Origin of the sequence: Alicyclobacillus herbarius DSM 13609, from assembly GCF_000430585.1 — a bacterium.
Classification (GTDB): domain Bacteria; phylum Bacillota; class Bacilli; order Alicyclobacillales; family Alicyclobacillaceae; genus Alicyclobacillus_G; species Alicyclobacillus_G herbarius.
Map to the genome: position 1 here is coordinate 1 of NZ_AUMH01000018.1, position 57671 is coordinate 57671.

A 57671-nucleotide genomic window follows, 5' to 3' on the forward strand; every position below is an offset into this window, starting at 1 on the left:
GCCCTGTTGGTTCCATACCGACCATGACATCGCCTTTGGCAAGAGAATGTTTGAGTGCCGCTAGCCACTGCTCTAGACCTTCGAATCCAGAGATGGTATTCTCGAAGGCGAGGGGCTTGCCCAGTTCGATGCCTCGCCAATCCACGCAACGTGCGACGTGCGTGTGTTTGGCGATATCGATACCGACGATGAGAGTCCCCTCCGTGATGCGCTGAATCTTGGCGTTCACATTCTTAGCCATTGTTGCTTCACCCTCCTGGTCGATGGTTGGTTTGGGCAACTACCACGATACCAGGAGGTTTTTTCATGCCGCAAACCTCAAATTACTTCGTTACAGGACTGCTCATGGTGAAGAGGAAGAGAACGAGCAAGGGCAGTGAAGCGATGGTGTAGCCCGCGAACATCGGGCCGTACAAGGTCTGGGAGACGAACTGGCTCTGAAACTGAATCAGTCCCACGGTGATAGGGAACTTACTCGGGCTGCTCAACACGACGAGCGGCAGCATGTAGTCGTTCCAAATGGAGAGCAGGTTCCAAATCGCCATCGTTCCTAGAATCGCCTTGGAAAGTGGCAGCGCAATCTGCCAAAACGCCCGCAGCTCCGAGCAGCCATCAATGCGCGCCGCTTCGAACAACTCCTCTTCCAATGATGCGAAGGTCTGCCGGAACACGAACACGGTGAACGCCTGCGCCCCGGCTGCGTAAGCCAAAATCAACCCCCAGTACGAATTGAGCAACCCGAACCGTTTGATCTCGAGAAACAATGGGATTAAGGTCAACAGTCCCGGGACCATCAGCAGCGCCAGCACGGACATGTACAGAAACCCTTTGAAGCGAAAGCGCAGGCGAGCAAACGAATAGCCCGCCAGCGTGCTGGTAATGGTGATGATGACGACGCTGATCACGGAGATATACACGGAGTTCAAGATATTCTTGCTGATGGCGCCCCAGGCTGCGGCGTAATTCTCAAAGTGCAAAGGGAACGAGATCCCGAACAAGTTGCTGTAAAACTGCCCATTGGTCTTGAACGACGTGAGCACCATGTAAATAAACGGATAGAGGGACAAGAAGACCAGCACAATCAAAATCAGGTGACTGATCCACTCCCTACGCAGCGTCCTCAGCATCCAGTCCGCTCTCCCTCCCTACGCCTCGTACTCCGTACTCGGACGAATGTACTTGATTTGGACCCACGTCAGCGCCAGCACAATCACGAAGATAATCGTGGCCACAGCCATGCCGAGACCGAACTGACCGTTCTGGAAAGCCTGGAAGTACATGTACAAACCAGGAACGTATGTGGAGTAGCCGGGGCCGCCGTTGGTCATGATGAGCGGCATCATCACATTCTGCAGAAGCTGAATGATGGTCAGAATCATCAACAGCTTCAACTGACCGAGCACGAGCGGAACTTCCAGTTGCACAAACCGCCGCAACCTGCCGACGCCGTCCAGCCTCGCCGCTTCAAACACACTCTCCGGGATGTTCTGCAGACCCGCGAAGTAAATCAGCAGATTGAACGGCACAACGAATGGAAATCCGACAAAAATCAGCGAGTACAGCGCGATGTGCGGGTTGCCCAGCCAGTTTTGGATCCAGCTCTGCAGACCGAGCGATTTCAACAGCGCGTTGATGACGCCGACCGTCGGATCGTACATGAAGCTCCACACCATCAGCCCTACAACCCCGGGAACAACCATCGGTATCACGAACAGCACGCGATAGATGTACTGGGCCCGCTTGCTCTTCAGGTGAAAAATCAGGACCGCGACGATGAGCGGCACCAGGAGCGTGATAATGGTGGATAGCACAGTCCAGATGCCGAGGTGTTCCATCGAGATCCAGAACACCTTGTCGCCGAGCACCTGGATGTAGTTTTGCAGGCCCGTAAACTGGGGAGGGTTGAACCCGTCCCAGTTGCTGAACGAAAAGACAAGCGCCACCACGGCTGGGTAGTACATGAACAACAACAGCAGTGCAAACGATGGAATGAGCATTCCATAGCCAGACTTCCAGTTGTAACGCAGCTTGCTGCGCTGCTTGGACGGCACCTCCACACTGGTTGGCAGGACTTCCACCTTATCCACGGAGTCACCCCCTTGTCTCGAGAACCACTTAGGGTACACCGGCCAGGTCTGGCAAGCCCCGAAAGGATGCATCAATGAACGGACTACTTGAGGTACTTTGACAAATCCCAGTTGTTCCTGGAAATCAGGTCATTTGCGGCCTTGTCCATCTGCTGTCCAGCAACCTGGGCGAAGTCGGCGAGTGACGTCTGCCCCAGGATGTAGCTCTGGTACGCCCGGAAGATGGCATTCTGCTCGTCCGCGGTGAGGTTGATGCCACCGAATACGCTTTCAAGCGGCTGATTCACCAAGTCGGCCAGATTTTTGAGCGAAGCGACTGGTTTGGTCCCGACGACGGTTGGTATAAACTCGCCGAGCTGGTTGACAATCGCTTGATCGTGTTGCGGCGTGGTGATGTACTCCAACCAGTCGACACAGGCCTTCTCCTTCGCCGGCGTCATCGTGTTGTCCGCCTTGGGTGATGCAATGCCATACTGGAATGCGGAACTAGGTCCGCCGACCGCCGGCGACGAGTTAAAGTTGGTGGCGTACGGACTCGTCGCCTTGTCCGGGTACGGATCTGGGAATGTCCCCCAGCGGAACTTCGACTTCGCGCTGTCGATCTGCCGTGCGGCCCAAGAGCCGTCGAAGTACATTCCAACCTTGCCAGTCAGAAACGCCAGCATGGGGCCGTTGCCGTTTGAGTCTCCACCCGTGAAGTCAGGTTTCCAGTATTTTGAGAATTCCTTGATTAGTGGCCACATCGCCATCCACTTCTTGCTCTTGGGACCAATCACGCCTTTTTTAATGGCAATCACCTGGTCCTCGTCGGTGATGGCCGCGTTGCCCGTGTAGCGCAGCTCATCCCACTGATTCGCATAAAAATTCGTGTAGAACAAACGCGAAAGCCAAGTCAGGCGGTCAATGCCAGTGGGTGTAGACGCAGAATCCCAAGCAAACGGAATGTATCCAGCCGCCTTAAGTTTCTTGCAATCCTCGATGAATTCCGACCACCGCGTTGGTAGCTTCGTGATACCGGCTTTCGCAAAGGCGTCTTTGTTGTAGTACACACCTTGCCCGACGTAGTCGCCGTTGATGATGTACGTCCCACCGTCCGGAGACTTTGTCTCCGACATGATCTGTTTGTTGAGGACGTCGCCCCAGTTCTTTCCGGTGACGTACGGATCGGGCTTGTTCAGATAGCTGCTCAAGTCCAGCAGCGTCCCTTTGGGAAGCGCGGTGTTGGCGTAGTACCACTGTTCCCAGATGATGTCCGGAAGTTGGCCACCGGCTGCTTTGGTGCGCACCCAGGTATCATAGTCCTGCCCGGCCGGCAGTGCGTGAATGAAGTTGATTTTGATGCCCGGATGGCTCTTCTCGTACTCCGCTGCGAGCTTTTTCAGCTCGGTAGCCGGAATGAGACTCACACCCTTCACTTGGTTCTGCGTGTCTGGAGGGCCATAGGTACCTGCATACATAGTGATGGTGCCCTGGAATTTACCACCTTTCGTAGTGCTGGCTGATGTGTTGCTTGAGCCGCACCCAGCCACGGCCATGCCAGTCGCGGCAATGGTGGCGACCACCGCTAAGCCCTTCGTCCAATCCTTCTTGCAATTCTTCATCGCACGAACCCCCTTCGGCTTCCGACTCGGTACAGCCGTCCACACATGTGCATTCTCCTCTCTCACTTCCTGAACAAAGAAACAAAGACGCGAAAACCCACTTGAAAGCCAAAACCCTCTCCGTGTGACGCCCGAGGTCCTTCGTCTGTTTATTTGCCCTTATCACATTTTTTATTGTGATTGAGGACGAATGATTACTCGGTTTTTTCATATTCTCGTTTCAGGGGGTGGGAGAGTTGGAGGAGTTGCTGACGCAGGAACACGTCGACTTCTACCAAGCCAATGGCTTTGTTCAGGTGAACGGCGTTCTATCGTCGGATGAGTTAGAGGAATTGCGTGGATACTTGGATGAGGTCATGCAGGATGCGAGCAGCAAATCGGTCCAAACGGACGTCGCCGGCGGACTGTACTACCGTGTCCTCAATCAAAGGGTGAACACCTGGCGCGACCATGGGGGTATGGCCAAATACTCATTCCACCCGCGCTTCGCGACGATGGCGCGTCGTTTGGCCGGTGTGGACGGCATCCGCTTTTTCCACGACCGGTACTTGAATCTCACACCTGTGCAGGATCCGCAAGGAAACCCCGGTTACGGAGCCAAGCCTCACAGAGTGAACGCCAAACGCGAACCTCGGGATGATTTTCTGCCAGTCCAAGTCCATGTGCACCGTGTTCGAAGAGATGTAACTCGAACGGGATGCCGTTTCTTCGCAGAGCCATTGCCAATGCTAGACTGTTCTCCACAGGAACACCTGGGTCATCCACCGTATGCCATATAAACGCAGGTGGAGTGTCTTTGTTCACCTGTCTTTCAATGGACAGCTCCATTTGCAACTGCGAGTCATCACATCGAGTCCCGAGGAGCGCCAGGCGGCTTCCTGTGTGCGTGAAATCGCCCATCGTGATGACGGGGTAGCATAAAATCATCAGGTTCGGTCTGCACGACTCACGCTCTACGGCATCCGCCGAAGTCGAATCCCCATCATCGGCGTACGCAGCCAAGGTGGCCGCAAGATGTCCTCCCGCCGAAAAACCAAGCACTCCCACGCGATTGACGTCAACGTTCCAGTCGCGAGCGTAAGCCCTTACCATTCGCGCCGAACGCTTCGCATCCAAGAGGGAAGTCGGGTGAGAGTATGGACTCACTCGATAATTCAACAAGAAAGCGGCAATCCCGATGCTGTTCAACCACCGACACACCGGATCCCCCTCATGCGACGCTCGGTGCCGGTATCCCCCACCAGGCAGCACAATGATTGCCGGAAAGGGGCCTGAACGATCCGGTAAGTACGGCGCCATCGTCGGGCATCCCGAATTGTTTTCGTCCTGTGCCAAAGGTTCATTGTCCCAAAGTTTCATGAACATCCTTTATCCTCGCTGTTCGGGAAATGGAAGGACTTCCGGCAGGAGTTCCATCGTCTTGCCATCCGCATCGGCAATCAGAATATCGGCCATATACTTTTGCCAGCGAATGTTGGCCGGGTCTTCATCAAGGGCTTTCATGACGGCATCGAAGTCCGCAACCTCCATGTACGCGTACAGCGTGTGGCCGTCCATAAAGATGCTGTACGTCTTGATTCCAAGGTCTTGAAACGTTTGCAGCAAATCTTCATAAACGGCCTTATGACGACGAACGTATTCGTCTTGCGTTCCCTCTCGAATCCGCAGCTTAAAGGCTCTACGTTCTATCAATCTTCTCCCCTCCTTACATATACCGGAGTCTCGGTGATGCTTTCCACGTAGACTCGCTTCCCCGTCCGCGCAGACTCGTAGATGGCCAGTATGACTTTTAAGACATGGAGAGACTCCTCGCCGTTGACGAGCGGCTCTCTGTCCTCCCGAATCGCGTTAATCATGTCGAGGAACTGGCGGCGATGGGCGTTGCCCTCGTTCTCGGTCCACTCGGGTGCCTGGTTGTCGGCTGGACTGCCGAACATGCCCTCGGCGGCTCCGGGCTCGCGGTAATAAAGGCGCGTCAGGATATGGTTTCGAATCACCGCGCTTCCTTGTTCACCAATAACCTCGAGTCTCGTATCAAGGCCCGGATACGCGCTGGTTGTGGCACTGATGGTCCCCAGCGCCCCATTTTTGAACGTGAGGATAGCAACCGCCGTGTCTTCGACTTCAATCCCGTCGTGCGTGAAGGTTCCGGTATGGCCCATCACGCTCTCAACCGGCCCCATGATGTGCTGCATGATGTCGATGGTATGGAGTGCCTGAATCATCAGGACCCCGCCACCGTCCATGGCCCAGGTGCCTGCGCCAGGACTGCGGGTGTAGTAGGATTGTCCGCGAAACCAATGAACCGTCGCTTGCGCCAATACGGGAGCCCCCAACTTACCGGTCGCCATATCCTCCTTCACGCGCATCGTCGATTGATCGAACCGGTGCTGGGAAATGACCGCGAGTTTTACCCCCGCGCCGCGGCAGGCAGCGATGGCACGCTCGGCGGGCGCCAAGTGCACGTCCAGCGGCTTTTCGACAATCACGTGTTTCCCATGCCGAGCTGCCAGTTCCACTAGCTCAGCGTGTGTCCCGCTTGGCGTCAGGATGTTGACCACGTCAATGTCATCGCGCGCGAGCAGGTCCCGATGATCGCTGTACCAATCCACGTTTAGAGACTCACCCAACTGCTGCGCAGAGGCAGGGGATTTATCCGCGACCGCGACGAGCTCCGCCTCATCCAGGTTCAATAATTCACGCGAATGAATTCTACTTATCCCACCGCAACCGATTAGCCCGAAGCGCAGTTTATCCATGTCACTCTTCCTTTTGATAAAGTTGGATGACTCACGTACCTGTTCGGACAACCTCTAAAACTGAACCAAGTCCTTCACCTTGACCGGCTGCCCCGTACGCATCGAGATGTTCCCCGCGATACCCGTTAAAATGGACATAGCCCCATCGACGTGGGAAGCCGCTCGATGGTACGGATCGAACTCTTTTTCAGGGGCAAACAGGTCGGCGAGGAGTCGAGCGTCACCACCACCGTGTCCGCCCTGTCCCATTTCCACCGGCACCTTGTACGCCGGCTGAAAGTGTGGATAGACCCAGATGTGGATGCCCTTGACCGCGCCTTCAGCCGCTTTCTCCCCACCGGAATTCACGTACGACTGCTCCACAATCTTGGCCTCGAGACGCCCCTTGGACCCGTTGAAAGCGATGTTAAACCCTTCCCAAGGCAGGTAGGCGTTCAAGGAATACGTCAGAATCGCCTGGTTCTCGTAGCGAACCATCACCCCCATGGTGTCCTCAATGCTGATGCCATCTCCGAATACACTTTGGTCTCTCTGGTATCCATCCTCATGTTCCGCATCCAGATACATCCGTTTCAAGTGTTCATTGTCTTCCAGGTGGAGCGCGAACGGATCGTTCTTGGCAACCTGACTTCCATACGCCCGTTGATAAAATTGAGTCACACCGCGTTCTTCTGCATTCTCCCGTCCGTAAAACATCAGGTCCCCCATCGCGAACACAGTCTTCGGCCGGGAGGCGAGCCAAAAGTTCACCAGGTCAAAGTGGTGAGTCGCCTTGTGCACGAGCAGTCCGCCGCTGTTGCGCTTATCCCTGTGCCAGCGACGGAAATAGTCTGCTCCGTGCTGCGTATTGAGCAACCACTCGAAGTGCACGGAGTACACATCCCCGATGACCCCATTCATCAGCAGCTCTTTGATCTTTGTGTTGTGCGGGGCGTACCGGTAGTTGAAAGTCACGCGCAGGTTCTTGCCAGTTCGCTTCACGGCATCGAGAATCTGCTGACACTTGACCTCATCGACGGTCATCGGCTTTTCCGTGATGACGTCACATCCGCATTCCATGGCCCGGATGATGTACCGGTGGTGTGTGCGGTCGATACTCGTCACGATCACGACGTCTGGGCGCTCCTGCCTCACCATCTCGTCGAATTGGTCCGGTTTGTACGTGTTCACAGGTTTATAGTTATATTTGGTTTGCAACAACTCATTGGCGTAGTCCATTCTGGTCTGATTGAGGTCACAGAACGCGACCAGTTCCGCGTAATCCGAATATGTCGTGGACAAGGCGCTGTAATACAATTCCGAGCGTCCACCTGTACCGACGATGGCGTATCGTGTTTTCTCCCGCATTGTACAAGCCTCCCGGTGGTCCAAAGTTTCGTTTTTGTTGTATTATATCACTATTTTAGGTTTGTTTATTTGCTTTTCATCCTATTTTCCCTTTACTACTCTGCCAATTCCATCTTTGCCCCCTACGGAGCAAATGGCATGAGTCGCAAAATCAAAGTACGATCCGTCTAAAACCCCGCTCAAGGTGTTGGAAACCCTGAGTTCAATCTCATTCCTTTCATTCGGCCTGACCCATTCAGCGGGTACCTTCCATCGATACGGAGGCCAAGCCTTTACACCCAAGGACTTACCGTTCACCAACACCTCAAGGCAATCCGCAAATCCCGTTCCCAAATTTGACAGCTCGAGGTCAAACCACTTGCCGTTCGGGATCCTCGGTACATCCACATCACGACGAAATCTCAGCGTGCCTGCGTAGAACGGGAATCCTGACCATGGGCCCTGGGACCACGGCAGCTGACGCAGAAGTTCATCCAGGATGATGCCCTCGTTGTCCAAATAGACCCCAAAGTCCCCCACCAAATACAGTGCATCGCGCAATCCGTCTCCGTCATTGGTTAGGTCGACTTGGATACACAGTGTGTTCCGACCAACGAAGAGGTGTTCCGTGATGTCGCACCCTATGTTGGCGTGGTCATAGACAAAGTAGGGAGTAAACCCGGCGCGGTCGAGCGCTTGCCCATTGACTGTGATGACCGCGTGCCCAGAAATCGCATCCTGGTCCATAACCAACCGACACACGGCCGGAACCTTCCGCACGTCAAAATTCACGGTATATCTGCAGCTTACCGGGTAGGCGATGCCTATTTTCGCCGGAACGCCAAACTCCCCTGTGAAGCGAATTCCTTTCTCGGAGAGGATCTCTTTCATCTGTTCGATGAACGTCTTGACGTTCACCTGCCTCGGAATCCGCGCGTTCTCGCAGTCTGAGGGAGCTAACAGCTCGAATACAAATTGATCGAATCGTGCTACATTCAGGTTCTCAGGTTGCACCGTCCAGTCTCCGCTCAAATCCACCGTAACTACGTGACCGGCTGTTTGCGTGAACTGGCCGTCAACTAAGCTGCCTGGGTCTGCCAGGGAAACCTCAATGAGCGCGGATTCAAACGAACCGAGTGTGAGGTCAAGTCCCCATTTGCCGTTCTCGCGTCGTTGTCCATCCAAGCGCGTGGTTGTTGCGTTCTCTACATGAATACGGGTAAATCCACATTCGCAAGCCTCACCATCGTCAAGTAGACCGCTGCTCACAAATAACGTTCCGCACACAGGGTGCTGTTCTTGATTGGTGAGAAAGACAAGGTACGATTTCTTTGTTTCAAGGTACCGAACATTCATCAGACACGTACGCCCCGCGGAGGCAGGGACAAAATGGATGGCCGGGGGAAGCAGCGCGTTGAGCAGGTCGACTACCGCAGTTCCGGAATCCACCTCGTTCGAATTCCCATCGCTTGCACGTTGCACCGGTACAAAGTACGCTTGTTTGTTCCCTTTAAAATACCGTTCCTGCTCGTGTCCCGGGGCCACGTCTGTACCATCGAGATACGCAGGTAGGGTAGACGCCTTTACCCCGAATGTCTCTAAAATCTCAGTCTCCGTCGGGCTGTCCTCTTCAATGGCTTCAAACGGAAGCAAGCCAACACTCAGGACGATGCCACCCTTGTCGAGGAACTGCTTTAGGACACTCCAGGCGCTGGACTCGATATTCGTCATTGGCGGCAGGATTAAGGCTCGATACATGGCAGACCCGATGCGAAGACAACCGTCTTCAACGGTGGCTGTGGTCAGGAACTCCGGATCGAGGTGATCGAACGGCCGATGGCTCAACAATAACTCCTCGCCGATGTTCAACCAATCCGATTTTAAGCGTTCCAGAAACCGTTGTTCGTCGTCGTCCTTTCCCATGTATCGAAAGCCATGTAGCGGGTTTCCCATATGCGTCCATAAACTCGTGGTCGGGTCAAGCAACGCGATATCGGCAGTACTCTCCCCCATCGACATCAGATAGGCGAGACGACCCACATAATCCCCGAGATGACGAAAGTGCTTCCAGTAGGGGGCTTGATAAAACTGTGAAGGCGGGGCATCGTGCTTTCGTAATCCGTCCAAGGTATAAAAAAACGCGTGGAAGTTAAAGAAGTTGATACCCATTGCGACAAGTCGATCGATCATCCACTTCGCATCGAACATGGTCATCGACCAGCCAACGCTGTGAAAACACTCGACCAGTGCCCTGGGCCGGTCAAGCTGCCTCGCTAAAGAACTTGCCATCTTTGGATTCGAACGCAGATTTGCGTAGTAGTGTTTAATAATCCAGTCCAGTGAACGTCCAACTTTCTCATGCGCGCTATCACACCCTACGATATGACTGTATCGTTGCGTCGTCATCCGCAGCGAAGGTACCTCAGCCACATATTGCAGCCCATTCCGATCACACCACTCTCTCACTTTTCGATGATATGTCTCGCGAATCACATGGTCTAAACCGGAAAAATAGCGATAACGAATCTTAGCCGCGTCTTTGTAATCCGAATGCGTGAGGGCAACTAAATGATTATGTACCGGAATATCGTCGAACCTCCACGTTGAAAGCTGACGTGACCAAGGGAAATGGCCGAGAAACCCGATTTCGTCCGTAAATACCCCCTTCACAACGTTACCAAAGTACTCTCCAATTTCCTGTCGATAACGTTCGTGGGTTAAGCGAAGAAAGGTTTCCACTGCCTCATCGTTACCGGGATCGACGAAGGTTCCGTAGTACTTAAAATCCTTAATTTCAACTTCAATAAAGGCGTTAATTTCCCACCTGCCTTCAGGTGCTGACCATTCGAGTCTCTTAATTGGGTTATACGTAAAAAAACGCTTATGATTATAGGAAGTTAAACCTGTTTCCTGGTAAATGGATTCGATTTGGATGTTCCCGATAAAGGGATTGAGGTCTATCGACATTTCCCACAATCGCCGGCCCCCAACGATAGGCGTTGCTTGCGCAAACAAAACGCGTCCCCACGGCAGATCCATCGTGACCTCTTGTGATGACTCTATCAACGCACTTTTGTGTTCCAGGTAGCAGTGTTTGGCCTCGGGGTGCTCTAAGAGCACCTCTCCGCCCGCCACGCCACTCGGGTATGGGTACTCGTCATACAACCAAACGTGCAAGTCGTACCGGGCCGCGACTTCAATCGCATGCCGAACCCTTTCAAACCAGGTGTTTGAAAGGTATGGAATCGATAAGCCCTGCCGAGGACAGATAAAAAATCCGCCAATGCCCTTGTCGTACATTTCCTGGATTTGACGCTCGATCTCGTCGGGATCCATGACCCCATTCCAAAACCAAAAGGGGTGAATTCGGTACTCCATCGGCGGGTCCTTAATTAGCTTCTCATCCACACCAGTCACTTCCTTTGCGAACGCACCCAAATGGTACCTCTGCTTCCATGCCGAGCGGCGGTCTTGGCAGCCGGGATCCCAAACCCCATGACGATGACCAGGCGTAATGTGCCAGTTCGTAAGGGTGCCCGTGGTTCGCGAGCACCCCATCTCATAACTCCGTTAATCACTTATTGTGGGCCTTTATTGTGGTCTTTCGCGTACGCTGCATTGATCTCTTTGACAACTTGGTCTCCTCCACTCTTTTTCCAGAGGGCCAATGCAGCCTTGAGCCCTGCCTCATTCGTTTGCCCGACGATGTACTTCGTCATGGCGTCACTCAAGATGTTGTCCAACTGGGTTCCTTGCTGCGCGTATGTCGGAGAAAAGTACCCAGCCGCCGGATTCGCTACGAGATATTTCAAATTCGATTTCTCGGTTGCAAGCACCATCTTCTTCGTATCATCGATAGGCGGAGTGAGCGCATCATCCTCTGGGATATACACACCGAGTTGATTGAGGTCATTGAGCATCGCAGCATACTTCGGATCGTTCGGGTGCAGAGGCACGGCGTAGCCGTTGACGACTTTGTAATTCACGCCTTCCACGCCATCATCGAGAAGGGTTTGTCCCTCTTTCGAATCGAGTTTATCCAGGAAGGAGAGAACCTTTTTCAGCTCCGCGACCGTCTTGACACTGGTCTTCGGGATGACATACATACCCGCAAACCCAGATGTCGATAGCGTCTTCGGTTTCCCGTCCGGCCCCTCGATGGCACCTATCTCGCCGATCTTTCCTTTTAAACTGGGGTCTTCTTTCACGATCTGATCTGCGCGATCCGCCACGTCCACGATCACGCCCGCCTTACCCTGCTCAAAGGGTTTATTCCAGTCGTCCGGCGGCATCACGGCGAAATCGGAATTCACCAATTTTTCTTTATATATCTTGCGGAAAAAGTTTAACGCGTTCAGATACTCCGGGGTCTCTGCAGCTGGAATCAGTTTTCCGTTTTTCAATCCCCACTGATTCGGCACTCCGAACCACGGCTCCATAGCCTGCCATGGCCCCGGGTATTGCGTCACAACCATACCGTAGGTGTCGTTTTTCCCATCTTTATCAGGGTCTTTATATGTGAACGCATACAGCATATTGTAGAAATCTTGCACCGTTTTCGGTGTCGGAAGGCCAACATTCTTGAGCCAGTCCTTACGGTAAATGATAGCCATTCTTCCTAATGGTCGGGACCGATAGATGCCATAGGTCTTTCCGTTAATCGAGCTGCTTTGGAGTGCAATCGGATTCGCCTTGCTCAGGTTTGGATAATCCTTGAGGTAGGGTCCGAGATCCCAGAATTCGCCCGCATTCGCGGCCTTGACAATGCTCGATGTTATCGAGTCCACCAAGACTAGATCGGGTAGATTCCCAGACGCTAAGGCAATGTTCAGTTTATCATCGTAGTTGGTATTTGGAACCCAATTAATCGTCATTTTTGTGTTGGTGAGTTTCTCGATAGCTTTCCACACCGGGCTACTCGGTGTCGGCTCTGTGGTCTGGAATCCATCCGTCATGATGGTGATGTGAAAGGGACCTTTGCTGGATGTGTCTGTCGAACTCGTAGATGAGGCATTATTATTACCCGTGTTACTCGCGCCCCCACACCCTGCAAGCACCCACAGTGGAGCCGAACACGCCGCCAGTAACGAAACCTTTGTTACCCACGACTTTCTTTTCACGTTATTCCCCCCTGGATTCATAGACATAACCAATTGCATCTATCGCGACGAAACCCACAGAGTGCTTTCGCCTCTAGGTTTCGCAGCAATCATTCCTTAATGGCGCCAATCAAAACCCCTTTGACAAAATACTTTTGCAACCACGGATACACCAAGACGACAGGCAGCATGCTGATAACAATGACGGCCATCTTGATAGTTTGACTCGGTGGCTGAACGAATGTCGTACCCACCAAATTCGGGTTGGCCAAACTCTGTTCTTGGGACTGCATGACAATTTGCTGAAGCAATAACTGCAACGGCCATTTGGTGGAATCATTCAGATAGAGCAAGGCATTCATGAAATCATCCCAGTGGCCGACCGCATAGAACAACGCAAACGTAGCCAACATGGGCTTCGATAACGGGAGCGCAATCCGCCAGAAAACACCAATATCTGAACACCCGTCGATACTGGCCGCCTCTACCAGACCCGGAGGCAACTCCTCAAAGAACTTTTTTACAATAATCAAGTTGAAGGCCGAAATCGCGACCGGAAGGATCATGGACCATAACGAATTGAGCAAGCCGAGGTTCTTGACGACGAGGTACGTCGGAATCATGCCTCCACTAAACACCATTGAAAAGATCACCAAATTCAAGATGATGTTTCGCCCTGCTAACTGCCTTCGTGATAACGCGTACGCCATTGTGGTGGTGCAAAAGAGGTTAACGAGTGTACCCACCACTGTGATGTAGACCGAGATCCAGATGGAATGGAGTAATGTGGGCGTCGAAAAGATAAATTGATATGCAGAAAAAGTAATGTGTTTCGGTATGAAGACCAGGTATTGCTGACTCAGTTCTTCGTTACTTGCAAAGGAACCAGCCAAGACATAAATGAAGGGAATGAGTGTGATGGCTGATACGAACCCTAGAAACACATAGTTGAACACATCAAAGATCCGACCGGCGGTCGAGTTGTATAACTTCATCTGTCGCACCTCAGTCCTTTCCCCTAGAATATCCCGCCTTGTCCAGATTTCTTGGCGATCCAGTTGCTGGCGAATATTAACACAGCGCCCACGACCGACTTAAAGAGACCGACAGCCGTGCTGTAGCTGAAGGAGCCTTGCGTGATTCCGACAAAGTAGACATAGGTGTCATAGACATCGGCGACACTTCGGTTCAAGGAATTCGTCATCAGATAAATCTGCTCAAACCCATTATCCAGGACTGAGCCCATCCGCAAGATCAGTAAGACGATGATCACCGGTCGGATGGCCGGCAGAGTTACGTGCCACATTTGCCTCCACCTGCCCGCACCGTCAATGACAGCGGCTTCATAGAGCTGAGTATCGACCCCAGCTAAGGCCGCAAGGAACAAGATTGTGCCCCATCCGGTTTCCTTCCAAATGGTCTGGAGCGTAATCATCGGACGAAACCAAGCTTCACTCGTCAGAAAGGGGATTTGATGCCCGGTTGTTTGCTGTAACAACTGGTTTACGAGTCCACCATCTGTAGTCAGAAAGACATAGGTAATACTCGCGATGATCACCATAGACATAAAATGGGGTAAGTAGACAATCGTCTGTATGGTCCTTTTGTAAAAGGACTTTCTGATTTCGTTTAACATGAGCGCAAGAACAATCGGGGCCGGAAAGAAAAACACGATATTGAGCAACGAGAGTATGAGCGTATTTCGCATCAATCGTAAGAAGTCTGGGTTTTCGAAGAATACCTGGAAGTTTTGCAATCCTACCCACGGGCTGCGGAAAAACCCGAGAAACGGTTGATAATCCTTAAACGCCAGGAGCACGCCCCACATAGGTACATATTTAAACACAAGAAAATAGACCAAACCCGGCAACAATAAAACATACAAATACCTATCTCGCCACAGTTTCGATAAAATGGACTTTCTTTTTGGGATTACAATGTCCGAAGACAGTGTACCCCTTTGTACTTCCGTGGACATTTTTGAACCACCCGCCTTACGTCCTATCCACCCAGAACAAGACCATTTTTACCGCACTGGCTTGGATAAATTCGTACTAAACGAAGGGAACCGCGTGGATAACGAATTGGTCGAACACCTAATTCGATAAGGAGTAAATATTTTATCACTTCGAAGTTGACTCTATTATAGTCGAACTAGGGATGCGTTTTCAATCCCGTTTACGTGTTTTTGTTTGTTTATTTTTTTGTTCTTGTACGTCTTAGGCACACGGTTTTATTCGTTACGGTCTTTGGTAATCTGTTCTAGGGAGCCGCCATACTCTCCGCCCGGATAGAGAGTCGAACTATACAACCTCTTACTTTGTGGAATACTCGCTCTATGATCCGGTTTGGTTAGATCGATCGGCCTGCTGGCAAAGATATAAGCTTCGCTATCGGTATAGATAATCACGCTTTCTCTGCCAGTGTTCATGAGGTCCGCGTGTACAACGTATCCATCCACAGGAAATGTCACGACGGGCCGAAGGTACCCATCATATATGGTGGGCATAATTCCTCCACCACGACGATAGGCCAGAATGTAATCGCATTCACTATCATCCCATCCTTGTATGGTTTCGATGATCGTAAGCCACCCGTTTGTCGTCCGTTGTTCTTTCCACACTTCCTGACCCTTCGCGTCGAGTAAGAATATCGCGTCAAGTCCGTCGACCGGATGCCGTCGAATTCGGTCGACACCCGCAATTTGTAACCCGGGGATATCGGTTCGGAACTTTCCGATGGCTACGTGCTGCGATTCGATGGACCCCTCATATCGCCACAGCTCCTCGCCGTTCTGGTTGTACATGACGGTAACACTTCCGCCGATGACTATCTCCATATCATCGTTCCCATCAACGTCACCCACCCAGATACAATCGGCATGTTCGCGTAGATTTTTACTCGACCACAAGGTCTTGCCGTCTGCGTTGAGGAAATCATATCCAGCTATAATCTCGTCTCGCCCATCGCCATCGAAGTCGTAGACCCAAGGAAAGTGGCCGACGTTCCCCTCATGCTTCCATAAGACACGAAACTCGTTGTCCAAGGCCCACATGGTGGTATAACGATTCTTCACAAGAATTTCTTTGGCGGCATCATTGCCCGTCAGATTGGCGATGATGATACAGTCATGAGCCTCCGGTTCTGGAAGAGGATAAGTTGCTTTGATCGCCCCATTCGGCCCATCGATAATATGGAACTGGTCGTTCATCACACAAATTACTTCGTTGAATCCATCGCCGTCGATATCATAAATCTGTGCCGGGTAGTCGGAGCCGGGTCCGCCACAATGTTCATCCGGTTCGCCGACCTGCCACAGCATCTGGCCATCTAAATCAAACGCCGTGAGACATTGCACTTGATGCGGTACAAACCGATCATCAATCCCTCCATTCGGTTGAACCATCAATAACTCCATACGTCCGTCCGCGTCTAAATCGCCGACAAGCATCTTGTTTCGAAGCCCAGCTCGACTGATGTCGATGACTTTGAGCAGCCGAGCAGTCTGGACATCCTTTTCCTGTGACATTCTCCGATTCCTCCTCAAGTTGAGGTTTTGTCCTATTCCGTCCCAACTAGGGTGACGACGTGTGACGAAAGGTCAATATTCAGGTCCTGGACTCCCTGCGCAACTAACCTCGCAACCTGATACGCGCCTTTTTCCGTGAAGTGGGTAAAGTCCGAACCCGTTATAGAGGCCATGAACCATGTGTGAGCCTCGTCGTAACCGAGTTCCGCAAAGCACACGAGACTTTTCGTCATTAAATCAATGAGGGGCACATTTTCGTCCCTTGCGAGTTGTTTCATCGCCTCGCAATAATCCGGAAAATCGTTGATATAGCAACCGGAATCGTAGTGCAGTCGCCCGACGGGGGTAATCAGTATCGGATAGGCATGTTTCCGTCGAGCCCCATCGACATACATCTTCAGGTACCGTTTATAGGTTGTGAACGGTTCGGTATAGCGTTCTGGTTTACTAACGGTCGAATCGTTGTGGCCCATCTGGATAAAGAGATAATCTCCGGCAGCCAATTGACGCAGAATATCGTCCAGCCGACCCTCCTCGACAAAGGTTTTCGAGCTCCTCCCACCAATGGCATGATTGAAAAACACAACCTTTTCATCGAAGTACCTGTCGATAAATTGTCCCCAGCCGGCCTGTGGGGCGAAATCTTTCTCGTAGGTCTGAACCGTAGAATCGCCCGCCAAAAATACCCGAATTCTGTCCGTGCTCGTTTTCGACATAGGAACACATCCTCAGATAGAGTCTGCATGACAAAATGGTGCCACCCCTGGGGTGACACCCAGTTTGTCGTCAGCGAAATGAATAGAGAGTCATTTCCTCGCGTCCGGGACCAATTCCATTTTCAAGGCGTCGTACATGATCGACGAATAGTAGTCGGTGATTCTCTGCCCTTGTTGATTCAACAACGACTGGGCCGGAACAAGCGACAACACATTGTCTGAGTCACTCTTCAGGAGCGACGTATCAAACGGAATTTGCAAGACCGTGTAGTTATTTCCGGAAATACCCAGGCGCGGCATCGCCGAGTCGGAAGCGCTGGTCTTGTACTCATAGAGCTTCGTTCCATTTAGGACAATGTCAACATCCGGCGCCCGTTCCGCCGCGATGGCAATCGTCAACGAGCCGTGCGTATCCTTGGGGATACGAGGTGTATTGAAATGAATCGTCCACACAGCCGGATCGTTGCTGAAGGGAGCCAATAGATTGAAGGGTGCTCCCGGAGTCTTGTTCAGCGGCTGAACATAATTCCAATCAGTAGCTGGATTGCTCTTTCCTACATAATAATTCACGCCATTTGGAAACTCGAACGGGTAGCGCAGCCACAAACCCCATTTGCGATACTCATTACCATGCAAGAACTCGTCCGCGGAGCGGTCCGGGGTGCCAATCTGCCATAATAGTTTCCCTTCCGATTTTTGCTTCCAGACAATGTTTCCTACGTCCGTAGCCTTATTCGAACTTACCTGGATGCCATCCTGCTGGTACTCTTGATAGATTCCTTTTTGATAGGCATACAGCGTATACATGCCTGGGCGTACGTGTGGGATAGAGAAATTCCCCGACGCGTCCGTCTTGGCGTAGTAGACGTACCCTAAACTTTGATGCTGCCAATCTCCACCTGGTGCGGCCAAGATAACTGTCGCTCCGCCTTGCGGAACCTTTCCGGTGATGGTCAGCTTTCCGGATACAGTGCCCCTGCTGTTGGCCTCGTAAATCGGATCGGCCAACCATTTATAAGGCCATGCTTGTTCATCTAAATGGGCTCGCTGAAGCGCATCCTGGTAGATGTCACTCATGTTATCCCCATGGTTCAGATACACGAAGATAGGTCCCCAAATGTGCGACCAGCCTGGGGAAGGTTGTGCTGTGTCTCGTCCGTAGTGCGCAGCTTCCGGCGCCCAGTTGACAATGGGGGTCGTGTCGGTTTGGTGGGCCCCGATTTCCCTTGCGGTAGGAAGTCCGTTCGTATAATCGTTCCCACCCTTGATAAACCAGAGCCCGTATTCCGAACCAACCAACCCGAACACGTGCGTATTCGCTTCACTAATCGCATCTTGGTATTTCGTATACGCACTTCCGTCCGGCTGTCGATACGTAGCATCCATCACTTGATAGCGTGCGGTGACCTGATCCGGACGTGGCAGTTTGTCCGGCGCTTCCCCTTCGTTTTGAACATATGTGAACAATGAGGGATCGCTACGAATTGACCACCGAACCTGCCCGACACTCCAGTCGGTTTGACCAGGGGTCAATTCATTGGCGTTTTGCGGCATTCGCGCGATAATGTACGGATAGAATCCGGCTTCTCCCTTTCGAAAAACAAAGTGAAGCTCATATTCGAACGGCCCCCATCTTTGAAGGTTGGTCATTCGCGCTTCCCGTATCAAACGTGAAGTAAATGTCCGTCATGTCAGCGCTTTGTTTTGCGATATGGAAGTTTGCATCACCCCGCCCGGGGCTCCAACTGAGCGTGTGAGACTTACCTTGGTCATCTACATAAGAGGGATTTAAGAAAAAGTATCCATATCCTGAACCAAGTACGTCGCGTTGCCCGGGAATATGCAGCTCTGTCAAGACGGAAGAAGTCTTATCAAAGGTCGCACTGATTTTCCCATTTCGAATGGTCACCGTGTTCTCGTTATCAATCAGATGGACATTCCCATCCCCAGGATCACGATAGACAAGCACGCTGTAATCGGTCTTCCCGTTCACGTTGACATGAAACGTGTTCATGCCGGGTTTGAGAGATAAGGGTTGCGAGGCTTGGCCACTTGCAATCAGCTGTCCATCGACGGTAATCGATGCCTCATTCGGTGTAAATGCGGTCGGTGTGAGTTGAATCTGTGTGGTGTCTTTGGACACGTCGACCTCGTAGGTGGACTCCATTGGTGAAAAGGGGCGAACGGGTACCCCACTATTCGTGGTTAAATTTTGTAATTGATCATGGGTAGCACGATAAACGGATAGCTGATAAGTCGTACTGTCCTGCCCCGGGCCACCCGAAGACACTTTGATGGGAATTGTATTCTGGCCTTCCTGTAACGGAACCTTGACCATACCACTGCCGTCGACTTGCTGACCGTTGATGGTGACCACGTCGGAAGCTGACACAGGGCTGGCTGTCAGCTGAATGCTGGTCTGGTTGTAATCGACACTGGTTGAATAAGACAGTGTTCTCGGTGAAAAATCAGTGCCCAGGGTTGCTCCTTGGATACTCAGGCTGTGTAACAGGTGATCCGTTGACTTCTCACGATACACGGTGAAAACATAGGAATGACTGGCAAACGGCTTTTTCGAAACGACGGAAATCCCGAACGTGTTGGTCCCCCCTGAGGCCACTGAGACGGGAGCCGACGGCTGACCATTTGCCACGGTGGCGCCGTTAACCACAATCGACACTTGGTTGGGATCCGAAACGGTTGGCTTTGCGACAACCGACTGGACATCACTCGGAACGGTCACGGTATACCCTACATCATCGGAACGAAAGGGTTGATCCGTCAACACCTTGACCCCTCCAGAAGACGTGATGCCTTCCAGCGTCAGTCCAGATAAGTGGGTATCCGGAGCTTGCGCGTTGGCCTTCGCAAGCGCAAGCCCGTTCGTTCCAGGAATCAGGGCCAGCGCCGTGGTCAAACACACCGCCCCAGACAGTCCCGCCGCCCTTAGGCGTCCATTCCCCTTTTTCATCGAACGATCATCCATCCTATTAACAGCACCTCCACGCGCATGGTGAGTTTCACCTTTCCCCTAGGAGGTATTACCCTATGTCTGGAATGTGTTCTCCGATAAGCTCGAGGCATTCGATGACGCTCAGCGACCACTGGGAGATGGAATTCGTAGACAGCCAGGAGATTTCTTCTATTGGACGGATCCAGTCCCGCTCAGGAATCGGCGCGGCTGAAAGCGGCAACCGAACACCGCGTCCCCGTTGTTGCAGAATAAGCTCCCATGCTTTCTTGGCCAGGGCCTCACCTCCTTTTCGCGACGCAGCCAATGCCACCAAGCGCGCATAGAACATGGGGAGATTCCACCGATGGTTCGTGATTTTCCCATGACTGCGTTCCCGCTTCCCTGCCTCATCCAAGATCGAAAACTCGGCAAACTCAACTAACATGTCGACCCAATCCGGGTCATCGATTAGATCCATCAGTTCCATCCATGTTTCGGTAGCCCCAAAGGCGACCACCATGTGGTAGTCATAGTTGTCGTCTCCCAGGTGGTATAAGTCTCCGGTCTCAGGATTATAGCCAAACGTCGGCCCGGAACAGAGACGAAACGGCATCTGCTTGAGACACTGTATTCCACGCAGGATTTTGTCTCGGTACGTGGTGTCCTGGTAACGTTCCCAGCGGGTCAACCAATTCGAGCAAAACGCGGCCCAGTCGGGCCCACTCCGTGTATGGGTCGGGAACTCGGGTGCGGGTGGAAAGTATTCTCGCATCGGATCAAGACGTGCCGTAGCGTAGTCCGCGTCTTTCACTTCATCCAAAATGTCGCCGATCCGCTCGTCCGAAGTGAGATAATAGTAAAATCGATGTAGGCCAGCCATACTGATGCGAGCCTCTTTACAGCCACATCCCCAGTGGACAACGTTGTGCCGAGAACCCAGGCCCGCGTAGGGACCGATATGGTATACGTCGACTTCACTGGTATGGCGAGTCATCGCCTCCGCGAAACGAAACACATCTGCCCGACCGGATCGCAAAAACATGTACCAAAGCCACAGATTCGGGACCAACTCTGTGTTTTGCCAGGCAAACCCGCCCATATCGTACCGCCACGTGTGGCGAACAGGGTCGTACGTGTGCATCACGTCCCCGTAGTCCCAAAAGCCATACCACCGACGCTGTTCGACCTCGTGGTGATAAAACGCAAAGGCCTTGTCGAGTTGAGCTTCGAGCCAGGCGCGTGCCTTGGTGGTTTCGTCGCGCAAGCTCCATACACCAAATACCTTGGTGGCATGGTAGTAATCTGGGCTACACACCAGCAGGGACGGCGTTTCCGTTTCTCGAGCTACCGTGAGCAATGTATCCTTGGGAGGAGTCGACTCGAACAACCACAGATTGATCTCGCCCGTATTCGCAATCCCAAAAGGAGTTGACCGTAACTCGTTGAAGCCTTCGTAAGCAGAGACCATGTGCGTGGTTGTGTCGTAATGCCGGAGATCCATGGCGGGCGCATCGGGAGCCCACAGCCACGCGGTCATCCGCACCGAATCGGTCGATAGTCCGTGCACCTCGATGGATTTTGGATACTTTCGCCAGAAGTGGCGTATCCCGAGCGCAAGTCCCCCTGTTTCCCCTCCCGCATAAACCACCCCCTGAGAGCGCCCCCCGTGTGCGGCATGAATCCAAGCACATGCGTCCGAGGTTCTTTTTTGAATGAGGTAATGGTCTGGCGAGTCCTGAAACATTTTAAAGTCGTTCCAGATAGCCGCATCGTCGACAGCCCGCAGAAAATCCGCGTCGGCTATGCCATCCTTCCCGTCGAGCACGAGTGGAACCCCTTGAATTTGCTTCTCGTAAAGGCCGTCATAGTTCGCAAACTGCCTTGTCGTCAAAAGGCGTGACGCCTCCGAAAAGACTCCATCGTCGCCGACAAACCGAATGTGACGGTTGTACGGTTTTCCTTTCAGGGACAAAGAAAGGACCATACCGATTCCCTTGATAAAGTCGCGATCCGCCTCACCGTCATATAGGAAGGTATGAATCACCCGTACACTCGGGATGTCCTGGTAAACGTAAAATCGCACACAAAACGGCAACCACTCCTGACCCGTTGCTCTCGATGTGTGCACCCCATCGACCCGGACGACGGCACGAATCGGTCCAGCTTGTTCGACCGTGACCTGCTTAATCGTGCCGATGTACGGCTCTTCCCGGCGAACCTGTAGAACCGAATCACACTCGCGTGTTTCACGGATACAGACGAGTTGTCCTCCCGTACAGACGAGTTCGCCGCTCCGTTCAATGCTGCGTACGACCTCGGTTCCGCGCCGGTTGAGGTACAGGCGTGTTCGACCTGCGTCCACCAGAACATATTCGTCGGTTTGCGTCACGCGCAGGCGCGACTCCCCCTGTTCGATCCGGTCCACAGACTCCATCCGGTCCGCAGGCAACGCAGCCGCCGATAATCGATATGTAACCGATGCATCCGGTTGAATAACCGCCGCGTGCCCCGTCCACTTGATACTCCCATCCGGCCAAAACGCGGTTGGCCAACTCTGGACCATCAGGTGTTGGCCGGATTCGGTCCGCAATGCGACCCGGTCGACACTTTGCAATGAACCCCGTGGCCAGGGCACCCCCCAAGTCACGCCTACAGGAATGTCTGGTTTATGTTCCAACCAACGCAGCGAAACCACTTGACTCACCAATTCGTCACCCCCAGTCTTTAAATGCGTGTCCGGAAAGGGGTCAGGTAAGACCCGAGCAGTGCAAGGAAGCCAGCCCAAAATGCGCACTGGGCCTGGTCGCCGGTGGCGACCGTTTAGGCCGGGCGATAGCCCAGGGATTCTGACCCCTTTCCGGACAACCTCTTTAAACCAAGGTCGCAAAGCGTTGTTTCATGACCTCCAACACCTCGTCTCCCGGCGTGTCCCAGATGACTTGGTTGAAGATTTCGACCTCCACCGGCCCCTGATATTCCGCGGCCTCCACGGCTTGTCGTATTCGAGAAATCTCAATACACCCGTCGCCCATCATCCCGCGGGACATGAGCGCGTCCTTCACCGGTGCGAGCCAGTCGTTGACGTGAAAGCCGACGATGTGGCCCGCGGCCCGGCGAATTTCTTCATATAAGCGGGGGTCCCACCAGACGTGGTAGACGTCGATGACCACGCCGACTTGGTCGGATTGCAGCCTGTCGACGATGTCATTCGCCTGCCCCAGCGTGGAAATCACGGACCTGTCGGCAGCAAACATCGGGTGCAGGGGTTCAATCCCGAGTTTGACACTGTGATCGCGGGCGTACGGAATCAATTCGGCGATGCCCTCTTCGACCATTTTCCGGGCGTCATCTAAGGTACAGTCCTCCGGCGGGCCACAGACCAAAACCAAGACATCCGTTCCCAGTTCTGCGGCGTCCGCAATCGCGCGGCGGTTGTCCTCGATGCGCCGGGCCCGTTCGGACGGACTACCGGCAGGCAACATCCCGCCGCGGCAGAGCCCGGACACACAGAGCCCAGCGTCCCTGACCACCTTCGCGGCGGCCGACACGCCCATGTCCTCGACTTTGTGCCGCCACAGACCAATCCAGCCGATGCCCGCTCGCGCACAACCATCGACCGCTTCGCGGACGGTCCACCGTTCCGTCGTCATCTGATTCAGGCTCAAATACTTACAGTCCACGATTCCACCCCTGCCACGGCGAGAACCTGCTGCATCCGATGGACAGCCAGTTCCGGATCGCGAAGTAGCCCGGCGACATCAGCAAGCCGGAACAGTTCTGCCAGGTGAGGGACGGATCGCATACTCTCCATGCCCCCAACCATCCGAAAGTGCGACTGATATCCGTTCAGGTAGGAGAGAAAGACCACGCCCGTCTTGTAAAAGCGAGTTGGCGCCCGGAAGATGTGACGGCTCAAAGGGACGGTCGGGGCCAGGATTCGTTGGTAACCCTCGACGTCTCCCGCATCAAGCGCATATAAAGCGGCCGACGCCGCCGGCGCGATGGCGTCGAAGATGCCGAGCAGGGCATGGCTGTAACTCCCTCCCTGGCCCAAAATCAGCTCGGGGTAATGAAAGTCGTCTCCGGTGTACATGCGGACATTTTCCGGAAGCTGGCGACGCATCTGGATTTCCAGATTGGCATTCAAGAGCGAGATTTTGATCCCGTCGATTTTGTCGGCGTGGCGGTGGATGACGTCTAAACAGACATCCATGGCACGCAACGGGTCCTTATGGCCCCAGTAATTCTCCAGCGCCGGGTCAAACATATCCCCGAGCCAGTGGACAATGACCGGTTGCGACACCTCGTCCAAAACCCGTCCGTACACCCGGACGTAATCTTCAGGCCCCTGGGCGACCTTCGCCAAAGCGCGACTGGCCATGAGGATGACGCGTCCCCCCAAACCTTCGATAAACCCGCACTGCTCCAGGTACGCTCGCTCGATGTCGGCCAGAGTCACACCCGGGCCCGCAGAGATGTGGTCGGTTCCCGCGCCACACGCGACTTGACCGCCGCATGCCTTGGCCTCTGCGATGGATAGGCGGATTAGTTCCTGGCAAGCCTCCCAATTGAGCCCCATCCCGCGTTGCGCGGTATCCATCGCCTCCGCTACGGCGAGCCCCAGCGACCACAGGTGGCGCCGGTAGGCGATGGTCGCCTCCCAATCCACCGCGCAGGCTGAGGACGGATCGACATCTTGCCAGGGATCCGCCACCACGTGGGCGGCGGCGTACGCCACGCGAGACCGCGCGGGGGGTCTCTTCTCGATGTGCAAAGGCTGTCCTTGCAACCGGTAGGTTTCCAAGCCGCCATCCCTTGTAGGCAAGCGCAGCTCCAACATAGACTCCCCTCCTTTATTGTGCGTGCCGGACAACCTCTTACCGTTCCGCGATCAGGGCACGGACTTCCGCTAGTGCCGGCACGTCCACCCAACGCCGTTCCTGCCAGGACTGCAGAGCCAACTCCGCAAGTTGGACACCCTTGGCACCCTCGAACAGATTGAACCGGAAGGGCGTGCCAATGGCCACGTGCTTGAGGAACATGTCCCACTGCACCTTGAAGGCGTTGTCCGGTTCCTCACGCTGGGGAACCGGCACCCACTGCGCTTGGTAATCGTTCTTATCTGGCAAATCCGGGTTCCAAATCGCCTTGGGAGTGAATGACCGATGCTGCACCTTACACTCGCGTAGCCCAGCCACCGCGCTGCCCTCAGTCCCGTCCACCTGCAGTTCGAACAGTTCCTTGCGATTGACACGGACGCACCAAGACGAGTTGATGTGTACGATAATCCCGTTCTTGAGCTCGAAGGTCGTGTAGGCAGCATCGTCCGCGGTCACATCGTACGGCTCTCCCTGTTCATCCCAGCGCTTCGGGATGTGGGTAGCACCGAGGCAGGACACCGCTTTCACGTCACCAAACAGGTTGTCCAGCACATACCGCCAGTGGCAGAGCATGTCGACGATAATGCCGCCTCCATCCTCTTTGCGGTAGTTCCAAGACGGGCGTTGCCCTTCCTGCCAGTCCCCTTCAAAGACCCAGTACCCAAACTCGCCGCGCACGGACAGGATGCGGCCAAAGAAACCGGTGTCGATCAACGCCTTGAGCTTTAATAGCCCAGGGAGGAACAGCTTATCCTGGACCACCCCGTGTTTCACCCCGGCCCTCTCGGCAAGCTCCGCGAGTTCCAAAGCCTCCCGCAGGTTCACCCCGGTCGGCTTCTCGCAGTAAATGTGTTTCCCCGCCGCTATCGCGGCACGCACTCCCTGGGCGCGCAACTGCGTGGTCTGGGCGTCAAAGTAAATCTCGTTATACGGGTCTCGCAAACAACTCTCCAGGTCCGTAGTCCACCGCTCGATCCCGTACCGTTCTGCGAGCGCGCGGAGCTTGTGCTCGTTTCTTCCAACCAAAATCGGGTCTGGCATCAAGGTCTCTCCGCCAGGAAGGGGGATTCCCCCCTGGGCTCGAATCGCCACGATGGACCTCTCCAAGTGCTGACGGGTTCCCATACGTCCCGTGACCCCGTTCATCACAATGCCGATCTTTTTCATGAAGCTCGCCTCCTATCCGGACCATCCTTGCACGTGTACGCATTCACCGTACCACGGTTGACCCAGTCCGTCTTATGAATGAAAGAACGATTTTGCAAAAACGGAAGCAAAACAAAGAGAAACACGAGGAATCAAACAGAGGTCCCAATGAACGAATGTCATACCTTGCCGTGCATCTTCCGGAACTGTTGCGGCGACATGCCCACCTTAGACTTAAAGGCACGGTAGAACGTGGATAAGGTTTCGAACCCCACCTCAAAACAGATGGAGACGACCTCTTTTTCTGTCTCCATGAGCAGCTCCTTCGCTCGACGTATCCGGACTTCGGTCAGGTATTGCATCGGGGTACAGTGAAACTTTTGCTTGAAGACCTCATTCATGTGGCGCGGGGTCAGCTTGAGTATCCCTGCCAAGTCTGCGGGGGAGATCCCCTCAAAATAGTGAGATTCCATATAGTCGCGCAAGACATGGGCGCGGTGCGTGTTGAGGTCGGGCGGACCCTCCATCGTCCGACCGCGCGCCACCGTGACCAACACATTCAACAGGTACCCGCATACCGCCAGGTCGGAGTAAGGCCCTGGGTTCGTCTGCTCGTAGAGGATTTTCCGGAACAGGTCGCGCACTTCGCTGACCGCCAGCGGATCGACAATTTGGTAGGTGGGGCGCGTCAATGTGTGGGCCATCAACTCCCGACCGGCTGGCCAGGTTTCCAACACATCTCCAAACGCGAGTACGAGTACTGTCATGCGGGAGTAGGCGTGCACGGAGTGTTCCGCGTTCGGACAAATGTAGACCATCTGATCCCGCGATACCTCATACGTCCGACCCTGCAAAGAGATCGCGCCGTGCCCGCCCAAGACGTATAAGATTTGCGGTATCTCGTGATAGTGGCTAGGCACACGGTCTCCCGGATGGTGTGTACTTTCATAGATCAAAACGCGGTTCGGCGGTAACTCAATCTCCTGGAATGACAACCTCTATCCCTCGCGCACCAGATTTCCGAGCGTGTCCTAGACAAAGGAAACACCCTCTTAGGACAAGCTGGTGCTAACCGATTCTCCACGTTGTTTGAGTACACCTGCTGCCTGCAGGCGACCGGTGAACAACAGGGCGATACAGCTGACCAGCTGCACCAATGCGGCCAACATCCAGACGTGGGTCATCGCCATGTGCTCTTGAAGGAAGCCCGCCAAGGCCGGCGTGATTGCGCCCGCCAACATTCCGACATTCATGACCAGGCCTATCGCGGAGCCAGCCACCCGATTCGGAACAACCTGCGACGTCAGCGTGAGAATCACCGGGGTGATAGGGTAGCCGAAAAAACCAAGCAGCAAGACCACGATAACCAGCAGCCAAACCGGCAACGCCGCTACCATGAGGGCCATCAGAACACCGGTGGCGAGTGTGATGAAGACCAGTACCTGTTTCCGGCGAACAATCGTGCCGCGGTCGCAGAAACGGCCAATCAAGACGCCCCCGAGTGCCCCGGAGAGGCCCATCAGACTGGCGATGACGCCGCCCTCGGAGAGGGACATATGCTTGACCGTCATCAAGAACGTGGGGGCCCACAACAGCACAATCCACCAACCGGACATCAGTAACAGATAAAAGATTCCGAACACGACCACGGCCGGTCGACGAAACATCGCACGGAGCGGGACTTGCTCCGTCAGATTCAACTTGGCACGGTCCCCACGCGGATACCGGACAAGCACAGCATAGAGCAACGACACCACAAGCCCGAGCAGCATCGCCACAAGAAAGACCGGGCGCCAACCGTACCGGGACCCTACGACGGCCCCCAGCCATGTTCCAAAGAAGCCGCCAATCGGGTAGCCAGCCCAATAGATGGACATGACGGTTGTGCGCTCTTGCGGGGTCGTGACCAGCGCGATTTCCTGGGACGCGGCAGGCCAGAACAGCCCTTCGCCAAGGCCGGTCACGATACGGTAGATCAGCATGGTGGTCAAACCTGTGGCCAGTCCGGTAGCCCCGGTCGCCAACGAGAACAGCGTCAAGCCGCAGACAAGGACGAGCTTACCGGTGAATTTATCGGACAGGACTCCACCAACAAACAGCAGGACCACGAAACCATAAAAGAAGGAACTTAACAAAAGCCCAGATGTACCTTTGGAGAGGTCAAACTGTTTCGCGATGAGCCCGACGGAAGAAGACATGACCATCCGGTCAACCGAATACATCATGTACCCTAGACCACAGAGCAGAGTGATTAACACCAGTCCCCCACGGCTTCTCATGAACGCTCCTCCCCGCAAACAGGTTTTACCGGCCGTCTCTTCTTCATATCTATGGCGTTACTCACTGTGGAAGGACACCCCTCCGGCGTCCGCCGCAACCAATCCACCGGAACGCTCCCGTTCAATCTCCTCCAGCGTCTTCCCGCGCGTCTGCGGAGTCCAGATGATGCCAATCAGCGCGCTGGCGGCGAGGAAGGACGTGAGAATCCAAGCCAGTGACCGAAATCCGGTAGCCGTCAGAATCGGGACGAAGAAACTCCAGAAACCTAAACCAATGCGAATGACGGCGAATGCGACACCCTGAGCCGTGCTCCGAATCATCGTGGGGAAAAGTTCCGAGGACCATAGTTGAAAGAACGCCTGCTGACCAAACCCACCCGCCAGGCTGCCGAGGACCACATTGCACAAGACCACGAAGATCGTCAGGGGAAACATTCCGAACAATGCCATGCCACACACCTGAAGGAGGGCACTGACGCCGAAGAACACCCTGTGGTTAACGCGGTCGATGAACGGCATGAAGATGAACAGGTTGCCCAAGACGCCTAGGGCAAAACCGAGACACCCCATGATCAGGCTCATCGCATGGCTCTCGCCCCCTACCGTCTGCAAGATGTAGGGAGAGAAGAAACCTTGCGTTCCTGCGTTAAGATTCCACAACCCATACATGCTGATCAAAAAGACCAGGGCTCCGATGTGCCGTTCCGTAAATAGAGCCCTGTAACCATCCCTGCTCAGACCCCCGTAGTCAGACGTCTTTCTCTCGGCTGCAGACCGCGTCCCACTGGCTTGCTGCCAACGAATGGATTCGGCCATGCCGCGCCGCATCATCCAAGTGACAAGCGCGATGATGAACAGGTGGACAAACACGAGCCGAGTGCCCAACACCCCGAGCGGGGACAAGGCAGCGGCTAACAGCAGACACACCATCGGCCCGGTATTCCACAACGCCTGCGCCAGCCCACTCAGCTTGCCCCTGGACTTGGTCGGCGCCAGCTCCGCGATCACCGTCCAGGAGGCGGGCACGTCGGCGCCGACCGCCAAGCCGACAATGATGTACCCGACCACAATCATCCATGCCTTGATGGCGAAAATAATCCACAACAAGCCAAACGCGTACACTAAGAGGTCCCATGAATAGATCTTCTTGCGCCCAAACTTGTCGCATATGCGGCCGCCGATAAGCGCCCCAACACCGGCCGAGATGGCGTTGGAACTGATTGCGCCCAATAGGCCAACCAGGGAGTTCGACATGTGAAAATACGTCTGCCACAGGCCCAAACCGGATGCACCGGCGACGATTGACCCGGCGTCAATATAGTTGGCCATCGCGGCCAGAGCCGTCCACTTCCACTGCCGCCGGGTCGGTTTATCCCCTTCCAACGCCGCTACACTCGTGGCTTTTCCCATCCATGAACCCTCCCTTGGTGGTTTGTTGCTGTGGATGTTCAGCACGGATAGGTAAACACATAGCTGCCGGAACCCACTTCAACCTGAACCCCATTCGGGGTCTGTACCGTACGCAAGATTCCGTCTTGATCGGCGAGCGGGTGCTCACCTTCCAATACCGCTTCTGCCTTGGCGAAAGGTAGGACCACAGTCGCCGTGGTGTTGGCCGGTATCGACACGTTGACTTCCAAGCCCTCAGTCGTCCGTCGCCACGCCGACACGACCTCGCCGTACATGGTCTCGAGTGAGCCCTTGGCATACTCGAGATACCTTTCCGGCCGCGGACGAATGTGGATGTGTTTGTACCCTGGCGCGTCGATGTCCGTGTTAATCCCCGCGATGACCCGATACATCCAGTCTCCAATCGCCCCGTACGCGTAGTGATTGAAGGAATTCATGTCGTCACTCCAGAACGATCCATCCGGTTTGATGCTGTCCCAGTGCTCCCAGATGGTAGTCGCCCCGTGTTCCACCTCGTACAACCATGACGGAAAATCGGTCTGTAATAGCAGGCGGTACGCCAAATCGTTGTATCCGCTTTCGGTTAGGGCGTGACACAGATACGGAGTGCCGACGAACCCGGTGGTTAAGTGGTTGTTGTTTTCCTGAATCAGAGCGGCCAGGGTCTCGGCACAGCGCTGGCGCTGTCCAGGTTCTAGAAGTCCAAACCAGAGCGCCAACACGTGCGCCGTTTGCGTGGGGACCGCCAGCCTGCCACTTGGTGTGACGTACTCGCGACGGAAAGCTTCCGCGATGTTCTGAAACAACTTCTCGTACCGCTTCGCCTCATGCTCCTTGCCAAGGACGCGCGCGGTCTTCGCCAAGATGCTTGTCGAGTACGCGTAGAAGCAAGTCGCAACATAGTCGTCTGGGGTGGCTCCCTTGTAACTCCCCTCCTTGGCGTCCAACCCGAGCCAGTCGCCAAAATGAAATCCGGTGTTGAACAGGTATTCGTTCTCCCCCTGGCGGCGCATGTATTCGACCAACGCTTTCATACTCTCGTATTGCTCTTCCAGAACCTTTTTGTCCCCGTAGCATTCATACAGAACCCATGGACAAATCACAGCAGCGTCCGCCCATGCGGCCGAGGAACGAGCCCCTTCATCTTCTAACACGTTCGGAATCACGGGCGGCACGCCGCCGTTTCGGTATTGGTCGGTCTTCAAATCGCGCAGCCATTTTGTGAAAAAGGGTGCCACGTTCATGTTGAACGCGGCCGTCCGGATGAATACCTGCGCATCTCCGGTCCAACCCAGACGTTCGTCGCGCTGGGGACAGTCCGTCGGAACGTCGACAAAATTGCCCTTTTGGCCCCAGAGAATGTTGTGTTGCAGCTGATTCACGAGGGGATTTGAGCACTCGAACGTCCCGGTCCGCTCGAGATCCGTATGAATCACGCACCCGACAAAGTCTTTCGGGTCGACTTCTCCCGGCCAACCGGAGATGCGAACATAGCGAAAACCCTGGAAGGTAAAGTGGGGTTCAAACGATTCCGCTGCACCTCCACGGCAAATGTAGCGAATCGTCTGCTTGGCAGTTCTGAGGTTTCCCGTGTAGAAGTTGCCTTCCTTGTCGAGGACCTCCGCATGTTCCAGGACGATCTCCGTTCCGCGCGGCGCGGTAACGGTAAAGCGCACCCACCCGACCATGTTTTGCCCCATGTCCAGCACCGTCTCCCCGCGCGGGGTCTTTAGGACACGAGAGGGTTGAATGGTTTCCACGATGCGTGTCGGGAGGTTCTCCTGGGCAATCAACATCGATTTATCAAGGGGCAAGCAGCGAACGGACGACCAAGCTGTGTCATCGTATTCGGGATGGGCCCAACTCGTGTCGTCTAAACGCGCATCAAACACTTCTCCGTCATAAATCTCCGAGATGAGAATCGGGCTTTGCCGGGCTTTCCAGGTCTCGTCCGAGCATACCCACTCGACTCGACCGTCCGCATAACAAACCCGCAACTGCACTAGGAGGGCTCGCTGTTCGCCGTAGATATTTCGTTTCCCCTTCCACCCCAATCGGCCCCTGTACCAACCATTCCCAAGGTACGCCCCCAACACATTCGTTCCACCCGCCAGAAGATGAGTCACGTCATAGGTCTGATACTGAATCCGCTTGTGATAACTGGTCCATCCCGGCGTGAAGCGAAGGTCCCCTACCCGCTGCCCATTTACGTAGAGTTCATATAGACCCAAGCTCGTTGCATAAATGGTTGCCTTAACGACCTCTCCGTGAACGGCGAACGCTTTCCGCAACAACGGACAAACGTCCACGTCAGCCGTCTCAAATTCGGGGGTAATCCAATCAGCTCTCCACTCATCGCTGTTGAGCAGACCCGTTTCAAAAAAGGCGGTGTCACTCCAGTTCGACCGATTACCTTCGTTGTCCCATACCCGGACGCGTACAAAGTATCTGGTTGAAGATGCGAGAGGCTCCCCCGCATACGGAACGTGAAGCGACTGGTCCGAAACCACCCGTCCCGAGTCCCAGACTAAATGTTCGAACAATGGATCGTTTAAAGAAACCTGAATCTGATAGGCGTCCTGTAGCGTATGACGTCGCTCAGACCGCGATTTCCAACTAAACCTGGGACAATGGGAGTCGATGCCAATGGGACTTGTTTTGTAGTCCGTACGAATCGCGTAGACTTCCAACCCTGACAATATAAATCCCTCCCCAAAAGATACACGCACAAAATACAACAAAATCAAAACTTATTCAAACCAAACACATCGATAGATACCGCTTACATGGTATGATTATAAATGCTTTATTGATTTTAGTCTACCTTGTTATTTGTTTTGTTCGTTTTTAATGTTTGTTTGTGTGTCTGAGACTCTTATGCCTTGTGCCGTCAGACAACATGCACGAGAAGATTTGATCCCCTCCCCGACTTACCATAAGATAGTGTGTGTTGACAGATAGCGTCTGCGCCGTGTGCAAGAGCTTGAATGACGACCGGGCTGAATGGGAACGTTGTTTAAGTCTAGGTATGGCCGTACGGCGCTGAGGGAGGAATCCATATGGCACAGCTGTTTACTCCGTTTTCCTATAAGGGTCTTGAACTCAAAAACCGCATCGTCATGGCGCCGATGTGTCAATACTCGGTCACGGCGAAGGATGGAAAGCCCAACGACTGGCACTTTGTCCACTACACCAGCCGTGCGGTGGGTGGTGCAGCGCTCATCATTATCGAGATGACCGATGTTGAACCGGATGGGCGGATCACCGATTACGATTTGGGTCTCTGGTCGGATGACCATATCCCTGCGTTCAAGCGCATCATTGATGCCTGCCATGCTCACGGGGCGAAGGTAGGAATTCAGATTGCGCACGCTGGGCGCAAGGCGGAAGATGCAGCGGTTCCGGTGGCACCATCGCCCATCCGGTTTGAGGGGACGCGCTATAAGACCCCGCGTGAGTTGACGACAGATGAAGTGAAACAGATGGTGGAAAAGTTCCGCCAAGCGGCACGACGGGCGGTAGCGGCCGGCGTGGACACGATTGAACTGCACGGAGCGCACGGCTACCTGATTCACCAGTTCCACTCTCCGTACACGAATCACCGCAAGGATGAGTACGGTCAAGACCTCGCCCGCTTTGGCGTGGAAGTGATTCAGGCGGTCAAAAGCGAAATGCCCTCCTCGATGCCGCTGCTGATGCGCGTGTCTGCGGTGGAGTATGTGGATGGCGGATACGATATTGACCATATCATTGAAATTGGGAAACACTACAAAGAAGCGGGCGTCGACATCTTCCACATCAGCTCCGGCGGGGAAGGACCGGCCGGTCAGCGCAAGCCGGGCAACTACCCAGGCTATCAGGTTCCGTTTGCCCGCGCGGTGAAAGCCGCGCTAGAGACGCCCGTCATCGCGGTCGGAATCCTCGAAGACCCGTCTTTGGCTGAATCGGTGGTGGCCAACGGGGATGCCGATTTGGTCGCCATTGCCCGCGGTTTCCTGCGCGATCCGTACTGGCCCATACACGCGGCGCTCGCCCTGAAACAGGAACCGCAGGTGCCGAAGCAGTACGCACGCGCCTTCTAATCCGGGAATTCGTATACGAGCAACCCGCGGCCTAGGCAACAGGTTATGCCGCGGGCCTGACGATTGCGTTGCGCTAGGATTGCGAGGCGTGAGTGCGCGTCCGCATTGACCACGTCAAAAAGGCTGTCCCGTTTGCAACAGCATTCACTTGGGACAGCCCGTCTTTTATCCGGGACGCGTCGTATCGACTTGGCGGCGATCCGACACCCTGTCCTATGATTTACGCGCCCGTTTCCTGAGCTTGGGACGATCCGGAGCCCCCTAACCGCCCTTCCTGATACCACTGGCGAAGGGTCTTTTTCGAAAACTTGCCCACGCTTGTCTTGGGAATCTCGTCGACAAACACTACTTCGTCAGGCAGCCACCACTTAGCGACTTTCCCCTGCAAGAACGCAAGAATGTCGTGTTTGCTGAGCTTGCCCTCGGCACCTTTGTGCACCACGACACAAGCCAAGGGGCGTTCTTGCCACTTCTCGTCGGGGATGCCAATAACCGCCGCCTCGTCGACCTGCGGATGAGCCATGATAGCGTTTTCTAAATCTACCGAGGAAATCCATTCGCCCCCGCTCTTGATGAGGTCTTTCGTGCGGTCGACCACCTGCAGATAACCATGTTCATCGAGGGTGGCAATGTCTCCGGTCCGAAACCACCCGTCCACGAACGCGTTTCGTGTCTGCTCGGGGTCTTTGTAATACTCGGCCAACACCCACGGACCACGCAGCCACAATTCACCCATCTGTTTTCCGTCATGGGCGACTTCGCGTCCATCCTCGCCGACGATGCGCATCTCCAGTCCCGGTACAATCAGTCCAGTCTTCGTCCGCAGCTTCAGCTTTTCCTCTTCAGAAAGATGGGAAAGCGAGGTTTTCGGTTCGTTGACGAACGTCACCGGCGTGGTCTCCGTCTGTCCGTAGCCCTGCCAGAGACGCACACCGAGTTCCTTTTCGAACGCTTGCGTGAGCGAAGCCGGCAAGGCGGCCCCGCCGGACATGAGGAAACGAATGCTGCTGAAGTCGTACTTGCCGGGATTCGCACGGATTTGCTGCAGCACGCCCATCCAGATGGTCGGAACCCCCACCGCAAAGGTGACGCGCTCGCGATGAATCAGTTCGCACAGATCGGCGGCGGTGGGCCGACTGCCCGGATACACCTGCTTAGCGCCAATCCACGTATCCGTATAGGGTCGTCCCCACGCGTTGACATGGAACATCGGGACGATGGGCATCGTGACGTCGTATTCCCGCGTCCCTAGTTCGCCTACCAAGTTGGTCAAGCAGTGTAGATAGAGTCCGCGGTGACTGTAGACGACTCCTTTCGGGTTCCCCGTGGTGGCCGAGGTATAGCCCAGGATGGCCGGGGTCCATTCATCGAACTCCGGGAATTCATAGCTGTCCGGCTGACCCGCGATGAGGTCTTCGTAAAAGACGGCACCAGGAAGCTGGGTCTTTGGGGTGCCGCGTTTATCGCTCATCACGACGTAGTGTTGAACAGTGTTCAGCTGTGGGGCGATGGATTCAATGAGAGGAACAAGGTCTTCGTCGACAAACAGCACTTTGTCTTCCGCGTGGTTGATGGTATACAAAATCTGATCCCGAAACAGCCGGATGTTGACGGTGTGCAATACGCGTTTCGAACACGGAACGGCAAAGTAGAGTTCGAGATGGCGGTGGTGGTTCCAGGCAAACGACGCCACATGTTCTCCAGGTTGCACGCCCAAATCTTCCAGAGCGTGTGCCAGCTGGCACACCCGCCGGTGCATGTCCGCGTAGGTGTAGCGCATCACCTGCGAGTAATCCCGGGAGACAACCTCCTTCTCTGGAAAGACAGTGACCGCACGGTACAACACAGAGCGGAGTAGGAGCGGATAGTTCATCATCGCGAACTGGCTTCCCCCTTTAACTGAACCACGTTCATCCCGACTCAGTGCTCACTGGCAACAACGTGCCACGGTGAACGTGGTTGAATTCCCGTACGCCAAAACCTATCCAACTGAATGGGCGAAAAGACCCAAAACCCGGCCCTTTCGGAGCTGCGCGGTACGCAGGCAGGATTCTCGGATCGCCTACGGCTGTCCTTCTACCAAACGGTCGGTTCGGACAGGGTAGTCCTTCACCTTGCGATCCGCTCGTCCCTCACCGGCCTGTCTCCAGGGGCACAACGCACCTCAAAGCGATAACGCTTTCATCCGTTGTTCAAATACTCAACACCTACCGATGTTCCTATCATACACCTTGCTCCGCAGCAATGAAAGCACTTCCAATCGGTTTGCGGAGAACATCTACTTTTCAATCGATTTATTTACATGGTAAGATATAGACGTACGGTGATCGAATGACTTGGTGATTTTATGAGCAGAGGAGGTAAGCGCTTGCCATCCCTGGAGCCGATTCGTACGACTACAACCACGGAAGCGGTGACGCAGCGACTAAAAGAGGCCATCCTGCAAGGCGTCTTTCCCCCTGGCAGCCGACTCCCCTCGGTGCGCGACCTGAGCCAGCAGTTTTCGGTGGGCCAGGCGGCAATCCGGGAGGCCCTCGCCGCCCTGAGAGCCATGCACCTGGTCAGTATCCGTCAGGGCGAAGGAACCTTTGTAACCCGCTTTGACGCCGACGCCCTGGCCCGACAAGCGACGGCGATTGGGGTGCTGACGGGACAGGAAATGCAGCACCTGTTAGAACTGCGGCGAGTGATCGAAGGGGGAGCTGCCCACTTGGCGGCCCTGCGACGGCGTGAAACCGATCTGGAGGCTTTGCGCTCCGCGCTGACTCAAATGGAAGCAGACATCGCCAACGAATCGCTAGGGGAGACGGCGGATTGGGCGTTCCATCGGGCTGTTGCGGCCGCATCAGGAAACCCTCTGTTTCCCGCACTGCTTGACACCATCGCCGAAAAGGTACAGGCGCAGCTGTATCAGAGCCGAAAGCGCTTGTTCGAACGCGCAGGAGAGGCGCAGACCCTGCTCCAGCAACACCGGTCCATCGCGGCCGCCATCGCAAGCGCCGACGGGGAGCGGGCCGAGCGCGCGATGCAGGAACACCTGTTGTATGTGGAGCACCAACTGCGTCTGGACCGTCTCGAATCGAAGGAGGGATCGCCATGAAGGTCGCCTTGTTTGTCACGTGTTTGGCCGATAGCCTGTACCCGCAGGTCGCCGAAGCCATGGTCCGAGTTCTGCACCACTTGGGCGTCCAGGTGGAGTTCCCAGAAGCGCAGACCTGCTGCGGTCAGCCCGCGTTCAACAGCGGCTACGCGGAGGAAGCCCGCGTCGTCGCCCGGACCCTGCTCGACGCGTTTCGCTCTTACGAGTATGTCGTGTCGCCGTCCGGATCGTGCTGTGGAATGATTCACCACTACTATCCCGATTTGTTTGCGGACGATGCGGGGCGCCGTGCGGAGGCCGAGGCCCTGGCCGAAAAAACGTATGAATTCTCGCAGTTTGTCGTTCGCGTCCTGGGTGTCACAGACCTCGGCGCCAAGTTTTCAGCCCGAGCGACCTACCACCCGTCTTGCCACGCCTCGCGCCTACTCGGAGTGCGCGAGGAGCCGCTTCAACTGCTCGCACACGTGCACGGTCTGGAACTGGTCCCCCTTCCCTACGCGTCCGACTGCTGTGGATTCGGCGGTACCTTTGCCGTCAAGATGGGGGCATTGTCGGCAGCTATGGTGCGCGACAAAGTGAAGAACATAACGGCGACGGAGGCCGAGGTGCTGGTGGGGACGGACATGGGCTGCCTGATGAACATCGGCGGTCGGCTGGCTCGCGAGGGTCAGCGTGTGCGCGTGATGCACCTCGCGGAAGTGTTGTATGAAGGGCTACGAAACGCAAGGAGGGAAAGCGTCGGATGAGCCAAACCGGGATTCAAGCACGGGCCAACACCGCCCTGCACAATCCGTTGCTGCAAAAGGCGGTGCAGTTTACGACGGATAGGCTGCGCACCCGCAAAGCGAATGTGACAGAGGCGTTCGGCCACTGGCAGGAATGGCGGGACAGGGGCCGCGACATCCGCGCCCACACCATCGCCCATCTGGACTATTATCTGAAACAGTTTGCCGACAATGTCCGCAAAGCCGGGGGCCACGTTCACTTCGCGGCCGACGCCACGGAGGCAGCCCAGGCCATCGTGAGCATCGCCGAGGCGAAACAGGCCAAGCTGGTTGTTAAGTCGAAATCGATGGTGTCGGAAGAAATCCACCTCAACCGGCACCTGGAGGAAGCCGGGGTGCGCGTGGTGGAAACGGACCTGGGTGAGTACATCATCCAGCTATCTGGAGAGACCCCGTCGCACATCATCATTCCCTCGATTCACAAGACGCGGGAACAAATCCGCGACCTGTTTACCGAAGCCGGCGGAAAAAACCTGACCACCGACACGAAAGCGCTGACCGGATTTGCCCGTCAGACCTTACGGAAAATGTTTCAAACGGCCGACATCGGCATCACTGGCTGCAACTTCGGGATTGCCGAATCGGGCACCGTGGTGCTGTTTACCAACGAGGGCAACGCGGACATGGTGGCCAATCTGCCGCGCACGCACGTGGTCATCATGGGCATGGAACGGATTCTCCCGACCTTTGCCGATCTGGAAGTTTTCTCCCATTTGCTGCCAAAGAGCGCGACCGGCCAAAACGTGATTACCTACATGTCCTGTTTTACCGGTCCCGCACGCGCCGATGAGCAGGACGGAGCCCGCGATCTGCACGTGGTCATTCTCGACAACGGGCGATCCCGCCAATTGGGCGATCCCGATTTCCAACCGATTCTTCACTGCATCCGCTGCGGCGCCTGCTTAAACGTGTGCCCCGTCTACCGGCAAATCGGTGGCCATGCGTACGGATCGGTCTATCCAGGCCCGGTCGGGGCGGTGCTCACCCCCCTGCTCAATCCCGGCCCGGAATACGCCGACCTTCCGTACGCGTCAAGTCTCTGCGGCGCCTGCTATGAGGCCTGTCCGGTGCAAATTCCGCTGCACGACATGCTGGTCAAACTGCGACAGCGAAACGTGCGTGAGGGGTACAACAAGGCCGGCGAACGCGGGGCGTTTCGCGCGTTCCGTTTTGTGTTCGCCAACTCGCGTCGTTACCGCGCGGTGATTCGTGGCGGCCGCTTGGGACAGGTGCTGCTGGCGCGTGGCGGCGGCATCGACGCCCGCATTGGACCGCTGCGCGGCTGGACAGAGGCACGCCGCGCCCCCGCATTGGCCAAACGGTCGTTTCGTGAACACTGGCCAAAACTACAACAAGAACTGGCTCAGGGCCGACTCGCAGACACACCGACTACGGGGACCCCAGACGCTCGCGAGACGGCCGCCAGTAAGGAGGGCCAACCCTAAGATGGAAGAGCAAGCGTTTCTGAACCGCATCCGAGAGCGACTGGGCCGCGCGCACGATGCACCGGTAGCGCCGTATACTCCCGGGTCGCCCGACTTTTGGCAAGCGCAGGAGCTGCCGTTGGACCAACGGGTTGCCCGCTTTGTCGAGCAATTCGCCCAGCAAGCCGGGCAGGCGATGGTCTGTGAGACTTTGGCGGACCTGCACGAGACGTTGGCCGGGTTGCTGGCCGAATTGGCGCCCCGGCAAATCGGCGCCTGGGGCGGGGACACGTTGCAGCAGTTTCAGCTGGAGGAGGTCCTGTCCTCCTACCCGGTCGTTCGCTGGGGAGAGGCGCCGGCTGAGGCATTCGCCGACACAGAGGTGGGCATCACCGGCTGTGCAGCGGCCATCGCCGATACCGGTACCCTGGTAATGGCGGCCGACCCATGGCGCGGTCGATCCGTCCACCTCATGCCCACGGTGCACATTGCGTTGGTTCACGCGAACCAGGTAGTCACTCGGCTCGGCGAGGCCTTGCCGAAGTCTGGAGACAGGGTACCTTCGGCGCTGCACTTTGTCAGTGGACCGAGCCGCTCTTCGGACATCGAAAACGACCTGAGCATCGGGGTGCACGGTCCGGCGGCCGTCTACGCCCTGATTCTTAAAGCACCTCAATCTCCGCGTAGCGGACATCCGGCAGCGAGATGACTTTTCGGTAGGCCGCGGGGATCTCGTCGTAACCGAGAGCGGCCGCGCAGGTGAGAAACACCTCGTGGCCGTTCTCTAGTCCCCGGACACGCAGGTTTTCGACGTGCATGCCTAAATCCTCAATCGCCCGCACCACCGGCTCAATCTCTGCTTCCTGCCCGACCACCACCGTGACGTGCACCTCGTCCTCACGCAGGGCTCGCGGCCCCACCCGCTTCACGATGATCGGAATCACCTCGACGCTGATGATGATGAGCGCGAGGCCAATCAGCGACTCTGTGTAGTAACCGGCTCCGATGGCGATGCCGAGCCCTGAGGCGGCCCAGACGATGGCGGCGGTGGTCAACCCGGAGATGACTTCATTGCTGCGGCGGAGGATGACCCCAGCGCCGAGGAAACCGATGCCACTGACAATCTGTGCCGCCAGGCGCATCGGATCCGCACGAACCAATTGAGAGCCTCCCCAGTCATTCAGGGCCGACTCGATGGAGACGATGGTCAGAAGACAACTGGCGACGGAAATGACGAGGCAAGTTTTCAGGCCCAATGGCTTGTGCTTGATTTCCCGCTCCAGCCCAAGGACGATGCCGCACAGGGCGGATAAGCCTAGCTTGATGAGGATGACGCCCACGGGTCGCCCCCCTTTTGCCACTGTCTGCGCACCCGTTCGGCCACATCCGGGTGGTTGGAAATCAGTACGTCGACGCCGGCGCGAAACAGTTCCGCGATGCGGGCGGGATCGTCCACCGTCCAGGCCGCCACCTGGACACCCTCCGCATGGCAAGCCTGAATCAAATCCGCCGTAATCCAGCGGTGGCGCAGATTGATCGACTCAGCCGCAAGTTCCAGGGCCTCGCGCCAGGGCTCGGTCACCCGTCGGTCGTACAGAAGCCCGATGCGCGCATCGGGAAACACGCGTTTGAGATGGGCCAAGCAGCCGTGGCGGAACGAGGAAAAATGGACCTGTCTGCGCGACACGCCGCATTGGTCCACCAGCGCCCAGACCTGGGGCACGACGGTCCCCACGAGGTGGTGGCCATCTCCGGTGTAGACCTTCAATTCGATGTTGACCACAGCATCTGGACGCGCCGTCCAGATGGTTTGCAAAGCCTGTTCCAGAGTAGGTATGGGCTGAAACGCCAGGCCGTACTCCTCGGCCTGGCGGGTATCGTCCGATTCGATTTCTCGTGCGGATGGACGAGCGGATGAAAACCGAATCGCTGCGTTGCAGCGCGCCAACGCTTCAGCGGTCAGTTGAGACACGCGGCCGCGGGCATCCGTGGTGCGATCGACTGTGGCATCGTGAATCACCACCGGCACCCCATCTGCCGACAACTGGACGTCTAACTCGATGCCCTCGATGGGCAGATCCAGTGCCCGCTGGTACGCTAGGCACGTGTTCTCTGGGTAGCGCCCGCTCCATCCGCGGTGCGCCTGGATCTGCGGCTGTGTCATGAACAAGTTGTCACTCCCGTTACAGTTTGCTGGCGGGTCCCGGTCACTTCGCGACAGCGGAAGATACGCCGCGAAGCTGACCGCAGATCCCGCCTCTTCATGGTTGTCTGGAATTCTCGTGGTGTTCTAAGCCCACCAAACCTTGTCTAGGCGCTCCCGAATGAGCTGCTGCTGCAGGAATGAGACGGCCTTCTGAAAACCTTCTTCAATCGACATCAGGCTGTCCTCGTGCTCAATGCTCACCGCGCCGTCGTAGCCGACCAACTGCAAGGCACTGAGGATGCGCCGCCAGGTTTCCTCCCCATGGCCATAGCCGACCGTGCGGAAAATCCAGGAGCGGTGCAGCTCGTCTGTGTACGGTTTCGTGTCAAGCACTCCGTTGGTCGCCGTGTTTTCCCGGTCAAACGCCGTGTCTTTCGCATGCACGTGGAAAAGTGCCCCCGCGGCACCCAATTCCTTGATGCACAGAACCGGATCCATCCCTTGCCAGAACAAGTGGCTGGGGTCGAAGTTGACGCCAATGGATTCCCCGCACGCCTCGCGCAGCCGTAACAAGGTTTCCGAATTGTAGACAACAAAGCTGGGGTGGGGCTCAATGGCCACCCGTACACCGTGCTCCGTGACAAACTTGGCCTGCTCACGCCAGTACGGAATCACCTTCTCCTGCCACTGCCAGTTAAGGACGGTGAGGTTATCGGTCGGCCACGGGCAGGTCACCCAGACCGGATACTTGGAGTTCTCCGATTCACCGGGGCAGCCGGAGAACGTAACGACGTTTTTCACCCCAAGCCGCTCGGCCAACAAGACCGTGTTGACAAAATCCTCGTGCGCCTGGCGGGCGACCTCAGCCGTCGGGTGAAGTGGGTTCCCGTGGCAGCTGAGGGCACTGATCTCGAGGCCGCGCCGCTCAATCGCCTCCTGAAACGCCCGCAGCTTCATTTCGTCGGCAAGAAGTTCGGCCGGATTGCAATGGGCGTTGCCCGGAAACCCGCCGGTGCCGATTTCCACGGTCTGCAAACCGGCGTCCGCGATGATGTCAAGCGCTTCCTCAAGCGGTTTCTGGCCAAATAGAACTGCAAATACTCCGAGTTTCATCGCAACCTCTCCTCAGAATCCAAGATGGCGTGAGCAAATACGTACTTCTCCGTTCAATTTTAAAAGAATCCGGCGTGTCGGGACAAGGGAAACGATAGAAATGACTCCAGGTGAACCCCGGCCCCCCGTTCTAGACACCCGGTAACCGTGCGTCATTCGCGCAGGCGCACCGGGCGGCCTGTTTGCGCCGACTCATACGCGGCCAGGGCCACCTCGAGCGCTCGCAGACCGTCCTCGCCGGAAATCGAGGGCGCACATCCATTGGCGACGCAGTCCACGAAGTCGGCGATAAGCGCCGCGTCCATGGAGTCCCCGAAGAAGGCGTGCTGGTAGCCTCCGTGTCCATTGCGATAGACTTGCAGGTGCTGCGCAAACGCGTCGACCGTGGTGACGCCCCGCGTCCCGATGACCTCAAGCGTCACGTCGCCCCAGGTCGGGTACGTTTTCGGGCGTGACCAACTGGGATCGTGCGAGGCGATGACCCCATTGTCAAACTCCAAGAGCAGGATGCCACAGTCGTCGGTGGCCAAATCGGAAAAACGAGTGCCGACCTCGGCGTATACTTCACGCACTTCACTCTGCAGCAGCCATCGCATGATGTCGATGACGTGCACGGTGTGGTCCATCACCGCGCCACCCCCGGACAGCTCCGGATTGACAAACCAGCCACCCGGATTCTGCCCGTGGTTCGTACCGCGGATGGCCACAATGCGACCCAGACGACCGGCATCGACCGTATCCTTGAGTTGACGTATGGGCGTATTGAAACGAACGGGGAACGCGATTTGCAGCGTGACCTCATGCCGCCGGCAGGCGTCAATCATTCGATGGGCGTCTTCCAGCGTGATGGCAATCGGCTTCTCGCAGAGCACATGCTTCCCGGCCTCAGCTGCCGCCACGACCATCTCAGCGTGCAAGGCGTTTTCCGAACAGACGACGACCGCATCGATGTCTTCCCGCTGCAACAGTTTCTGATAGTCGGTGTAGAGTTCCCCGCCGTACCGGGCCTGCGCCTCACGGCCCCGCTCGTGATTCGCATCCGCCAAAGCCTGGATGGAAACGTTCGGCATGCGCTTGAGGACATCGGCATAGGTGTAGGCATGCATATGGGCAAAACTGAGCATCCCGATGCGAATCGGACGTTGAGTCATGACAGCCCCTCCTTATAATTGATCCGTTCCGAAAGCGTCGGCAGGGTGCAACACCACCGGTTCTCCGGTCTCCACACTGGTCAACGCGGCAAGACTGATTTCCAGCGCCTTCAATCCGTCCTCGGCGGTCACCAGCGGCTGCTCTCCATCGCGAATGCAAGCGAGAAAGTGCTCCAGTTCCAACTGATACGGATTTTTCACCAGCGGGCTTGCTGGCACTTCGACACCCGCGCGTACAAAGTCAGATTCCTGGAACTGGCTGTGCAGGGCGGCCGCCTGGTCACTACGAAAATCAATCATGCCTTCCGAACCGGCAATCTCTAACTCGGTCCGAAACCCGTTTGGGTACGCCCAGGTTCCCTCTACGTGCGCAATCACCCCGTTTTGAAAGCGCAGGCTGACAAACGCATGATCCAACTGCAGCAAATCCCGGCCCAGCAGACTCTTGGCATACACACGCTCGACTTCACCAAAACACCAGCGAAGAAAATCAAAATCGTGAATCATAGAATCTACGATGACCGTCCCACAGCGAGCCACATTCGCGTACCAGTCCTGCCAAGCCTTGGGGAAGGCGCCGCCGCGCATCGCCCGGACAGTGCCGACGCGACCGATGGCACCGCTCTGAAGCAGTTCATAAGCCCGCCGATACTCGGGAAAAAACCGCACCACATGCGCAATATACAACTGCACGCCAGCCGCCCGACAGGTCTCAATCATCGCCCTCGCATCGGCCAGGGTGCGGGCAATCGGCTTTTCGCAGATGACGTGACACCCCGCCCGCGCCGCAGTCTCCACCACCTGCCGGTGCAGGTACGTCGGTACACAGACGTCCACCACGTCGGGCCGTTTCTCCCGTATCAACGCGTCGAGGCTCGTGTAATGGACCGTACGTTTCCTGAACGCCAAAGACTGTGCCGCATCCTGATGGATGTCGACAATCCCCACCAGCTGGACATCCGGCATGTTCTTGTACACTTCGGCGTGCACCGAACCCATGGTACCGGCGCCAACCACTGCGACTTTGATTGGGTTCATCGTGTAATCCTCCTTATCCATGCTCCCCAGCGGCAAGGCGTAAATCGTGCACCCGCTCGGCATGATGACACGCCACTTGCCGGTCCCCAATTAGACGGAGGGACGGCCGCTCTTGTCGACACAGTTCCGATGCGAACGGACAGCGCGGATGATAAAGACACCCGCTCACGGTCAAACGGCCACTTTCCACGCCTCGTTTCCCACCGACGCGCAGTGGTGTCACCCCCTCTTTCGTAAAGGCCGGGATGGCATCCAGCAACGCCTGCGTATACGGGTGCAACGGTCGGGCGAAGAGCGCCTCCGATTCGCCGTATTCAATGATTTTGCCTTTGTACATGACGGCCGTCCGCTCACACATCAAACGAATCACCGCTAAGTTGTGCGAAATGAACACGTAGGTGAGCTGCATGCTCTCCTTCAAGGCCTGTAACAAGTTCAGGATTTGTGCCTGAATGGAGACATCGAGGCTCGAGACCGCCTCGTCAAGAACAATCAGCTCCGGCATCAACGCCAATGCCCTGGCGATGGCCACACGCTGCTGCTGGCCCCCGCTCAGTTCACTTGGCAACGAGTTACATAGCGCGTGCGGCAAACCCACTTTTTCCATCAACGCAAGGGTCGTCTCTCGGCGTGACACCTTGTCTCCGACGCCATGAATCGCCAAGGGCTCGGCAATGTTCTCGGCCACCGTGAGGTTGGGCATCAACGCAGCCAACGGGTCCTGGGCGACAAATTGGACGTGCCGTCGATACGGCTTCAATCGACGCTCCGATAGGTTCGTCACGTCCACCCCGTTCAGCCACACCCTCCCCGAGGTCGGTGGGAGCAGCATCAGCAGAATGCGGACCAAGGTCGACTTTCCACTTCCACTCTCGCCCACAACCCCTAGACTTCGTCCTTTGTCCACCGTGAGCGAAACATCGTCACACGCTGTCACAGTGCCACGGTGCGTAGCAAACGTCTTACTCACGTGTTCCAAGCGCACCAACGGATGGGGTGCCGTACTGGCCATCCGCATCACCTCCCATCCCTGTCTGGGGGAACCAACACAACACCTCGTGCCTGTCGGCCAGTTTGACCAGCGGCGGACGATCCGCACACTTCGGGCGGCACTGGGAACAGCGGCTGGCAAACAGACACCCGACCGGCAAGGCCCCCACGGTATTCACCGGATTCCCTGCAATATACGGCAGACGTTCTCGCGGCCCGTCGATGCGCGGAATCGACCGCAAGAGACCGTGCAAATACGGATGAGCGCAGGCAGAAATCAACTGCCAAGACGGCAGGTGTTCAACCATCATCCCCCCGTACATCACGTACACTTCATCCGCCATTTGCGCTGCTACCGCAAGGTCGTGCGTGACAAGAATCAGCGCCATGCCCTGCTCCGCCTGCAGTTCCTTCAACAACATCAAGATCTCTGCCTGCACGGTCACATCAAGGGCTGTGGTCGGCTCATCCGCAATCAGTAATTTCGGACCGGCAATCAGTGCCATGGCAATCATCACCCGCTGTAGCATGCCGCCGCTAAACTCAAACGGGTAGCTTGTGAAGCGCGCTTGTGCATCCGCGATACCCACTCGCTCCAGGAGTTCCAGAGCCCGCTGCCTGGCTTGTCTCGGGGTTGCCAAGTGATGGTAGAGAAGCGGTTCCATAACTTGCTGGCCAATGGTTTTCGTTGGGTTCAGGTAGGACATCGGGTTCTGAAACACCATCGACACCTGATGCCCACGCAGACGCCGAACCTGCCGCGGCGGCAAGGAGAGCAGGTCCGCACCGTCAAACCAAATCCGGCCGGATACGTGGGCAGTGCGTGGCAAAAGCCGCATTAGGGCCGTCATGGCCGTGCTCTTTCCGCTTCCACTCTCCCCTACAATCGCGATAGCCTTGCCGGGGGACACCTCTAGGTTGAGGCCGTTGACCGCATGCACTACCCCTTGGTCGGAGCCAAACCGCACATGCAAGTCCTGTATCTGAAGTAATGGAGACACACCGAATGTGGACACACCCGCCTCTCCTTTCGATACCGTTGCTGCTCGCCTTTCGACCACCGCCGTTCCTCTGTTTCCAACTACCGCCGCTGCTTGGTGTCAAACGCATCACGCAGTCCATCCCCGACAAACGTAAACGCAAGCAAAGCCACCGCAAACACCAAGGCCGGCGCCAACAGTAAATACGGGTACGAGAACAGTGACGACTGCCCCTCAATGATCATTTGGCCCAGGTCTGGCGTGGGTGGCTCGATGCCGAGTCCGACCACAGACAGTCCGGCCTCGGTCATCATGTTGGCCGGAATTCCAAACGTGACAGCCACTAGAATGGGGCCAAGCGCGTTTGGAATGACATAGCGGCGGATTGCCCTCCACCAACCCGCGCCAAGACTGCGCGCACTCTCGATGTATCCGGACTGTCGAATGGCCAATACCTGACTTCGCACCACACGTGCCATGCCAACCCAACTGGTGGCCGATACTGCAATCAGCACAGCCCAGATGTTGTGCCCGAGCAAGACGACGAGAATGATACTGAACAAGAAACTTGGAAACGCGTAAACGATGTCAACCACGCGCATGAGCACGTTGTCCACTGTGCCACCAAGGTATCCGGCCGCTGCCCCCAATAACAGCCCCAGCGTCAACTCGACAACCTCCGCGCCAAAGCCAACAATACAGGCGCTGCGCAGCCCCCACAGCACGCGGCTTAAAACATCCCTGCCCAACGAGTCGGTGCCCAGCCAATGTCGGACACTAGGCGATTGATACGTAGCCGCAAAATCCGATTTGAAATACGTGTACGGAGAAATGAAAGGCGCCAGAACCGCCAGCAGCACCAGCAGCACGACCACCACCAAGCCGACCAACGCCAATTTGTTGCGACAAAAACGGTGCCAGCGCATGTGCAGGACGGATCTCCGGCGGATGGCGTACGGCCAGCCGTCCGACCGTTCCATCTCTAAGGCCATACGGTCCTCACCTCCTGAGAAACGCATTCACGAAGAAGGTTGGAACCCGCTCCGTCATTGGGCATAGCCCGAGCGACGTATACGTGGGTCCAGAACCCCATAGACCAAATCCACAATTAGGTTCATGACCATAATGACCAGCGAGTACAACAAAGTGGAATCCATAATGAGCGGATAGTCTCGTGTCGAAGCCGCATCCGTAAAGATATGAGCGAGCCCTGGCAAACCGAACAGCTGCTCGATGAAGACGGTGCCCATCATCAACGCGGCCAGGTGCGGTCCGACCACGGTGACAAACGGCAGCAACGAATTTCGCATGGCATGTCCGAAGGCGGCTTGCCAGAGGCCGCCCCCTTTGGCAAACACAGTGACGATGTATTCGGAATGAAGGCTCTCAATCAGGCTGTTGCGCATGTAGCGGGACATCGATCCCATCATCGGTATCGCCAACGAGAGCACGGGGAGGACAAAGTACTGCGGGCCTTGGTAGCCAAGGACGGGCAGGAGATGAAACCACACCCCAAAGACTAACATTAAAAACACTGCAACCACGTAGGACGGCACCGCCGTGCCAATTATGGCCACAAACATCGTCGTGCTGTCGGCCCAAGAATTCTCGCGAATGGCCGCCATTGTCCCAAAAGTAATGGAGAAAACCACCGCCACCGCAATCGATACCACCGCCAGCCCAAGAGACAGGGGGAAGGTTTGGCGAATCAGCGTGACCGTATCCGTGTTCGGAAATTCGAACGAATACCCCATGTGAAACGTGATGAAATGCCAGACGTAAAACCAATACTGCACATACCACGGGTCGTTGAGGTGGTACTCTTTCGCTAATTCCTGGGCAACTACGTTGTCCAGACCCATACTCGTGGCGGCCGCCGCGATGTTGCCCACGTACTGATTCAGCTGAAGGAAACTCCCAGGCGCCGCTTTCATCAAAAAGAACGTGACCAGACTGACCACCACAAAGGCAATCACAATGTATAAAACCCGCCGTGCCAAGAACTTCAACACACGTTATCCACCTCGCATCGTCCAGAGAGGGTCGTCCCCTCTCTGGACCGCAAACTGAACCTTACTTGGCTCCGCCTACCGCATGGATGTCGTTAAACCAATAGGGTGGATTGGTCAGAATAAAGTTGTTGGGCGTGTAACCGGTGAAGCTAGACCGTAGAAGCACCGGATTTTTCGGCGTGTACACCGGAATGTCATAGGCCCTCTGTTCCCGGGTGATATAAAACTTTTTCAATAGATTCTCGTCCTGGGTCTGATACGCCTTGACGCCCGTTTTCACGTAGTCGATATAGTCCTTCGGCAGATACTTTTCGTATAGGGCGACCTCTTCAGACTCTTTCTTGGTCGGATCGAGACTCGTGTTACTGTCAATCTGGTACCACTGTTGATAGATGTTCGGGGGCAGGAATTGGCTGTGCAGTCCGTTGTTGCTGAATAACCAGTCCCCCAAATCCTGCGGCAGCTTGAGCTCTGGATAGGAACCTTGCTGCGAGTTATTGACCCAGCCCACCTCATTGGCGGGAAGCTGTTTTTTCATGTCGGTCAAGTATTGGCCCCACTCCTCGCCCTTGAAGACCACCTTGACACCGAGCGTTTGCTGCCACATCTGTTGAATCGCTTCCGCCACATGATCCGTGGTCGATCCGACCAACAGGACGACGGTCGGGAAGCCTTTGCCACCTGGGTATCCCGCCTTGGCCAGCAGCTGTTTGGCCTTTTCCGGGTTGTACGAAATGCCCGTGTCCTTCACCCACGGCTCTTGCCACTGCATGAGGAACGGATCGTACGCGGGAATGGCGGTTCCGTTGAGCACACTTTTACAAATCGCCTCTTTGTCAATCGCCATTTCAAACGCCTTACGCACGTCCTCGTTCTGCAGGGCCTTGTTCTTGGAAGGCATCACTTCCAATGTGTATTGCGCCTGAGTGTTCCAGTAGTGCAGTTGGTTCTTCAACGTTGGGTCAGCGTTGACAGCCGCCACGTCTTGGGGACTTAACAATGCACAGTCCAAAGTCCCGTTTTTAAACGCCAACAACTGATTGATGTTGGGCGAAAACTGCACGGTGATCTTTTTCAGACTCACCTTGCCCCAATAATACGGGTTGGGGACAAGGGTGGCCGAGGTCTTGTTTTTAAACGAGGCGAGCTTGTACGGGCCGTTGCCCACCACCTTGCTGGGATCCGACCAATCGTCGGGCTTCATGTTCTCGACAACCCTTTTGTCTACAGGAACTATCCAGGCGGACGTATTCAGCGTCATGTCCCGAAGGAGGTGTTCATCCGTATGACTTAATGTCATCTGCAGGGTGTGTGCGTCCAGTGCCTTGACACCCAATGCGCTCATCGGCTTCTGTCCCGTACGGCACTGGACGATGTTGGCAATCGGGACGTCGGTTATTGGCACCGGACCATGTTTCGTCTCCTGCGACGTCTTGAGACTGACGGCGCGCCGAATCGAATAGACAAAGTCGTCCGCAGTCACGGGATCGCCATTAGAAAATTTCGCATCTTTCCGGAGATGAAAGGTCCAAACCGTGTAATCGCTGTTGTGGTCAATCTTGTCTGCCACACCCAATTCGTAGCCTCCGTTGGGTCCGCCATGCACGAGGCCCTCAAAGATGCCGGCTGAGTCCAGGAACATTTGAAATGTCCAGAGTCCCGGATCAAAGCCGCTGCTGCCATCATTCCAGTACAAGGAGAACGTGTCCAACACCGGCTTTTGTGATGACTGCGTCGGTGTGTGAGTCTGGTTCTGTACCGTACCACTCCCGCCGCACCCGACGACCAATCCGGCCGCCGTGAGAACAGCAAGTGCTTGAACGCTCAGCCGACAACCTTTCTTCATGTTAGACCCCCCTTGATTCTTGCACGCTGCTGGTCTGTATCCAGCGCCGCAGTGCGTTTAAACTGGCGATGACCCCCGCTTCTTCATCTCTGCCTCCCTCATACTCGATCGACACAGAACCCGCATATCCGGACTGCTGAAGCCGGCTGACGATATCGGACAAAGGGATCAACCCCTCTCCGCAAACCACCGACTGGTAACGGGTGCCATCGATGGCCGGATATCCTTCATCCCCGACCACAGGGCGAAAGTCTTTGGCGTGCACATGGACCACCCGTGGCAACAAGGTGTCTAACGCGGCCAGGGAGGACTGACCCACGAGGATAAAGTTCCCGGTGTCAAACGCGGCTCCCAACGACCGACTGCCGACCGCGTCGAGAATCTGCTCGACCTGTTCTCCGCGCCCAACCAACCGGCCGTGGTTTTCGAGCGCCAGTGTCAGTCCGCGCTCCTTTGCCGCTTCCGCAGCCGCCCGCAGGCCGTCTACGATGTACTGAAAGCCTGCAGTAAAGTCGATGTCGGGTTTTGCATCCCCAGCGAACACGCGGATGACCCGCGTGTCCAATTCCTGTGCCACCGGCAAACCAGCGAGCACCGCCCCCAGCGCCTGCTCACGGTGTTTCGCGTCTTCATGCACAAAATCGTTAGTCACCGCATACGCCCCAACCTGGATGGAGTGCTCCGCCAGGAACTGTTTCACAGCCGGCAATTCCTGCTTAATGTCCCGCCAGAATACGTCCAAGAGCTCGACACAATCGATGCCGTGATTCGCACAAAAACGCAGGAAATCCAGGACGCTCCAACCGTGGTCATAAAACTTGCGATGCATACTCCACATGCTCACACACAGTTTCACATTGCCGCCCCCGTTTCACTTCGCGTATTTTAAATGTGTCTTTCCAAACAACCTCTTTTACTCAGACACGCGAACTTCTCGCCCAGCACGGCTCGACTCGGCAATGGCCAACAGCATGCCGACCACCTTTTGCCCCTGGTCCGCCGTACACAATGGCTGCCTGCGGTGTTGCACGCAATCGATAAAGTGATAGAGTTCGTCTCGATAGAAATCGTTCGCTTCCACAGACAACATGGACGATGTCAAGACCTGATTCTGCTCCGCGTAAAACACGGGCGGATCGAGCGAAATACCGCCCTTATCCCCAAACACGTCTACCTTCAAGGCATCGTCCTGTGGACCATTGACCGCCCAGCTGACCTCCAATTGCAGCACCAATCCTCCGGAAAAGCGCAGGTAAGCTGTAGCAAAATCCTCGACGTCAAACACTTCATTATCCCGATTGGCCGTGTCCGCAGACTGCCAACATGAGGCCATCAGCGTCTGGTAGCGTCCGATTCCCTGCACCAACTGGCCGGACGCGCTGACCAGCTCGGGCATTCCGACTAGCCACCAGGCTAAATCCAGGGCATGTACGCCGATGTCCATCAGACACCCACCGCCAGATTTCGACTGGTCAGTGAACCACCCGGCCGGTGTACCGCGCTGGCGGAGGATATGCGCCCGGACGTAGTACAACCGCCCCAAGTCGCCCGCGTCGATAAACCGCTTGATGGCCTGCACGTCGCTGCGAAACCGGTGTGTCATCCCGACCATGCAGATGCGATTCCCGGTACGCGCTGCCTCCACCACTCGCTTGGCCTCGTTCACATCTGTGCAAAGCGGCTTTTCCACCAAGACGTCGACTCCGTGCGTAAGCGCGGTTTGTGCCAGATTGGCGTGAGTTCGATTGGGTGTACAAATACTGACAGCGTCCAGCCGTTCCTTGGCAAACATCGCCTTGACGTCCGTATAGACCGCCTTGGCACCAAATTCCTCGGCCAACGCTTGTGCCCGCGCGCCGTCCACATCGGCCACCGCAGCCAGCTCCACATCCGGATGGCTTTTGTAGTGCGGCAGGTGCGCCACCTTGGCAATCGTGCCTGCCCCAATCACGCCCACTCGCAGCTTACTCACCACAACCTCCCCTTTCCGTGTTGCTCGGAGAAACCTGTTTCGGGTTGCAAAATTAGGGCCGCAGCCCCAATGACCCCCGACAAAGCCCCGAATCGGGCCGCTTCAATGCGCACCGACTCGACCAAGGACGCCATGCCCAAGCGCGATACCCGTTCTGCCAGCTGGGAAACGAGGTACGGGTTGGCCGCCGCAACCCCACCGCCGACCACCACGACGGTCGGATTAAACACATGAATCAGGTTGATAACGCCGAGCGCCAGTGCCGTCAGCGCCTCCTCCCAGGTCTCGCGGGCTAACGGATCGCCCGCTTGAGCCCACTCCAAGATCAAAGCCGTCGTTATCCCTTCTGGACCATGGTGGCGGACGTACGCTTGCACCACTGCGGATGCATCCATGGGCCGGGTGGTGAGTCGCTCCCGCAGACGATCCACCAGACCACGTCCGGAGGCGTAGACCTCCATACATCCGGTCGATCCGCACGTACATCGCGGGCCATGGAAATTAACGCAAACGTGCCCCAGCTCCCCGGCGCCTCCCCAGGTACCGTGCAGAAGGTGGCCATGCGTGAGCACCCCACCGCCAATCCCGGTGCCAAGCGTCAGTCCCACGGCGTTCATGTGGCCCTTGGCAGCACCGGCCCAGACTTCGGCGAGCAGTGCCACGTTTCCGTCATTGTCAATCCGCACCGGCATCGCCAGCTCTGCGCGTAGCCGCTGTGCCAACGGGACTCCGCCCCATCCGCGCAGATTTGGAGTTGCGGAACGGACAGCCCCCGTGTGGACATCTACCTGGCCAGCCGTCCCCACGCCTAGGCCACGGATGCGCACGTCGGGTGATGAGACGGATTCGCTCAGTTGCCGAATCAGTTCGACGACGGACCGAAATACCGCTTCCGGGTCTCCTGCGGGCGTCGATGTCGTGTGGTGTGCCAGCACCTGTCCCGTGGCATCGACCAGTCCGGCTGCAATTTTCGTGGCGCCAATATCTACCCCCAGTGCACACTCACGCACGTTGCTCACCCTCTGCCGCTTGGGCTTGCAGGTACTGGCGCAGGGAAGTGACGAACGACTGGGTAATCTCCTGGGGCCGCGTGATGGCAGAGCCCACCACCACCGCCCAAGCCCCCAGACGCAGGCATTCGGCCGCTTGCCGGGGGGTACGGATATGCCCCTCCGCAATAACCGGCACGGGCAAGGACTGGCTCAAGGAAGCAACCAACGAAAAGTCCGGCCCATCCTGCCAGGCGGAATCCGAGGTGTACCCAGACAGCGTGGTCGCGACGATATCGGCACCGGCCTCTGCGGCCAGCACCCCCTCTTGGTAAGTGGCCACATCCGCCACAACCAAAGCCCTCGGAAACCTCTGCTTGACTGTCGCGACAAAGTCGGTACCCAATCCGCCTCCGGGCCGCACCCGCTGGGTGGCATCGACCGCAACCATGTCGGCGCCGGCCTGCAACACCTCCTCGACATCCTCCAGCGTGGGTGTGATGTAAACCTCACTGCCTGGAATCCAGCGTTTGCATAGGCCAATCACGGGCAGGTGCGTGGTACGCTTGATCTCACGGATGTCCGATCCGCCATTAGCGCGTATCCCCACGGCCCCGCCACGTTCGGCCGCCACAGCCATGCGCGCCATGATATCCGCCCCATACAGGGGTTCATTCTCCAGCGCCTGACACGAAACAATCAGTCCTCCGCGGATTTTTTGCAGTATCGATTCTTCTGTCATCTCTTCCCACCCAGTCGCGGTTTCCCTCATCTCGACTGACTTCATACTTAGCTATTCTCTTTCAAAGAGAAATTTCCTCCTAAAAATCTTTATTTGACGGATTGATTTTTCATTACAAATAGAGATACCATCGTGCCAAGTGAGGTGATGTGTATGGATGGCCCTGAAGTCTCGTTCGCCGTCTTTTCGGACCTGCACTTCATGGCATGGAAAGAGACGTTGTCTCCCGTAGAATGGGTGCCTCAGGTTAACGGCTGTCTGGAAGACGCGCACCAGCAACAGCCCGATTTTGTCGTGCTCAACGGAGATTTAACTAATGGCAAACAGAGAGACTATGACTTGGCGTTTGCTGCCATCCGTAACACGTTCTCCTGTCCCGTCTACTGTACGATGGGAAACCACGAATACTACGGCTACTATGAACCGGAGGATTATGCCCCCCAGTCGTACAGTCTGAAGGCCGCGCAGCAGCGATTCTTGCGCTACTCGGGAATGCCCAACATCTATTACAGTGTGGAGCAAAGCGGCTGCGTCTTCCTGTTTCTGTCCTGTGAAGCTTATACCCCCGACCTCAAAGACGCCGGATGGCTGTCGGAAGCGCAATTGGCCTGGCTGCAAGAGCGCCTGGCTGACCCACCGAGTGGACCGGTTTTCATCTTTTTGCATCAACCACTGAATCAGACGGTTGCAGAGTCGCACGATACCCTCATTCAATCGGACGCGCTGCAGGCCATCCTCCGTACCCATCCGCAAACCCTGGTGTTTACCGGCCACACCCACTGCCGAATGGACCGCGCGGACCAGTTCGTGCAGCAAGACGGTGTCTGGTATGTCGGTGGCGGTTGCCCACACGGTGAACACCCACAGTATCGCTTTGTCGAAGTCTACCGCGACCGTGTGGTCTTGCGTCTGCGCGACTGCACCCGAAAAGCGTGGATCCGTACGTATGAGTACACCCTCTCCTTACCCAATCTCACCTGCCAATCCGCACACGTCGGAGGTGAACGGACATGAATCGAAACCGCTGGTCCAAACTAGGCGGCTGCGTTGCAGCCGTCGGCACGCTCGCCCTGCTCGGAGCTCCCGCCACCGTCCATGCAGACACCCAGCAGGACGTCGACTTGGCGTTGCATCGCCCGTATCAGGTGTCCACCTCAGTCGTCGACGACGTCTACCACGCCTCGGAGACCGCCAACTTTCCCGATGACGGATCGAAATTAACCGACGGAATCATTGGGCCGAACGCTTGGAGTGCACATGGTCCATGGGTCGGTTACCTGCGTCAGGACCGGCACAACGTCACTATCGACCTGGGTCAAACCCAGACCCTTCACTCTTTGGACGCATGGTTTTTGCAAGACATGGCGTCAGGCATCTACTTTCCCCGCCAGGTGGAGTTTTCCGTCTCCCTGGACGGAAAGCACTGGGCTCGCGTAGGCACTGCTACGCCATCGATTCCCATCAGCCAAAAAGGCATCTATACCGCCCCATTTACGGTTGCTCACCTGAACGTCCTGGCCCGTTACGTGCGCTACACATTCTATGACGATGTATTCGTCTTTTTAAGTGAAGTGGAAGCGTTTGGCCTACCGGGGATTCAACCCGGGGCCAAGCGACCGCACCCTACTCCGTCCAGACCAACGCACGACCTTGGCTATCCAAAAGCGGGGTCCAAACAGGTTTTCGGACGGCGGGCCGAGGTGCTCATCCCCAGTGGGTACTATCCGAGTGACCCTGAACTGGGGGTCTGGCATGCCGATGAAATGCTGCCCTATGTTGCCTACCTGGACAAACAACAGCGCATTCAAGGCCGTATGTTCGACAGTTTCCTGTTTACCCCCTTCGACAAGGGGCCGAGTGGAGGAAGTTATGGGACCGGCACCGCGACCCAGGCGGATTGGAAGTTCTTTGCGGACCAACTCTTTCAGTCCAACTTGCAACTGGGCGGACTGGACGCGGCTGTCGCAAAAACCAATGCCGCCCTGCATCAGAAAAACTGGAAGGCGAAAGTGGTTATCGGCATCCCCTTCCCGGGACTTATCAGCAACTGGGGAAGCGGCTTGGATTTCAACCCGAATGATGTCGGCCAAGCCCAGTCGCTGGTCAACCGCGAGGCGGCTGTGCGTTGGTACATCTCCTATGTCAAGCAGAAGTTCTCTACAGCCGGATACAAACACTTACAGCTAGCCGGATTTTATTGGCAAAATGAGAGCGTATATCTGCAATTGACCCCGAATGACGAACAACTCATCCACGACACTGGACGCTATGTCCATGCACTAGGTCCTTATACGTTTGACTGGATTCCGTACAACGAAGCCACCGGGTTTCGAGACTGGCGCTGGATGCAGTTTAACACCGCGTTGATGCAGCCCAACTACGCCTTCACCACGGGTGCGACCGTGCAACGCCTGCAGTCCACTGCCCAGCTGGCAAAACACTACGGGCTCGGGATTGAGATGGAGATGCACTGGTACATCACGCGCACTGATAACCTCGGCGACTGGGCTCGGCAAAACTACCAAGACTACTTGAGCGCCGCGTACCAATACCATTACCAAAACAGTTTCTTAGCCTGGTACCAAAACACAACCACAATCCTGGACTGCGAAACCAGTTCAGTCCCGGCCATCCGCCAGGTCTATGACGAGACGCATGCGTTCATTGCGGGTACTTACCGACCTCAGACTAGCGCAGAAAACCACGGTTAAACCAAGCCTTGACAGCCCGCCCTTGGTTCATGTCGACCACGAGGCGGGCGGAACTGTGACGAGCACATCTGAGATGTGAGACGGGCAACTTGTGATTAGTAGAGCTTGTCCAAAACGGCCTTTGCGGTGGTATTCAAAGCGCGAAAGGCAAGCTCGCGGTTGCGCATCGCCACCACCGTCGACAGGATGTCGAGCACGTGAATCTGCGCCAGCTTCGATGAAAACGCACCGCCTTGGAGCGGAGTCTCTTTGGCGGCCCCGAGTAGAATCGCATCCGCGTACTGAGTGACCGGTGATCGGGCGTGATGGGTAATGCAGATGACATAAGCCCCGTTCTGTTTGGCGATTTTTACCGCATCCACCAGGTCTTTCGTGCTGCCCGATGTGGTAATGCCCACCACAACGTCGTCTGGGGTGGTTAATGACGCATTCATGGCGATGACGTGCGCGTCCGACGCGCAATCTGCGTGAAACCCCAAGCGCATAAAACGGTATTTGGCATCGGCGGCGGTTATCCCGGACGATCCGACCCCAAAAAACGTCACGCGGCGGCAGCGAATCAAGGCGTCCGTTGCTTTTTCTAATTCCACTTCCTGCAGCAGACTGTGCGTATCCTGAAGGGTCTGTGTATTGTGTGCCGTAATCTTCTCCGCCATCGTTCGCACGTCGTCCGTGTCCTCAATGCGCCCATGCACGTGCTGGGTGGGAGAGACCAGGTCCTGGGCGACCGCCAGTTTAAACTCCTGAAATCCTCGAAAGCCGAGTTTGCGGCAAAAACGGATGATTGTTGTCTCACCCACCCCGG

47 protein-coding genes (1 of these 47 running past the window's edge) are annotated in these 57671 nt (G+C 56.0%); 7 read left to right on the top strand and 40 right to left on the bottom strand.

Going from position 1 to position 57671, the window contains the following annotated elements; all coding sequences use genetic code 11:
- The 24 genes from H522_RS0112505 to H522_RS0112615 form a co-directional block, all read right to left on the bottom strand.
- Positions 1-241: IS110 family transposase (locus H522_RS0112505; protein ID WP_026962585.1), on the bottom strand; the 241-nt coding region annotated here is incomplete at its 3' end.
- Between the two features lie 82 nt (positions 242-323).
- Positions 324-1127 carry a carbohydrate ABC transporter permease gene (locus H522_RS0112510; protein ID WP_026962586.1) on the bottom strand — a complete coding sequence of 268 codons (804 nt, stop codon included), beginning with the start codon at positions 1125-1127 and terminating at the stop codon, positions 324-326.
- Positions 1128-1145: 18 nt separating this feature from the next.
- Positions 1146-2087, bottom strand: a complete 942-nt coding sequence (locus tag H522_RS19225) for a carbohydrate ABC transporter permease (protein ID WP_051344233.1) — start codon at positions 2085-2087, stop codon at positions 1146-1148.
- An 83-nt stretch (positions 2088-2170) separates the two neighbouring features.
- The gene (locus H522_RS0112520; protein WP_026962587.1) at positions 2171-3688 is read right to left on the bottom strand and encodes an ABC transporter substrate-binding protein; all 1518 of its coding nucleotides are present in this window, start codon (positions 3686-3688) and stop codon (positions 2171-2173) included.
- A gap of 555 nt (positions 3689-4243) precedes the next feature.
- On the bottom strand, positions 4244-5053 hold the full coding sequence (locus H522_RS21160) for an alpha/beta hydrolase fold domain-containing protein (RefSeq protein WP_081412113.1): 810 nt from the start codon (positions 5051-5053) through the stop codon (positions 4244-4246).
- A 3-nt stretch (positions 5054-5056) separates the two neighbouring features.
- Entirely contained in the window at positions 5057-5380 is a 324-nt protein-coding gene (locus tag H522_RS19230; protein WP_051344234.1) for an L-rhamnose mutarotase, read from the bottom strand.
- Positions 5377-6447: a Gfo/Idh/MocA family protein gene (locus H522_RS0112535; protein WP_026962589.1), complete on the bottom strand. Its 1071-nt coding sequence runs from the start codon at positions 6445-6447 to the stop codon at positions 5377-5379. Before H522_RS0112535 ends, H522_RS19230 begins: the two co-directional genes overlap by 4 nt.
- A 54-nt stretch (positions 6448-6501) precedes the next feature.
- On the bottom strand, positions 6502-7794 hold the full coding sequence (locus H522_RS0112540; protein ID WP_026962590.1) for a Gfo/Idh/MocA family oxidoreductase: 1293 nt from the start codon (positions 7792-7794) through the stop codon (positions 6502-6504).
- An 81-nt stretch (positions 7795-7875) separates the two neighbouring features.
- Complete coding sequence (locus tag H522_RS0112545; protein ID WP_026962591.1) at positions 7876-11181, bottom strand: hypothetical protein; 3306 nt, start codon at positions 11179-11181, stop codon at positions 7876-7878.
- A gap of 170 nt (positions 11182-11351) precedes the next feature.
- Positions 11352-12893 carry an extracellular solute-binding protein gene (locus H522_RS0112550; protein WP_026962592.1) on the bottom strand — a complete coding sequence of 514 codons (1542 nt, stop codon included), beginning with the start codon at positions 12891-12893 and terminating at the stop codon, positions 11352-11354.
- A gap of 89 nt (positions 12894-12982) precedes the next feature.
- Positions 12983-13867, bottom strand: a complete 885-nt coding sequence (locus H522_RS0112555; protein ID WP_026962593.1) for a carbohydrate ABC transporter permease — start codon at positions 13865-13867, stop codon at positions 12983-12985.
- A gap of 23 nt (positions 13868-13890) precedes the next feature.
- Complete coding sequence (locus H522_RS0112560; RefSeq protein ID WP_035453806.1) at positions 13891-14850, bottom strand: ABC transporter permease; 960 nt, start codon at positions 14848-14850, stop codon at positions 13891-13893.
- A gap of 255 nt (positions 14851-15105) precedes the next feature.
- The gene (locus H522_RS19235; protein ID WP_051344235.1) at positions 15106-16401 is read right to left on the bottom strand and encodes a hypothetical protein; all 1296 of its coding nucleotides are present in this window, start codon (positions 16399-16401) and stop codon (positions 15106-15108) included.
- Positions 16402-16433: 32 nt separating this feature from the next.
- Positions 16434-17117 (bottom strand): rhamnogalacturonan acetylesterase, encoded by a 684-nt coding sequence (locus H522_RS0112570; RefSeq protein WP_026962595.1) that lies wholly within the window; start codon positions 17115-17117, stop codon positions 16434-16436.
- 90 nt (positions 17118-17207) lie between these two features.
- Entirely contained in the window at positions 17208-18767 is a 1560-nt protein-coding gene (locus tag H522_RS19240) for a polysaccharide lyase family protein (protein ID WP_051344236.1), read from the bottom strand.
- Complete coding sequence (locus H522_RS19245; RefSeq protein ID WP_035453809.1) at positions 18730-20103, bottom strand: cadherin-like beta sandwich domain-containing protein; 1374 nt, start codon at positions 20101-20103, stop codon at positions 18730-18732. Before H522_RS19245 ends, H522_RS19240 begins: the two co-directional genes overlap by 38 nt.
- A 55-nt stretch (positions 20104-20158) precedes the next feature.
- Positions 20159-22774, bottom strand: coding sequence for an exo-rhamnogalacturonan lyase family protein (locus tag H522_RS0112580; RefSeq protein ID WP_081412124.1), 2616 nt, complete (start codon positions 22772-22774; stop codon positions 20159-20161).
- Positions 22775-22940: 166 nt separating this feature from the next.
- Entirely contained in the window at positions 22941-23720 is a 780-nt protein-coding gene (locus H522_RS0112585; protein ID WP_211230682.1) for a sugar phosphate isomerase/epimerase family protein, read from the bottom strand.
- Between the two features lie 11 nt (positions 23721-23731).
- Entirely contained in the window at positions 23732-24910 is a 1179-nt protein-coding gene (locus tag H522_RS19250) for a dihydrodipicolinate synthase family protein (RefSeq protein WP_035453812.1), read from the bottom strand.
- Between the two features lie 37 nt (positions 24911-24947).
- Complete coding sequence (locus tag H522_RS0112595; protein WP_026962598.1) at positions 24948-26117, bottom strand: Gfo/Idh/MocA family protein; 1170 nt, start codon at positions 26115-26117, stop codon at positions 24948-24950.
- Positions 26118-26275: 158 nt separating this feature from the next.
- Entirely contained in the window at positions 26276-27091 is an 816-nt protein-coding gene (locus H522_RS0112600) for an AraC family transcriptional regulator (RefSeq protein ID WP_026962599.1), read from the bottom strand.
- A 57-nt stretch (positions 27092-27148) separates the two neighbouring features.
- Complete coding sequence (locus H522_RS0112605) at positions 27149-28375, bottom strand: MFS transporter (RefSeq protein ID WP_026962600.1); 1227 nt, start codon at positions 28373-28375, stop codon at positions 27149-27151.
- 57 nt (positions 28376-28432) lie between these two features.
- Complete coding sequence (locus H522_RS19255; RefSeq protein ID WP_051344237.1) at positions 28433-29785, bottom strand: MFS transporter; 1353 nt, start codon at positions 29783-29785, stop codon at positions 28433-28435.
- A gap of 38 nt (positions 29786-29823) precedes the next feature.
- Positions 29824-32484 carry an alpha-L-rhamnosidase gene (locus tag H522_RS0112615; RefSeq protein WP_026962601.1) on the bottom strand — a complete coding sequence of 887 codons (2661 nt, stop codon included), beginning with the start codon at positions 32482-32484 and terminating at the stop codon, positions 29824-29826.
- A gap of 360 nt (positions 32485-32844) precedes the next feature.
- Here H522_RS0112615 and H522_RS0112620 point away from each other — a divergent pair, with 360 nt between their 5' ends.
- Positions 32845-33867 carry an NADH:flavin oxidoreductase/NADH oxidase gene (locus tag H522_RS0112620; RefSeq protein WP_026962602.1) on the top strand — a complete coding sequence of 341 codons (1023 nt, stop codon included), beginning with the start codon at positions 32845-32847 and terminating at the stop codon, positions 33865-33867.
- Positions 33868-34087: 220 nt separating this feature from the next.
- On the opposite strand, the gene H522_RS19260 is transcribed toward H522_RS0112620, so the two are convergent.
- Positions 34088-35743, bottom strand: coding sequence for a long-chain fatty acid--CoA ligase (locus H522_RS19260; protein ID WP_051344238.1), 1656 nt, complete (start codon positions 35741-35743; stop codon positions 34088-34090).
- Positions 35744-36235: 492 nt separating this feature from the next.
- Between H522_RS19260 and H522_RS19265 the strand changes: the two genes are divergently transcribed.
- The 4 genes from H522_RS19265 to H522_RS0112645 are packed head-to-tail and all read left to right on the top strand — an operon-like array spanning position 36236 to position 39885.
- Positions 36236-36967 (top strand): FadR/GntR family transcriptional regulator, encoded by a 732-nt coding sequence (locus H522_RS19265; RefSeq protein WP_051344239.1) that lies wholly within the window; start codon positions 36236-36238, stop codon positions 36965-36967.
- On the top strand, positions 36964-37713 hold the full coding sequence (locus tag H522_RS0112635) for a (Fe-S)-binding protein (protein WP_026962603.1): 750 nt from the start codon (positions 36964-36966) through the stop codon (positions 37711-37713). Before H522_RS19265 ends, H522_RS0112635 begins: the two co-directional genes overlap by 4 nt.
- The gene (locus H522_RS19270; protein WP_081412116.1) at positions 37710-39197 is read left to right on the top strand and encodes a LutB/LldF family L-lactate oxidation iron-sulfur protein; all 1488 of its coding nucleotides are present in this window, start codon (positions 37710-37712) and stop codon (positions 39195-39197) included. The genes H522_RS0112635 and H522_RS19270 overlap by 4 nt, the downstream gene beginning before the upstream one ends.
- 1 nt (position 39198) lies before the next feature.
- The gene (locus H522_RS0112645) at positions 39199-39885 is read left to right on the top strand and encodes a LutC/YkgG family protein (protein WP_026962604.1); all 687 of its coding nucleotides are present in this window, start codon (positions 39199-39201) and stop codon (positions 39883-39885) included.
- Here the strand turns inward: H522_RS0112645 and H522_RS0112650 are convergent.
- The 14 genes from H522_RS0112650 to H522_RS0112715 all read right to left on the bottom strand — a co-directional run bounded on the left by H522_RS0112650 (position 39839) and on the right by H522_RS0112715 (position 54155).
- Entirely contained in the window at positions 39839-40516 is a 678-nt protein-coding gene (locus tag H522_RS0112650) for an MgtC/SapB family protein (RefSeq protein WP_026962605.1), read from the bottom strand. The two genes, H522_RS0112645 and H522_RS0112650, sit on opposite strands and share 47 nt — an antisense overlap.
- Positions 40492-41340, bottom strand: coding sequence for a glycerophosphodiester phosphodiesterase (locus H522_RS20640; protein WP_155836417.1), 849 nt, complete (start codon positions 41338-41340; stop codon positions 40492-40494). The genes H522_RS0112650 and H522_RS20640 overlap by 25 nt, the downstream gene beginning before the upstream one ends.
- A 126-nt stretch (positions 41341-41466) precedes the next feature.
- Complete coding sequence (locus H522_RS0112660; RefSeq protein ID WP_026962607.1) at positions 41467-42435, bottom strand: sugar phosphate isomerase/epimerase family protein; 969 nt, start codon at positions 42433-42435, stop codon at positions 41467-41469.
- Positions 42436-42587: 152 nt separating this feature from the next.
- A complete protein-coding gene (locus tag H522_RS0112665) occupies positions 42588-43571 on the bottom strand; it encodes a Gfo/Idh/MocA family protein (RefSeq protein WP_026962608.1) in 984 nt (327 codons plus the stop codon).
- Between the two features lie 27 nt (positions 43572-43598).
- Positions 43599-44624 (bottom strand): Gfo/Idh/MocA family protein, encoded by a 1026-nt coding sequence (locus tag H522_RS0112670; RefSeq protein ID WP_026962609.1) that lies wholly within the window; start codon positions 44622-44624, stop codon positions 43599-43601.
- 13 nt (positions 44625-44637) lie between these two features.
- The gene (locus H522_RS19280; protein ID WP_162143508.1) at positions 44638-45636 is read right to left on the bottom strand and encodes an oligopeptide/dipeptide ABC transporter ATP-binding protein; all 999 of its coding nucleotides are present in this window, start codon (positions 45634-45636) and stop codon (positions 44638-44640) included.
- Positions 45587-46630, bottom strand: a complete 1044-nt coding sequence (locus H522_RS19285; RefSeq protein WP_211230681.1) for an ABC transporter ATP-binding protein — start codon at positions 46628-46630, stop codon at positions 45587-45589. Before H522_RS19285 ends, H522_RS19280 begins: the two co-directional genes overlap by 50 nt.
- A gap of 65 nt (positions 46631-46695) precedes the next feature.
- A complete protein-coding gene (locus tag H522_RS0112685) occupies positions 46696-47586 on the bottom strand; it encodes an ABC transporter permease (RefSeq protein ID WP_035453818.1) in 891 nt (296 codons plus the stop codon).
- Between the two features lie 54 nt (positions 47587-47640).
- A complete protein-coding gene (locus H522_RS0112690; RefSeq protein ID WP_026962611.1) occupies positions 47641-48606 on the bottom strand; it encodes an ABC transporter permease in 966 nt (321 codons plus the stop codon).
- Positions 48607-48667: 61 nt separating this feature from the next.
- Positions 48668-50452 carry a peptide ABC transporter substrate-binding protein gene (locus tag H522_RS0112695; RefSeq protein ID WP_026962612.1) on the bottom strand — a complete coding sequence of 595 codons (1785 nt, stop codon included), beginning with the start codon at positions 50450-50452 and terminating at the stop codon, positions 48668-48670.
- Position 50453: 1 nt separating this feature from the next.
- On the bottom strand, positions 50454-51308 hold the full coding sequence (locus tag H522_RS0112700; protein ID WP_026962613.1) for a sugar phosphate isomerase/epimerase family protein: 855 nt from the start codon (positions 51306-51308) through the stop codon (positions 50454-50456).
- Between the two features lie 57 nt (positions 51309-51365).
- Positions 51366-52424: a Gfo/Idh/MocA family protein gene (locus H522_RS0112705; RefSeq protein WP_026962614.1), complete on the bottom strand. Its 1059-nt coding sequence runs from the start codon at positions 52422-52424 to the stop codon at positions 51366-51368.
- On the bottom strand, positions 52421-53434 hold the full coding sequence (locus H522_RS0112710) for an ROK family protein (protein WP_026962615.1): 1014 nt from the start codon (positions 53432-53434) through the stop codon (positions 52421-52423). Before H522_RS0112710 ends, H522_RS0112705 begins: the two co-directional genes overlap by 4 nt.
- Positions 53427-54155 carry an N-acetylmannosamine-6-phosphate 2-epimerase gene (locus H522_RS0112715; RefSeq protein WP_026962616.1) on the bottom strand — a complete coding sequence of 243 codons (729 nt, stop codon included), beginning with the start codon at positions 54153-54155 and terminating at the stop codon, positions 53427-53429. The genes H522_RS0112710 and H522_RS0112715 overlap by 8 nt, the downstream gene beginning before the upstream one ends.
- A 153-nt stretch (positions 54156-54308) precedes the next feature.
- On the opposite strand from H522_RS0112715, the gene H522_RS0112720 reads away from it, so the two are divergent.
- On the top strand, positions 54309-55169 hold the full coding sequence (locus tag H522_RS0112720) for a metallophosphoesterase family protein (RefSeq protein ID WP_026962617.1): 861 nt from the start codon (positions 54309-54311) through the stop codon (positions 55167-55169).
- A complete protein-coding gene (locus tag H522_RS0112725) occupies positions 55166-56866 on the top strand; it encodes a DUF4855 domain-containing protein (protein WP_026962618.1) in 1701 nt (566 codons plus the stop codon). The genes H522_RS0112720 and H522_RS0112725 overlap by 4 nt, the downstream gene beginning before the upstream one ends.
- A gap of 95 nt (positions 56867-56961) precedes the next feature.
- Here H522_RS0112725 and H522_RS0112730 read toward each other — a convergent pair whose 3' ends face one another.
- Positions 56962-57671, bottom strand: the 3' portion of a protein-coding gene (locus H522_RS0112730) for a MurR/RpiR family transcriptional regulator (RefSeq protein ID WP_026962619.1). 148 nt of this gene lie beyond the right edge of the window; 710 of the gene's 858 nt are visible here — the last part of the coding sequence; its start codon lies beyond the right edge, outside the window — the gene reads right to left on this strand; it ends in the stop codon at positions 56962-56964.

Coding starts and splice junctions, on each gene's coding strand:
- H522_RS0112510 (WP_026962586.1), bottom strand. CDS start 1,127: ATGCTGAGGACGCTGCGTAGGGAGTGGATCAGTCACCTGATTTTGATT.
- H522_RS0112520 (WP_026962587.1), bottom strand. CDS start 3,688: ATGAAGAATTGCAAGAAGGATTGGACGAAGGGCTTAGCGGTGGTCGCC.
- H522_RS21160 (WP_081412113.1), bottom strand. CDS start 5,053: ATGTTCATGAAACTTTGGGACAATGAACCTTTGGCACAGGACGAAAAC.
- H522_RS0112535 (WP_026962589.1), bottom strand. CDS start 6,447: ATGGATAAACTGCGCTTCGGGCTAATCGGTTGCGGTGGGATAAGTAGA.
- H522_RS0112540 (WP_026962590.1), bottom strand. CDS start 7,794: ATGCGGGAGAAAACACGATACGCCATCGTCGGTACAGGTGGACGCTCG.
- H522_RS0112555 (WP_026962593.1), bottom strand. CDS start 13,867: ATGAAGTTATACAACTCGACCGCCGGTCGGATCTTTGATGTGTTCAAC.
- H522_RS0112560 (WP_035453806.1), bottom strand. CDS start 14,850: ATGTCCACGGAAGTACAAAGGGGTACACTGTCTTCGGACATTGTAATC.
- H522_RS19235 (WP_051344235.1), bottom strand. CDS start 16,401: ATGTCACAGGAAAAGGATGTCCAGACTGCTCGGCTGCTCAAAGTCATC.
- H522_RS0112570 (WP_026962595.1), bottom strand. CDS start 17,117: ATGTCGAAAACGAGCACGGACAGAATTCGGGTATTTTTGGCGGGCGAT.
- H522_RS19240 (WP_051344236.1), bottom strand. CDS start 18,767: ATGACCAACCTTCAAAGATGGGGGCCGTTCGAATATGAGCTTCACTTT.
- H522_RS19245 (WP_035453809.1), bottom strand. CDS start 20,103: ATGGATGATCGTTCGATGAAAAAGGGGAATGGACGCCTAAGGGCGGCG.
- H522_RS0112585 (WP_211230682.1), bottom strand. CDS start 23,720: ATGACGACGGAACGGTGGACCGTCCGCGAAGCGGTCGATGGTTGTGCG.
- H522_RS19250 (WP_035453812.1), bottom strand. CDS start 24,910: ATGTTGGAGCTGCGCTTGCCTACAAGGGATGGCGGCTTGGAAACCTAC.
- H522_RS0112595 (WP_026962598.1), bottom strand. CDS start 26,117: ATGAAAAAGATCGGCATTGTGATGAACGGGGTCACGGGACGTATGGGA.
- H522_RS0112605 (WP_026962600.1), bottom strand. CDS start 28,375: ATGAGAAGCCGTGGGGGACTGGTGTTAATCACTCTGCTCTGTGGTCTA.
- H522_RS19255 (WP_051344237.1), bottom strand. CDS start 29,785: ATGGGAAAAGCCACGAGTGTAGCGGCGTTGGAAGGGGATAAACCGACC.
- H522_RS0112620 (WP_026962602.1), top strand. CDS start 32,845: ATGGCACAGCTGTTTACTCCGTTTTCCTATAAGGGTCTTGAACTCAAA.
- H522_RS19260 (WP_051344238.1), bottom strand. CDS start 35,743: ATGATGAACTATCCGCTCCTACTCCGCTCTGTGTTGTACCGTGCGGTC.
- H522_RS0112635 (WP_026962603.1), top strand. CDS start 36,964: ATGAAGGTCGCCTTGTTTGTCACGTGTTTGGCCGATAGCCTGTACCCG.
- H522_RS19270 (WP_081412116.1), top strand. CDS start 37,710: ATGAGCCAAACCGGGATTCAAGCACGGGCCAACACCGCCCTGCACAAT.
- H522_RS0112645 (WP_026962604.1), top strand. CDS start 39,199: ATGGAAGAGCAAGCGTTTCTGAACCGCATCCGAGAGCGACTGGGCCGC.
- H522_RS20640 (WP_155836417.1), bottom strand. CDS start 41,340: ATGACACAGCCGCAGATCCAGGCGCACCGCGGATGGAGCGGGCGCTAC.
- H522_RS0112660 (WP_026962607.1), bottom strand. CDS start 42,435: ATGAAACTCGGAGTATTTGCAGTTCTATTTGGCCAGAAACCGCTTGAG.
- H522_RS0112670 (WP_026962609.1), bottom strand. CDS start 44,624: ATGAACCCAATCAAAGTCGCAGTGGTTGGCGCCGGTACCATGGGTTCG.
- H522_RS19280 (WP_162143508.1), bottom strand. CDS start 45,636: ATGGCCAGTACGGCACCCCATCCGTTGGTGCGCTTGGAACACGTGAGT.
- H522_RS0112685 (WP_035453818.1), bottom strand. CDS start 47,586: ATGGCCTTAGAGATGGAACGGTCGGACGGCTGGCCGTACGCCATCCGC.
- H522_RS0112695 (WP_026962612.1), bottom strand. CDS start 50,452: ATGAAGAAAGGTTGTCGGCTGAGCGTTCAAGCACTTGCTGTTCTCACG.
- H522_RS0112715 (WP_026962616.1), bottom strand. CDS start 54,155: ATGACAGAAGAATCGATACTGCAAAAAATCCGCGGAGGACTGATTGTT.
- H522_RS0112720 (WP_026962617.1), top strand. CDS start 54,309: ATGGATGGCCCTGAAGTCTCGTTCGCCGTCTTTTCGGACCTGCACTTC.
- H522_RS0112725 (WP_026962618.1), top strand. CDS start 55,166: ATGAATCGAAACCGCTGGTCCAAACTAGGCGGCTGCGTTGCAGCCGTC.